The 57,671-nt window shown below is 65.2% G+C and carries 51 protein-coding genes (1 of these 51 running past the window's edge); 32 read left to right on the top strand and 19 right to left on the bottom strand.

The features are described from left to right. Positions 1-157, top strand: the 3' portion of a protein-coding gene (locus tag OC450_RS34070; protein WP_211384113.1) for a MarR family winged helix-turn-helix transcriptional regulator. The gene continues 332 nt to the left of window position 1, outside the view; the window shows 157 of its 489 coding nt (coding positions 333-489); the start codon falls outside the window, past its left edge; the stop codon is at positions 155-157. A gap of 208 nt (positions 158-365) precedes the next feature. Continuing rightward, the gene (gene atzF / locus OC450_RS34065; protein ID WP_249129081.1) at positions 366-2,171 is read left to right on the top strand and encodes an allophanate hydrolase; all 1,806 of its coding nucleotides are present in this window, start codon (positions 366-368) and stop codon (positions 2,169-2,171) included. Positions 2,172-2,344: 173 nt separating this feature from the next. On the opposite strand, the gene OC450_RS34060 is transcribed toward atzF, so the two are convergent. From OC450_RS34060 to ugpB, 10 genes are all read right to left on the bottom strand, one after another. Then, the gene (locus tag OC450_RS34060) at positions 2,345-3,067 is read right to left on the bottom strand and encodes a GntR family transcriptional regulator (protein ID WP_211384111.1); all 723 of its coding nucleotides are present in this window, start codon (positions 3,065-3,067) and stop codon (positions 2,345-2,347) included. A gap of 4 nt (positions 3,068-3,071) precedes the next feature. Beyond that, entirely contained in the window at positions 3,072-3,464 is a 393-nt protein-coding gene (gene hpxZ, locus OC450_RS34055) for an oxalurate catabolism protein HpxZ (protein WP_211384110.1), read from the bottom strand. Position 3,465: 1 nt separating this feature from the next. Further along, positions 3,466-4,863: an AtzE family amidohydrolase gene (locus tag OC450_RS34050; protein ID WP_211384109.1), complete on the bottom strand. Its 1,398-nt coding sequence runs from the start codon at positions 4,861-4,863 to the stop codon at positions 3,466-3,468. A gap of 7 nt (positions 4,864-4,870) precedes the next feature. Next, on the bottom strand, positions 4,871-5,050 hold the full coding sequence (locus tag OC450_RS34045) for a DUF4089 domain-containing protein (RefSeq protein WP_211384108.1): 180 nt from the start codon (positions 5,048-5,050) through the stop codon (positions 4,871-4,873). 26 nt (positions 5,051-5,076) lie between these two features. Beyond that, a complete protein-coding gene (locus OC450_RS34040) occupies positions 5,077-6,879 on the bottom strand; it encodes a dipeptide ABC transporter ATP-binding protein (protein ID WP_262049467.1) in 1,803 nt (600 codons plus the stop codon). Positions 6,880-7,069: 190 nt separating this feature from the next. Next, positions 7,070-7,969, bottom strand: coding sequence for an ABC transporter permease (locus OC450_RS34035; RefSeq protein ID WP_211384106.1), 900 nt, complete (start codon positions 7,967-7,969; stop codon positions 7,070-7,072). Positions 7,970-7,972: 3 nt separating this feature from the next. Then, on the bottom strand, positions 7,973-8,986 hold the full coding sequence (locus OC450_RS34030; RefSeq protein WP_211384105.1) for an ABC transporter permease: 1,014 nt from the start codon (positions 8,984-8,986) through the stop codon (positions 7,973-7,975). Between the two features lie 200 nt (positions 8,987-9,186). Beyond that, complete coding sequence (locus OC450_RS34025) at positions 9,187-10,809, bottom strand: ABC transporter substrate-binding protein (protein WP_256808892.1); 1,623 nt, start codon at positions 10,807-10,809, stop codon at positions 9,187-9,189. Positions 10,810-11,044: 235 nt separating this feature from the next. Next, entirely contained in the window at positions 11,045-12,004 is a 960-nt protein-coding gene (locus tag OC450_RS34020) for an aminoglycoside phosphotransferase family protein (RefSeq protein WP_262049466.1), read from the bottom strand. Between the two features lie 222 nt (positions 12,005-12,226). Next, positions 12,227-13,591 carry a sn-glycerol-3-phosphate ABC transporter substrate-binding protein UgpB gene (ugpB, locus tag OC450_RS34015; RefSeq protein ID WP_256808890.1) on the bottom strand — a complete coding sequence of 455 codons (1,365 nt, stop codon included), beginning with the start codon at positions 13,589-13,591 and terminating at the stop codon, positions 12,227-12,229. Positions 13,592-13,753: 162 nt separating this feature from the next. On the opposite strand from ugpB, the gene OC450_RS34010 reads away from it, so the two are divergent. From OC450_RS34010 to OC450_RS33950, 13 genes are all read left to right on the top strand, one after another. Continuing rightward, positions 13,754-14,749, top strand: a complete 996-nt coding sequence (locus OC450_RS34010) for a TRAP transporter substrate-binding protein (protein WP_211384101.1) — start codon at positions 13,754-13,756, stop codon at positions 14,747-14,749. Positions 14,750-14,803: 54 nt separating this feature from the next. Next, positions 14,804-16,834: an ATP-binding protein gene (locus OC450_RS34005; protein ID WP_256808935.1), complete on the top strand. Its 2,031-nt coding sequence runs from the start codon at positions 14,804-14,806 to the stop codon at positions 16,832-16,834. Further along, complete coding sequence (locus tag OC450_RS34000; RefSeq protein ID WP_211384100.1) at positions 16,804-18,549, top strand: DUF3369 domain-containing protein; 1,746 nt, start codon at positions 16,804-16,806, stop codon at positions 18,547-18,549. Before OC450_RS34005 ends, OC450_RS34000 begins: the two co-directional genes overlap by 31 nt. A gap of 10 nt (positions 18,550-18,559) precedes the next feature. Further along, positions 18,560-19,297, top strand: coding sequence for a response regulator (locus OC450_RS33995; RefSeq protein ID WP_256808888.1), 738 nt, complete (start codon positions 18,560-18,562; stop codon positions 19,295-19,297). Between the two features lie 302 nt (positions 19,298-19,599). Beyond that, a complete protein-coding gene (locus OC450_RS33990; RefSeq protein WP_211384098.1) occupies positions 19,600-20,211 on the top strand; it encodes a sigma-70 family RNA polymerase sigma factor in 612 nt (203 codons plus the stop codon). 506 nt (positions 20,212-20,717) lie between these two features. Next, positions 20,718-21,416: a cytochrome c biogenesis CcdA family protein gene (locus OC450_RS33985; RefSeq protein WP_262049465.1), complete on the top strand. Its 699-nt coding sequence runs from the start codon at positions 20,718-20,720 to the stop codon at positions 21,414-21,416. Between the two features lie 31 nt (positions 21,417-21,447). After that, complete coding sequence (locus OC450_RS33980) at positions 21,448-22,011, top strand: thioredoxin family protein (protein ID WP_211384096.1); 564 nt, start codon at positions 21,448-21,450, stop codon at positions 22,009-22,011. Between the two features lie 141 nt (positions 22,012-22,152). Next, complete coding sequence (locus tag OC450_RS33975; protein ID WP_211384095.1) at positions 22,153-23,562, top strand: cytochrome ubiquinol oxidase subunit I; 1,410 nt, start codon at positions 22,153-22,155, stop codon at positions 23,560-23,562. After that, positions 23,559-24,569: a cytochrome d ubiquinol oxidase subunit II gene (gene cydB, locus OC450_RS33970; RefSeq protein WP_211384094.1), complete on the top strand. Its 1,011-nt coding sequence runs from the start codon at positions 23,559-23,561 to the stop codon at positions 24,567-24,569. Before OC450_RS33975 ends, cydB begins: the two co-directional genes overlap by 4 nt. Next, positions 24,569-24,697 (top strand): DUF2474 domain-containing protein, encoded by a 129-nt coding sequence (locus OC450_RS33965; RefSeq protein WP_211384093.1) that lies wholly within the window; start codon positions 24,569-24,571, stop codon positions 24,695-24,697. The genes cydB and OC450_RS33965 overlap by 1 nt, the downstream gene beginning before the upstream one ends. A gap of 106 nt (positions 24,698-24,803) precedes the next feature. Continuing rightward, positions 24,804-25,778: a hypothetical protein gene (locus tag OC450_RS33960; RefSeq protein WP_256808886.1), complete on the top strand. Its 975-nt coding sequence runs from the start codon at positions 24,804-24,806 to the stop codon at positions 25,776-25,778. A 241-nt stretch (positions 25,779-26,019) separates the two neighbouring features. Beyond that, positions 26,020-26,613 (top strand): L,D-transpeptidase, encoded by a 594-nt coding sequence (locus tag OC450_RS33955; protein WP_211384091.1) that lies wholly within the window; start codon positions 26,020-26,022, stop codon positions 26,611-26,613. Between the two features lie 131 nt (positions 26,614-26,744). After that, positions 26,745-27,782, top strand: coding sequence for an amino acid ABC transporter substrate-binding protein (locus OC450_RS33950; RefSeq protein WP_211384217.1), 1,038 nt, complete (start codon positions 26,745-26,747; stop codon positions 27,780-27,782). 241 nt (positions 27,783-28,023) lie between these two features. Here the strand turns inward: OC450_RS33950 and OC450_RS33945 are convergent, their stop codons facing one another. Together OC450_RS33945 and OC450_RS33940 are read right to left on the bottom strand one after the other, a co-directional pair. Continuing rightward, on the bottom strand, positions 28,024-29,163 hold the full coding sequence (locus OC450_RS33945; protein WP_211384090.1) for an acyl-CoA dehydrogenase family protein: 1,140 nt from the start codon (positions 29,161-29,163) through the stop codon (positions 28,024-28,026). 146 nt (positions 29,164-29,309) lie between these two features. Beyond that, positions 29,310-30,509, bottom strand: a complete 1,200-nt coding sequence (locus OC450_RS33940; protein ID WP_262049464.1) for an acyl-CoA dehydrogenase family protein — start codon at positions 30,507-30,509, stop codon at positions 29,310-29,312. Between the two features lie 139 nt (positions 30,510-30,648). On the opposite strand from OC450_RS33940, the gene OC450_RS33935 reads away from it, so the two are divergent. Then, positions 30,649-31,194, top strand: coding sequence for a carboxymuconolactone decarboxylase family protein (locus tag OC450_RS33935; protein WP_211384088.1), 546 nt, complete (start codon positions 30,649-30,651; stop codon positions 31,192-31,194). Positions 31,195-31,283: 89 nt separating this feature from the next. Continuing rightward, positions 31,284-31,778 (top strand): VOC family protein, encoded by a 495-nt coding sequence (locus tag OC450_RS33930; RefSeq protein WP_211384087.1) that lies wholly within the window; start codon positions 31,284-31,286, stop codon positions 31,776-31,778. Between the two features lie 69 nt (positions 31,779-31,847). On the opposite strand, the gene OC450_RS33925 is transcribed toward OC450_RS33930, so the two are convergent. Both OC450_RS33925 and OC450_RS33920 read right to left on the bottom strand, forming a co-directional pair. Beyond that, on the bottom strand, positions 31,848-33,086 hold the full coding sequence (locus tag OC450_RS33925) for an MFS transporter (protein WP_211384086.1): 1,239 nt from the start codon (positions 33,084-33,086) through the stop codon (positions 31,848-31,850). Between the two features lie 130 nt (positions 33,087-33,216). After that, positions 33,217-34,464 carry an MFS transporter gene (locus OC450_RS33920; protein ID WP_211384085.1) on the bottom strand — a complete coding sequence of 416 codons (1,248 nt, stop codon included), beginning with the start codon at positions 34,462-34,464 and terminating at the stop codon, positions 33,217-33,219. 199 nt (positions 34,465-34,663) lie between these two features. Between OC450_RS33920 and OC450_RS33915 the strand changes: the two genes are divergently transcribed. Beyond that, positions 34,664-36,733 (top strand): prolyl oligopeptidase family serine peptidase, encoded by a 2,070-nt coding sequence (locus tag OC450_RS33915; protein ID WP_262049463.1) that lies wholly within the window; start codon positions 34,664-34,666, stop codon positions 36,731-36,733. 178 nt (positions 36,734-36,911) lie between these two features. On the opposite strand, the gene OC450_RS33910 is transcribed toward OC450_RS33915, so the two are convergent. Beyond that, the gene (locus OC450_RS33910) at positions 36,912-37,586 is read right to left on the bottom strand and encodes a DUF938 domain-containing protein (protein WP_211384083.1); all 675 of its coding nucleotides are present in this window, start codon (positions 37,584-37,586) and stop codon (positions 36,912-36,914) included. Between the two features lie 301 nt (positions 37,587-37,887). On the opposite strand from OC450_RS33910, the gene soxX reads away from it, so the two are divergent. From soxX to OC450_RS33860, 10 genes are all read left to right on the top strand, one after another. Next, positions 37,888-38,241 carry a sulfur oxidation c-type cytochrome SoxX gene (gene soxX, locus OC450_RS33905; protein ID WP_262049462.1) on the top strand — a complete coding sequence of 118 codons (354 nt, stop codon included), beginning with the start codon at positions 37,888-37,890 and terminating at the stop codon, positions 38,239-38,241. Positions 38,242-38,278: 37 nt separating this feature from the next. Next, positions 38,279-38,764, top strand: a complete 486-nt coding sequence (gene soxY / locus OC450_RS33900) for a thiosulfate oxidation carrier protein SoxY (protein ID WP_211384081.1) — start codon at positions 38,279-38,281, stop codon at positions 38,762-38,764. An 11-nt stretch (positions 38,765-38,775) separates the two neighbouring features. Further along, entirely contained in the window at positions 38,776-39,087 is a 312-nt protein-coding gene (soxZ, locus tag OC450_RS33895; RefSeq protein WP_262049461.1) for a thiosulfate oxidation carrier complex protein SoxZ, read from the top strand. Further along, positions 39,087-39,950: a sulfur oxidation c-type cytochrome SoxA gene (gene soxA / locus OC450_RS33890; RefSeq protein WP_211384079.1), complete on the top strand. Its 864-nt coding sequence runs from the start codon at positions 39,087-39,089 to the stop codon at positions 39,948-39,950. Before soxZ ends, soxA begins: the two co-directional genes overlap by 1 nt. Beyond that, positions 39,947-40,264: a hypothetical protein gene (locus OC450_RS33885; protein WP_211384078.1), complete on the top strand. Its 318-nt coding sequence runs from the start codon at positions 39,947-39,949 to the stop codon at positions 40,262-40,264. Before soxA ends, OC450_RS33885 begins: the two co-directional genes overlap by 4 nt. A 55-nt stretch (positions 40,265-40,319) precedes the next feature. After that, positions 40,320-42,065, top strand: coding sequence for a thiosulfohydrolase SoxB (gene soxB, locus OC450_RS33880; RefSeq protein WP_262049460.1), 1,746 nt, complete (start codon positions 40,320-40,322; stop codon positions 42,063-42,065). Between the two features lie 2 nt (positions 42,066-42,067). Further along, positions 42,068-42,526 (top strand): hypothetical protein, encoded by a 459-nt coding sequence (locus OC450_RS33875; RefSeq protein ID WP_211384076.1) that lies wholly within the window; start codon positions 42,068-42,070, stop codon positions 42,524-42,526. A gap of 153 nt (positions 42,527-42,679) precedes the next feature. After that, positions 42,680-43,720, top strand: coding sequence for an MBL fold metallo-hydrolase (locus OC450_RS33870; protein WP_211384075.1), 1,041 nt, complete (start codon positions 42,680-42,682; stop codon positions 43,718-43,720). Positions 43,721-43,808: 88 nt separating this feature from the next. Further along, the gene (locus OC450_RS33865; protein WP_262049459.1) at positions 43,809-43,982 is read left to right on the top strand and encodes a hypothetical protein; all 174 of its coding nucleotides are present in this window, start codon (positions 43,809-43,811) and stop codon (positions 43,980-43,982) included. Positions 43,983-44,138: 156 nt separating this feature from the next. Continuing rightward, complete coding sequence (locus tag OC450_RS33860) at positions 44,139-45,347, top strand: MFS transporter (protein ID WP_211384074.1); 1,209 nt, start codon at positions 44,139-44,141, stop codon at positions 45,345-45,347. A 109-nt stretch (positions 45,348-45,456) separates the two neighbouring features. Here OC450_RS33860 and OC450_RS33855 read toward each other — a convergent pair whose 3' ends face one another. Beyond that, entirely contained in the window at positions 45,457-46,782 is a 1,326-nt protein-coding gene (locus OC450_RS33855; protein ID WP_262049458.1) for an MFS transporter, read from the bottom strand. Between the two features lie 143 nt (positions 46,783-46,925). Here OC450_RS33855 and OC450_RS33850 point away from each other — a divergent pair, with 143 nt between their 5' ends. The 4 genes from OC450_RS33850 to OC450_RS33835 are packed head-to-tail and all read left to right on the top strand — an operon-like array spanning position 46,926 to position 51,524. Further along, a complete protein-coding gene (locus OC450_RS33850; protein WP_262049457.1) occupies positions 46,926-47,579 on the top strand; it encodes an ABC transporter ATP-binding protein in 654 nt (217 codons plus the stop codon). Beyond that, positions 47,576-50,038 carry an ABC transporter permease gene (locus OC450_RS33845; RefSeq protein WP_262049456.1) on the top strand — a complete coding sequence of 821 codons (2,463 nt, stop codon included), beginning with the start codon at positions 47,576-47,578 and terminating at the stop codon, positions 50,036-50,038. Before OC450_RS33850 ends, OC450_RS33845 begins: the two co-directional genes overlap by 4 nt. Next, the gene (locus OC450_RS33840) at positions 50,028-51,110 is read left to right on the top strand and encodes a lipocalin-like domain-containing protein (protein ID WP_211384070.1); all 1,083 of its coding nucleotides are present in this window, start codon (positions 50,028-50,030) and stop codon (positions 51,108-51,110) included. Before OC450_RS33845 ends, OC450_RS33840 begins: the two co-directional genes overlap by 11 nt. A 27-nt stretch (positions 51,111-51,137) precedes the next feature. Next, the gene (locus OC450_RS33835) at positions 51,138-51,524 is read left to right on the top strand and encodes an MAPEG family protein (protein ID WP_256808872.1); all 387 of its coding nucleotides are present in this window, start codon (positions 51,138-51,140) and stop codon (positions 51,522-51,524) included. Between the two features lie 82 nt (positions 51,525-51,606). On the opposite strand, the gene OC450_RS33830 is transcribed toward OC450_RS33835, so the two are convergent. From OC450_RS33830 to OC450_RS33820, 3 genes are all read right to left on the bottom strand, one after another. Further along, complete coding sequence (locus tag OC450_RS33830; RefSeq protein WP_211384068.1) at positions 51,607-52,797, bottom strand: ABC transporter substrate-binding protein; 1,191 nt, start codon at positions 52,795-52,797, stop codon at positions 51,607-51,609. A gap of 164 nt (positions 52,798-52,961) precedes the next feature. Next, a complete protein-coding gene (locus OC450_RS33825; protein ID WP_211384067.1) occupies positions 52,962-56,129 on the bottom strand; it encodes an efflux RND transporter permease subunit in 3,168 nt (1,055 codons plus the stop codon). Beyond that, positions 56,126-57,331: an efflux RND transporter periplasmic adaptor subunit gene (locus OC450_RS33820; RefSeq protein ID WP_211384066.1), complete on the bottom strand. Its 1,206-nt coding sequence runs from the start codon at positions 57,329-57,331 to the stop codon at positions 56,126-56,128. Before OC450_RS33820 ends, OC450_RS33825 begins: the two co-directional genes overlap by 4 nt. Positions 57,332-57,671: the final 340 nt, after the last annotated feature.

The raw sequence follows: 57,671 nt of genomic DNA, 5'->3' as shown, positions 1-57,671 counted from the left end.
GGACCGGCGCTCCCACGCGCTGCACCTCACGACGCAGGGCGAGACGGCGCTGGCAAAGTTCAAGCGGCTCGCCGCCGAGCATGAAAGGCATGTCGAGGAAAAGATCGGCAGGGACAACCGGGAACGCCTGCTCCGAATCCTCGCGGACTTCACCTGATCCTGCCTGCCCAATATTTGCGCAAATGCCCGGAACGGGGCGCTGGCGCGATGTTCCGCAGGGCCACCGAAATATCCCCCAACCTACTGATCTCGCGATAGTATCCCGATCATCCGCCCTGCCCGGATTCTGTACACAATGGCACATCGCTTGCTTCAAACCGGGTAAGGGGACCTGTTGCCGGAGTTTTGTCGCCATGGGGGCTGAAATGGGGGCTGATCAGCCTGAAACGATCGCCGCGATAGTGGCCGCGCATCGCGCGGGCACGGTCACGCCGGCGCAGACGATCGCGCGGACCTATCAGCGCATCCGCGACCACAACGATCCCGCCGTGTTCATCAGCCTGCGTGACGAGAAGGACACGATTGCAGAAGCCGAAAAGCTGGCCGCGAAGGACGCCGCCAGCCTGCCGCTGTACGGCGTCCCGGTCGCGGTGAAGGACAATATCGACGCGCTGGGCTTTCCGACCACCGCGGCCTGCCCCGCCTTCTCCTATGCGCCAGCGCACGATTCGACCGCGGTGGAGCGGCTGCGCGCGGCCGGTGCGATCATCGTCGGCAAGACTAACCTGGACCAGTTCGCGACCGGCCTCGTCGGCGTGCGCTCGCCCTATGGCATCCCCAGGAATTCGATCCGCGAGGATCTCATTCCCGGCGGATCGAGTTCGGGATCGGCCACCGCCGTCGGCGCCGGGCTGGTGCCGCTGTCGCTGGGCACCGACACCGCCGGCTCGGGCCGCGTGCCGGCGATGCTCAACAACATCGTCGGGCTGAAGCCGAGTCTCGGCATGATCTCGACCGCGGGCCTCGTGCCGGCCTGCCGCACACTGGACTGCATCTCGGTGTTCGCGCTGACGGTCGATGACGCCGCGCTCGCGCTCTCCGTGATGGCCGGCCCCGACCAGGCCGATCCGTTCTCGCGCGACCGGCCGCTTGGCGCGCTTACGCCGCTCCCGGCAAACCTGCGCCTCGGTGTGCCGCGCAACGGACAGCTGATCTTCTTCGGCGACAAGAAGGCGGAAGCCGCTTACGCCGATGCACTGAAGCGCTGGACTGCGCTTGGCGCGACGCTGGTCGAATTCGACCTCGAGCCGTTCTACGAGACGGCGCGGCTGCTCTACGAGGGACCCTGGGTCGCCGAGCGCTACCTCGTGATCAAGAATCTGCTCGCCTCTGCGCCCGACTCGATCCATCCGGTGACGCGCGAGATCACCGCCGCCGGTGCGCGACTGACCGCGGCCGACACTTTCTCCGCGCTCTATCGCCTGCAGGGCCTGCGCAAGATCGCCGAGCGCACCTTCGCCAATATCGACGCGCTGGTGCTGCCGACGGCGCCGACGGCCTATACGACCGCCCAGGTGCTGGCCAATCCGGTCGAGCTCAACAGCCGGCTCGGCACCTACACCAATTTCGTCAATCTGCTCGACCTCTGTGGCCTCGCCGTGCCGGCGTCGATGCGCGCGGACGGCATTCCGTTCGGGATCACGTTGCTCGCTCCCGCGGGACGCGATGCGCTGCTCGCGAGCATCGGCCGCGTGTTTCACGCCGATACCAGGCTGACGGTTGGAGCCAAGGGCGCGGCGCAGGCTACACTCGTGCCGCTTCCCGCTGACAGCAGCGATGAGATTCCGATCGCCGTCGTTGGCGCGCATCTGTCTGGCATGGCGCTGAACGGCGAATTGAAGGCGCTGAACGGAAAGCTGATCGAAGCGACCAAGACGGCACCGGACTACAAGCTCTACGCATTGAACACCACGCCGCCGAAGCCGGGCATGCTGCGCGTCGAAGCCGGCAAGGGCGCGTCGATCGAGCTGGAAATCTGGTCGCTGTCATCCTCCGCCTTCGGCAAGTTCGTCAACGCGATCCCTTCGCCGATGGCGATCGGCACTGTTCGCTTGGCGGATGGCCGCAGCGTAAAAGGCTTTCTCGTCGAGCCGGAAGTGCTGAGCGAAGCCCGCGAGATCACCGCGTATGGCGGCTGGCGCGCGTATATGGCGGAAGCTGCGACGACGTAGGACAACCCTGCGGGCCCAACAAATGCTGTCGTCCCGGCGAAGGCCGGGAACCATACCCACAGGATTGGAATTGGCGAAGACTCGGAGTTATCAGCTTCGCGTCACAACTAAGCCCCGGGATTATGGGTCCCGGCCTTCGCCGGGACGACACGGAGTTCGTTGAAGCGCCGTCACTACACCGACACCGCGTAGATCTCGTACTCCCCGCGCACCAGTTCGATATGCGCGCGCATGGCGGCGGCGGCGCCCTGCTTGTCGCCGCGCATGATGGCGACGACGACGCGGTCGTGCTCGGCTTGCGATTTGGCGAGACGGCCGAGGTTGCGGAACTGGGCGCGGCGGAACGGCTGCACGCGCACGCGCGTCGCCAGCGTGATCTCGGCGATGTAGCCGTTCTGCGAGCCCGCATAAATCGCGTTGTGGAAACGCTCGTTGACCTCGTGGAAGCGATCGGGATTGCCGGCATAGCTCAACACCCGCAACTCTTCGTGGATGGCTTCCAGGCCGTGGCGCTCGGCCGCGGACATGCGCTCGGCGGCGAGGCCGGCGCACAGCGCCTCGAGTTCCGCCATCGCTTCGAACATGCCCGTCAGCCGTTCGAATGAAGGCTGCGCCACCACCGCGCCGCGATGGGCCCGCGCTTCGACGAGACCGCTTGCCACGAGCTGACGCAGCGCTTCGCGCACCGGGGTCCGCGACACGTTGAAGCGCCGCGCGATATCGGTCTCGTCCAGCGGCGCGCCGGGGGCGAGGGTCCCGCGCACGATCTCGTCGGCGAGCTGAAGGCGCAGCTCCTCGGCGCGCGTGACCTTGTGCACGCTGGGTTGCGCCCGGTCGACGCGCGGCACCACCGGCTCGGCCGGCAATGCTCCGGGCGGAAGATCGTCAAGCGTCATACGGTCAGGTCTCTTTCGACTCGTCGATGATGCTGACATGGGCGGCGACGACGCGCCAGCCCTCCGGGAAACGAATCCAGGTCTGCATCTGCCGGCCGACCTTGCCGGGAGCCGTGTCGCGATAAAACAGGGTGGAGGCCACGGCCGCGTCGCGACCGTAGCTGGAGATGACGGTTTTTGCAGTGCGGCGGTTGAGCCCGACCGGCGAGCGGCCCGCGCGAAAACCGGAGATCGCCTCATAGCCATAGAGGTTCTCGCCGATGCCGTAACGCAGCGTGCGGGGGTCGTTGCGGAACAGCTCGCCGAGCACGGCGACGTCGTTGGTGATGAGGGCCTGCTCGTAACGATCGAACGCGGCCTTCACTTCCGCGATCACCTCGGGGAGATCGATCTCCATTTTAAATTCCTCTCGGCGACGGCGCGGACGCAACGCCCATCTTCTCCAATGCGTACGCGACGCGCAGCGCGATGTCCTCGCGCCATGGCGCGGCGATGATCTGCACGCCGATCGGCAGCGGCTCGAGCGGCACCGGCACGGCGACGACGGGCAGGCCGATGAACGAGATCGGCTGGGTGTGAATGCCGATATTGGCGCGCACCGGCAATTCGACGCCGTCGAGCGTGAAATTCACCTGGCCGAGTTTTGGCGCGGTGCAGGGCGTTGCCGGCGCGATCAGCACGTCCACCGACTTGAAAATCTCGGCGAATTGCGCACGGTACCAGCGGCGGAACTTTTGCGCGCGGTCGACCAGCGGTGCCGGCACCATCGCGCCCGCAATCAGCCGGTCGCGCACGGCGGGATCGAAATCGTTCGGGCGCTTGCGCAGCCGGTCGAGATGCAGCGAGGCGCCTTCGGTGGTGGAGATGACGTAAGCCGCTGCACGGGCGCGCGCGGCTTCGGGCACCTCGACGACCTGCGTCGCACCGAGCGCCTTGGCGACACGGCTGACGGCTTCGACCGCTTCCGGGAAAACGTTCTTCTGGAAGTAACCGCCGGCGACGGCGATGCGCAGGTCCGAAACCGGATTGGCGAGCAGCGGCGTCGTCGGTTCCAGACCGCGTGTGGTCGTGCAGGCGGCATCGTCGGCATCCGGCCCCTGCATCGCGTCATAGGCGAGCGCGAGATCGGTGACGGAGCGTGCGAACGGGCCGAGATGATCGAAGCTCGCGACGAACGGAAACGACCGCGCGCGCGACAGCCGGCCATAGGTCGGCTTCAGGCCGAAGATGCCGCAGAAGGAGGACGGCACGCGGATCGAGCCGTTGGTGTCCGAGCCGAGCGCGATCGGCACCAGCGCGCCGCCGACAGCGCTTCCCGAACCGCCGGAGGAGCCGCCGCTCATCCGCGTGGTGTCATGCGGGTTGCGCGAGGGGCCGTCATGGACGTTCTCGCCGGTGAAGTCGTAGGCGTATTCGCCCATGTTGAGTGCTCCGACCAGCACGGCGCCTGCGGCTTCCATGCGCTCGATCAGCGTGGCATCGCGCTTGGCGGGTGCAAGATCGCGGTTGATCTTCGAGCCTGCGCGCGTGGGCAGGCCCGCGACGTCGAACAGGTTCTTCACCGCGAAAGGCACGCCGGCGAGCGGACCGACGGTCTTGCCGGCGGCAATGTCCGCATCGATCGCGCGCGCCTTGGCGCGGGCGCGATCGGCGGTGACGTCGGTGAAGGAATTGAGGATGGTGTCGTGCTGCTTGATGCGCGCGAGCGCGGCTTCGGTGGCATCGAGCGCGGACAATTTGCCGCCGGCCACCGCCTTGGCGATGTCGGCAGCCGTCATCTCTGGCTTGGTCGTCATGGCGGCGTCAGACGGTGAATACGGGCGCCGGCTCGGTCTCGTCCGGCAGCGCGAATTCGTCGACGAGGCGGCCGAGCCGCAGCGACACTTCGAGGTTGGCGCGAACCGCCGGCCTCCAGGCCTGCTCGACCGGCAGTGCCAGCGCCTTGGATACGGCGTCGATATAGTCGTCCAGCGGCTCGGCCATCACGCTCCCAAACAATCAGTGCACTCTCAGTGTACTGGCAACGGCGGATGCGGGATCGCCGTCAACAGCTCCTTGGTGTAGTCGTCCTGCGGATCGCTCAAAACCCTCTCGGAAGAGCCTTCCTCGACGATTCGACCCGTCCGCATCACAATGACACGATCGCACAACAAGCGCACTACGTTCAAATCATGCGAGACGAACAGATAGCTCATACCTAGCCGCGCCTTGAGGTCCTGGAGCAGGTTCAGGACCACGGCCTGGACCGAGACATCGAGCGCCGCCGTCGGCTCGTCGAGAATGACGAGCTTGGGATGCAGGGCGATGGCGCGGGCGATGCCGACACGGGCCTTCTGGCCGCCGGACAATTGGTGCGGAAACCGATCCAGCAGGTTGAGCGGCAATCCGACCATGGTGGCCAGCTCCTCGCAGCGGGCGCGGAGCGCGTCGCGCCCCCTGACGTCGCCGAGCTGCATGATCGGATCGGCGATGGCGCGCACGGCGGTGAAGCGCGGGTTGAGGCTGTCGGTCGGGTCCTGGAACACCATCTGGATGCGGCTGCGTTGCGGCAGCCGGGCAAAGGAGGCAGGCGGCATGGCGCCGATGTCCTCGCCGTCGAACTGGATCAGGCCGGAGGTCTGGTCGAGCAGCCGCATCACCATCATCGAGGTGGTCGATTTGCCGCAGCCGGATTCCCCGACGAGGCCGACGCTCTCGCCGTGGCCGATCGAGAAGCTGATGCCGTCGACGGCGCGGAAAACATCCGGCTCGACCGGCGGCTTGCGACCGAACAATTTGCCGAGCGTCGCAGTGGCGCCCTGGCGGGGATATTCCTTGACCAGCTTTTCGATCAGGAGAAGGGGCGTCTTCTCCCTCTCCCCGTCCTTCACGGGGAGAGGGTTGGGGTGAGGGGCTGTTTCCGCGAGCACGGCGCTGGGAGAGCCCCCCTCACCCGCCGCACTTCGTGCATCGGCCTCTCCCCGCGCGCGGGGAGAGGCAAGAGCCTCTTCCTCCGGCAACAGATCGCGCAACGACACGCCAAGTCGGGGCGTCGCGCGCATCAGCTTCTTGGTGTAGGGGTGCTGCGGATTGGCGAAGATATCGGCGGCCTTGGCGGTCTCGACCACGCGGCCCTTCTCCATCACCACGACGCGGTCGCAATAGGCCGCCGCAAGACCTAGGTCATGCGTGATCAGGATGGTCGACATCGACTTGCGCTTGGTCAGCTCGACGATCAAATCCATCACCGCCTTCTGCGTGGTGACGTCGAGGCCGGTGGTCGGCTCGTCCGCGATCAGCAGCTGCGGATTGCAGGCGAGCGCGAGCGCGATGACGACGCGCTGGCACATGCCGCCTGACAGCTCGAACGGATAGGCGTGATAGCGCTCGCGCGGACGGGCGATCTTGACCTGCTCCAGCGCCTCGATCGCCTTCTCGCCGTGATCCGAAACCATGGCCTGCTGCACATGGGTGCGCAGCACGTCCTCTATCTGGTCGCCGACTTTCCGGATCGGATTGAGCGCGGCGCGCGGGTTTTGGAAGATCATCGAGACCTCGCGGCCGCGCAGGTCGCGCATCTGGTCTTCGGTCGCGGCCTTGACGTCGATGCCGGAGAACATCACCGAGCCCTCGGCGATCCGTCCCGCGCGGTCGAGGATGCGCATCACCGCATAGGACGTCACCGACTTGCCGGAGCCGGACTCGCCGACGATGGCGAGCGTCTCGCCCTTGGCGACGGAGATGTCGACGTGCTGCACGGCTTTGACGATGCCGCGGCGGGTGGTGAATTCGACCGTGAGGTCCTGGACGTCGAGGAGCGGCTGGGCGGTCATGGCTGGCTCCCACTCAAAAATGTCGAAAACAACCCCATGCACAGTAGAATGGCATTGGAATCATTGGGGATTTTCCGTCGGAGAATGCATAAGGCGGGCACTGCTCTCTCATTCCGCCCGGGGCCACCCCTCTCCCCCACCCTCCCCCGCAAGGGGGGAGGGAGCGCACCGGTGAACGAGGAAGCAATCATCACGTCCTCCGCTGGGGATCGACGATGTCGCGCAGGCCGTCGCCGAGGAGGTTGAAGCAGAACACGGCGATCATCAGGGCAAGGCCCGGGAACAGCGCGATCCACCATTCGCCCGACACCATGAAGCCCGCGCCCTCGGCGACCATGATGCCCCATTCGGCGGTCGGCGGGCGGACGCCGAGGCCGATGAAGGACAGGCCCGCGGCATTGAGGATGGCGTAGCCCATGGTCAGCGACATCTGCACGATCATGATCGGCATGATGTTCGGCAGAATGTGCACCAGCAGGATGCGGAATTCGCCATTGCCCGACAGTCGCGCAGCCTGCACGAAGCCGGCATTGCGGCGGACGTTGGCCTCCGCGCGCGCCACGCGGGCGTAGAGCGGGAAGTTCACGATGGCGGTCGCCAGGATAATGTTCTGCACGGTGTTGCCGAGGGCTGCGACGATGCCCATCGCCAGCACGAACAGCGGGAACGCCATGATGGTGTCGGCGATGCGGCCGACGATGCGGTCGGTCCAGCCGCCGAAATAGCCGGCGGCGATGCCGGCGAGCCCGCCCATCAGGAACACCAGCACGACCGAGGCCACCGCGATGAACGTGTCGAGCCGCGTCGCCACCACGACGCGGCTGAAGATGTCGCGGCCGAGCTGGTCGGTGCCGAACCAATGCGCGGCCGAGGGTGCTTTCAACGCCGCCGCGGTATCGGAGGCGAGCGGATCATACGGCACCACATAGGGACCGAAGATCGCGGCAAGCAGGATCACGATCAGCAGTGCGAAGGAAAATCCCGTGACCTTGTTCTCGCCGAGAACGTAGCGGGTCTGTTCGAGGATCGCGACCAGTCCCGAGGTGCGTGCGGGGCCGGCGGGTTCAACAGCAGGTGCAACGGAGCTCATGGTTCAGCCCTCCAACCTGACACGCGGATCGATCACGCCATAGAGAATGTCGATCACGAGATTGAGCAGCACGTACATCACCGCCATGGTCAGCACGAAACCCTGCACCGGCGCGAAGTCCGACGAGATCAGCGCTTCCACGGCGTAGGAGCCGATGCCGGGCCAGGCGAACACTTTCTCCACCAGCACGTTGGCGCCCAGCAGGAACGAGAACACCATGCTGAGCGTGGTGATGACAGGCAGCATCGCGTTGCGGAAGGCGTAGGTGACGATGACGGTTGCCGGCGACAGGCCGCTGGCGCGCGCGGTGCGGACGAACTCCGACGACAGCACCGCCAGCATCGAGGCGCGGGTCATGCGCGCGATCGGCGCCAGCGAGAAGATCGCAAGCGTCGTCGCCGGCAGGATCAGCTGGCTCAGCGCCGAACGGAACGCCTCGAAGTCGCGCGCGATCAGGGTGTCGATCAGGTAGAAGCCGGTTACCGTCGGCGGTGCGCTGTAGAACACATCGAGACGCCCGAGCGGTGCGGGCGACCAGCCGAGCCGGAAATAGAAAACGTAAACGAGAACGAGGCCGGTGAAGAACACCGGCAGCGAGACGCCGGCCGTCGTCGTGACCCGGCAGAGATGATCGACCCATGATCCCGGCCGCGTCGCCGCCAGCACACCGAGTGGAATCGCGATCACGATCGAGACGACGAGACCGAGCAGCGTCAGCTCGGCGGAGGCCGGCAGGCGGTTGCGGATCTCGGCTGCGACCGGCTGGCCCGTGGTGAGCGAGTTGCCGAAATCGCCATGGGCGAGATCGTTGGTGTAGCGGAAGAACTGCTCGATCAGCGGCCTGTCGAGGCCGAGCTTCTTGCGGATCTGCTCGACGGCTTCCTTGGTCGCGGCGGGGCCGGCGAAATAAGCGGCGGGATCACCCGGCAGAGCGCGCGTCAGCAGGAAGGTGACGATGACGACGCCGATCAGCGAGGGGATCGCGAACATCAGGCGCTTGCCGATCATGGTCAGCATAAGAGCGCTCTCCTTCTGCCTTGCAATTGGGAGCAACCTCGCACGGCTTGCGCCGCTGCGTTCCCTCCCCCCTTGCGGGGGAGGTCTAGGGAGAGGGGTGGCCCCAAGCGAGGTCTGAGTTCGTGGCTACCCCTCTCTCCAACCCTCCCCCGCAAGGGGGGAGGGAGCCTGAAGAGCGAGCTCACCTCACCCATGACACGTCACGCCTTTGCCATCGCGCGATAATCCAAGCGGCGGTGGAACCAGTATTGGTAGCCGCTGATGTTCTTCTGCATCGCGACGTTGACGAAGGGCTGGTACAGCGGGATGCGCGGGATGTCGGTAAAGGCGAGATCGACAAAGCCCTTCACGTCGGCATCGTAGGTCGCCTTGTCGGCGATGGCGGCGGCGGTGCGCGCGCCGTCGATCAGCTTGTCCATCTCCGCCGACTTGTAGCTCATGGTGTTGAAGACGGAATTGTTGCCGTGATAGCACCAGTAGAAGAAGTACTCGGGGTAATCGAGCCAGCCCGAGAACACGTTGGTGAAGAGCGGCATTTCCTTCTTGTTCAGCTCGGTGCGCCAGTTGGCGCCGGGCACCTTGTTGATGGTGGTCTTGATGCCGATCTGCGCGAGCGATTCCTGCACCAGCACGCAGAGCGGCTCGTTGACGCCGGCGAAATTCAGGTCGAACGAGATCGTGGTCTCGAAGCCGTTGGCGTGGCCGGCCTCAGCCATCAGCGCCTTCGCCTTCTCCATGTCGGTGTTGTACTTGTGCGGTTGCGGCCAGGCCACTTCGGTCGGCTTGTCCTTGGGTGCGCCGAACATCGGGTTCGCCAGACCGAACATCACGGCGTCCATGATCTTCTGATAGGGAAGCGCATAGGCGACCGCCTGACGGACCTTGGGATTGTCGAACGGCGGCTTGGTGACGTTCATGCCGATATACTGGATGCCGTTGGAGAACGGCAGCGACACGACGTTGAGCTTGCCGTTCGCCTTCATCTCCTGGAAATCCTTGTTCGGCAGCTCGTAGGAGATGTCGGCGTCGCCGCGCTCCAGGAGCGCGCGGCGGTTTCCGGCCTGCGGCACCATGCGCCAGATCACGCGCTTGATCTTCGGCAGGGGACCCCCGACCCAATCCTCGTTGCGCTCCATCACCACTTCGGTGCCGGCAGTCCACTTCGTCACTTTGTAGGCGCCGGAACCCGCGGTCTGCTGCTTGGTGTATTCGAGGCCCCAGGGATCCTTCTCGCTGGCGTTCTTCTTCACCAGCTCGGAATTGATGATGCAGGGCACGATGACGGCGAGATCGGGAATCGTCAGCCTGTCCTTCTTGAGGAAATCCACGCGCACGGTGTGGTCGTCAATCACGACGAACTGCTCCGGCTTGGTCAGCGACCCCGCGCTCATCTGGAAGGTCGGGAAGCCGCCGACGCTGACGGCGCGATCGAGCGACCACTTCACGTCTTTCGCGGTGACAGGCGCACCGTCGTGGAATTTGGCGTTCTTCTTCAGCTTGAAGGTGACCGACATGTCGTCGATCTTCATGTCCTCGGCGAGTTCGCCCTTGAACTTGTCGCGGTCGTAATAGGGCACGCCGCCAGGACCGCTCTTCATCTCGTGGCTGATCAGCCGGTCATAGCAATTCCAGGACACTTCATAGCCGGGCACGTTGGTGCCGACGCCGTGGATGTCGAGATTGTTGGGCCCGCCCTCCGAGACGATCAGCAGCGTCTCCGAACGCGCGTCCGCCTGGGCGGACGAAATCACCGACGGCATGGCCGGAAGCGCCGCGCCTGCGGCCAATCCGGTGGCGGACTTGAGGAAATCGCGGCGTTTCATGAAACGGCTCCAACTCAAAAAGTTTCTGGTTGGAACTGGATTCGCAAAGTTCGTGCCAAAACTTAGCGGGGCGCTAATCCGGCCATTAACGCGCTGATATATAAAGAATTATCGGCTTTTTGCCACGCAGGTCATATTTTGAGCAGCCCCTTCAATTGCATACAAAGAGACGATTTTGCTCTCAAATTAGGCGGCAAAATGGGGCGCTTTCGAATTAAGCAAACCGGGACCTGCTTCACCCCGGCCAGATCAACTCCTGAAGCTCGATCAGATCACGCGCCTGCTCCTGCCAGCCCTCGATGCAGACGTGGCTGTTGAGGTCGCTGGCGCGGTGCAGCAGCATCAGGGCCATCAGCCGGCGCTTGAGCGCGAAATCCAGCTTCGCATAGCCAAAACCTTCGAGCAGGCTGCGGGCCCTCCCCGGCCGGCCGGCCGCCATGAAGGCGCTGGGGCCGAGCAGATCGTAGTCACGCCATCCCGCCAAAACGTCGCCGAAGTCGAACAGTCCGGCCAGCGACCATTGGCCGTCATCGCAGGCGAGCAGAAAGTTCTCCGGAATATATTCGCCGATCAGGATCACCGGTGGCGCATCCATCGGGATCAGCGCGATTGCGTCACGCAGGAGATCGTCGAGGCCGGCGAGGAATTGGGACGCAAGGCCGAGACGCGTGTGCCGCGCCTTGCATCCCTGCATCTGGGCGCGCATGAAGTCGTGCCAGCGTGGTTCGATGTGCGCGAGCGGGCCGAGCGGCGCGCACTGCACGGCCGCGATGGTCTCGCCGATCTGGCGCAGCAGGCGTTCCTTCTGCGCTTCGGCGAGTTGCGGCCAAACCTCCGAGCCGAGCGTCCCGGCAAGACGGGTGATGATCAGATAGGGCCAGCCGTCGCGTGTCCCACCCGCGACGATCTCGGGGATTGGCAGAGGAAGGCGGCCGGCAAGCTGCGTCAGCGATCCGCGCTCGGAGACGAATTGCGCGCGCAGCAGCGGCGGGAAAATCTTCAGGATCAGCCTTTCGCCGAGGCCGACGACGAGATTGGTGCCGGTCGAGAATACGTGCGGCGCACTGGTATTAAGACCGTGGCTACGCGCGATGTCGAGTGCGATGGGGAGCCATTGCTGCGGGTCGGAGCGAAAGGCGCGAAAGCTGGCTGCATCGTCGAGCTGAGGGAGCTCGTGCAAAGTGGCTTTGGTCACGGGCGCCCGCTCAGCCAGGCGGGTTTTGATTGATTCCATGCAAACCAGGCAGACGGTGCACCTCTCGCGCTTGCGGGGGAGGTCGGCGCGAAGCGCCGGGTCGGGGTTCTCTCCTCCTGGCGATTATCCCGTTGCGGAGACACCCTCTCCCCAACCCTTCCCCGCAAGCGGGGGAGGGAGCGCACCGCGTTCGCGGCGGCAGCGACATCCAATCGCGACATGCTACCGGTCCGGGCTGGCGCGCTCGAACTGGCGCAGCAGCTTGTTGCCGCGCTCGACCGCGGAATCGAGCGCTTCCTGCGCGCTCTTGTGGCCGGCAAAGGCCTGCTCCAGCTCGTCCTCGATGGCGCCGCGGATCAGCACGAAGGAGCCGAGCCGGATGCCCTTCGAATTCTCGGTCGGCGGATGCAGCGTGATCTCCTCGAACGAGATCGCGGAGCCCGGGGTACGCTCGTAAAAACCCTGCGCGCGCGTCAGCTCGAAGGCGGCGCGGGTGACCGGCAGATAGCCGGTGTTCTGGTGCCAGGCGGCCTGCACGCCGGGCTGCGACAGATAGGCGAAGAATCGCGCCACGCCCTTGTATTCCTCGCGCGGGCGGTCGCGCAGCACCCACAGCGTGGCGCCGCCGATGATCGAGTTCTGCGGCGCGCCCTTCACGTCAGGCCAGTACGGCATCATGCCGTAGCCGATCTCGAATTTCGAGTTCGCCTTGATGTCGGCGCGCGTCGCCGAGGAACCGATGAAGATGCCGCATTCGCCGTTCTGGAAGCGCGGCTCGGCCGACTGGCCGCGGCCGCTGTAGTCGAACAGTTTTGTCTTCTGCCATTCGGCGAGCTGGGCAACGTGTTTGACGACGACCGGATTGTTGATCGTCAGCTCGGCATCCAACCCGGCAAAGCCGTTCGTGCGGGTTGCGAGCGGCAGATTGTGAAATGCCGAAAAGTTCTCGACATGGATCCATGACGGCCAGGACGTGGTGAAGCCGCATACGGCGCCGCGGTCGCGCAGGCGCTTTGCAGCCGCACCGAGCTCCGGCCAGGTCTTCGGCGGCGTCTCCGGGTCGAGGCCCGCATCGCGGAACATGGTCTTGTTGTAGTAGAGGATCGGCGTCGACGAGTTGAACGGGAACGACAACAGATTGCCGGCCGCATCGGTGTAATAGCCGGATACGGCGGGAAGGTAATCGTTGAGCGAGAACGGCTCGCCCTGGTCGCGCATCAGGCTGAACACCGGATAGATCGCGCCCTTGGCCGCGGTCATGGTGGCGGTGGCAACCTCGTTGACCTGCACGATCGCGGGCTGGCTGCGCGAGCGGAAGGCGAAGATCGCCGCCGTCACCGTTTCGGTGTAGTTGCCCTTGTAGCTCGGCACGATGCGGTAGTCGGACTGCGAGGCATTGAAGTCGGAGGTGAGCTTGTCGAGCTGCTTGCCGAGTTCGCCCGACATGGCGTGCCACAGTGCGATGTCGGTGGCGGCGTTTGCCTGCGCGGAGAACGTAAAGGCCGCGGCGGCGGCAACGACCTGCAAAAAGCGCAATGCTGAAATCACGATGGCTGTTTCCGTGTCGCGCGGCAAAAGGCGACGCATCCTGCTTACGGCGCGGCATTTCCAGTTTCAACCGGGAATGCGCGCCGGCCGCGCCGCACAATTACGCCGTGGCGCCCGGCGGGATGGCCTTCCCTTAACCATCTGCTAGATTGCATTGAACCTTTTGCTCCCGCCATAGACTCCACCACTGAGGGGTTGAGTGTGCCAGTGTTGAACCGTGCCGAATTTTCGCGGACCGGGGTGGTTTTCGTCGCGCTTCTGATCGCCATCTGCGCGACGGGCGCCGTTGCGCGCGAATTCCGCGCTGCCGACACCCAGACCGAGGATTACCCCACCGTGCAGGCGCTGCGCTACATGGGCGCCCTGATCGCCGAGCGCACCGGAGGCCGGCACGAGATCAAGGTATTTCATTCCCGCCAGCTCGGCGAGGAGAAGGAGACCATCGAGCAGACCCGGGCCGGCGCGATCGACCTCAACCGGACCAATGTCGCGCTGATCGGCAACTTCGTTCCGGCGATGAACGTGCTTGCGATGCCGTTCCTGTTCCGGTCCATCGAGCACATGCAGAAGGTGCTGGACGGGCCGATCGGCAGCGAGATCCTGAACAGCTTCGAGCCCTACGGCTTCGTCGGGCTCGCCTTCTACGATTCCGGCGCGCGGTCGATCTACAACGGCGTCCGCCCGGTCAGGAGCATCGCGGACCTCAAGGGATTGCGGATCCGGGTGCAGCAGTCGGAGTTGATGAGCCAGATGATCCGCTCGCTCGGCGCGGAGCCGGTCGAGATGCCCTATGGGCAGGTGCTCGCCGGGCTTGCCAACCACCTGATCGACGGCGCCGAAAACAACTGGCCATCCTTCGTGACGACAGACCATTACAAACATGCCGGCTACCTCGCGCTCACCGAGCACACGATGAGCCCCGAAGTGCTGGTGATCTCGCTGAAGGCCTGGAAGAGCCTGTCGGCCGACGACCAGACCATCTTCAGGGAGGCCGCCCAGCGCTCCAGCCGCTTCATGCGCGAGAAATGGCGCGACCTCGAGGAGCAGTCGCAGCGCACGGCGCAGGAGGCGGGCGTCACCATCGTCAGGGACATCGACCGCAAGCCGTTCGAGGACGCGATGGTCGGGATCTATGTCGGGGCCGAGCGCGATCCCGCCGCCGCCGCTTTGATCGAACGCATCCGCAAGGTGGAGTGAGGCCTCTTGCCCGGGCTTGGACACAGCGAGCACGCAGACAGGCCGCCCGGCCCGATCGGGCGGCTGCGCGCGCGGCTCGTCGGCGTGCTCCGCGCGGTGCCGATCCGCTGGCGCATCCTGTCGATCGCGGCGCTGAATTCCGCCGTGGTGGTGGTGCTGGTCGCGCTGATCTGGAACGGCTCGCAGGTGCTGGGCTCGGCCTGGGACGACGTGCGCCAGGTGCGTGAATCCGACCGGATTCTGGCGCTGCTCGAAAGCGAGACCGGGCGGCTGCACAATCTGATCCACCGCTACATCAACCAGCCGAGCCCGGACCTGTTCGCCGAAATCCTGCTGCTGCGCGAGGCGGTGCTGGGCACGCTGACCAACCGCGCCGCCAAGGACCCGATGCTGTCGGGCTCGGTCGAGGAGCTGGAGCGCACCACCGACCGCTTCCTCAACGGCTTTGGCGAGCTGCGCAGCGTCCAGGCCACCATCGCCAAGACCTATGAGGAGCAGGTGCAGGGACCGGCCAAGGACATGGCCGGCCTCTACTCCATCATCGAAGGCGCCACCGGCCATCGCGACGCGCTGATCTGGCCGTCGCTCGGCAAGTCGCGCGAGGCCTTCACCGCGATGCTGGTCGCGGCCAATTCCTATTATCTGTCGCTGTCATCGGGCGCGGCAGACGACGCGCGCCGCAACACCGAGACGATCGAGAAGACCGTCCCCGTGATGATCGATCTCGCCGACAACGACCTGCAGAGGATGGCGCTGCAACGGCTCGGGACCCGCACCGCCGCGCTGCGCGAGGGCTTCGCAAAGCTCTCCGAGCAGCTCACGAGCCGCACCGAGCTGTTGCGCAACACGATCGACGCCAACCAGGCCGAGGCCATCGGCGCCATCGACGATCTCTCGACCAAGATGCGCCAGCGCGAGCAGAAGGCGCAGGCGACGTTCGACCGCGCGCTCGCCGATATTTCGCGGCGGGTGCTGTCGATCGCGGTGATCTTCCTCGGCATCATCCTCAGCGCCGGCGTGCTGATCGCGCTGTCGATCCGGCTGCCGCTGCAGCAGATCATGGCGGCGATGCGCGCGATCACGCTCGGCGACCTCGACCGCGAGGTACAGGGCATCACGGCGCGCGACGAGGTCGGCGCCATGGCGCGCGCGGTGGAAGTGTTCCGCGAGAACGCGATCGCCAAGCGCCAGACCGAGGACGAGTTGCGCGCGTCCAAGGAGAAGGCCGAGAGCGCGCTGCTCGAGCTCAACGCCGCGCAGCAAAATCTGATCGACGCCGAGCGGCTCGCGGCGCTCGGCGGCCTCGTCGCCGGCGTCGCGCACGAGGTCAACAACCCGATCGGCATCAGCCTCACGGTGGCGTCCAGCCTTGCCCGGCGCACCGAGATGTTCGAGGCCCAGCTCAAGGGCGAAGGCGGCCTGCGCCGCTCGCAGCTGGAGGAATTCGTGCAGTCCTCGCGCGACGCCTCGCAGCAGCTGGTCGGCAACCTCCAGCGCGCCGGCGAACTGATCCAGTCGTTCAAGCAGGTCGCGGTCGACCGCTCGCATGCCGAGCGGCGGCAGTTTTCCTTGAGCGAAGCCACCGACCAGATCATCGCGAGCCTGCGCCCGGTGCTGAAGCGCTCGCCGACCACGCTCCAGGTCGACATGCCGGAGGGGCTGCTGCTCGACGGCTACCCCGGCTCCTACGGCCAGATCCTGACCAACCTCTTCCTCAACGCCGCCAACCACGCCTTTGCCGACGGCCGGGCCGGTACCATCACGATCTCGGCGCGGCCGCGGGGGGCCGACGACGTCGAGATCATCTTCAGCGATGACGGGGCCGGCATGACCCCCGACGTGCAGCGCCAGGCCTTTGACCCATTCTTTACCACCCGGCGCAATGAAGGTGGCACGGGACTTGGCCTGCATATCGTCTATAACCTCGTCACCCAGCAGCTCGGCGGCCGCATGATGCTGGAATCCAAGCTGGGACAAGGCACTACTTTTCGCATTATCATGCCGCGGGTCGCCAAGGGCGGCACGCAAAGCACAGAGACCGACGGGACTTCTCAATGGCCGAACAGGACGATGTCCTCCACCTGATCGACGACACCGGTAGCGCGTCGGAGGATACGGACGCCCGGAAATGGAAGATCGCCGTCATCGACGACGATCAGGCCGTGCACGACGGCACCCGCTTCGCGCTGTCCGACTACAGCCTCAACGGCCAGGGCCTGGAGATCCTGTCGGCCCATTCCGCGGCGGAAGGTCGCAAGCTGATGGCCGCGCATAGCGACATCGCCGCCGTGCTGCTCGACGTCATCATGGAGACCGATGTCGCCGGCCTCGATCTCGTCGAGTTCATCCGCAACGAGCTCAAGAACGAGACAGTGCGCATCATCCTGCGCACCGGCCAGCCGGGCCAGGCGCCCGAGCGGCGCGTGATCGTGCAGTACGACATCAACGACTACAAGGCCAAGACCGAGCTCACCGCCGACAAGCTGTTCACGTCGCTGACCGCGGCACTGCGCTCCTACCAGCAGCTCGAGCGCATGTTGCAGACTCGGCGCGGGCTCGAGATCATCATCGACGCCGCCTCGACGCTGTACGACTTCAAGTCGATGCAGCGGCTCGCCGAGGGCGTGCTGACCCAGCTCGCCTCGCTGCTCAACGTCGATTGCGCCGGCATACTGGTCCTGCGCGACAATGGCGGCGTCGACCCCGAGCTCTCGGTGCTCGCCGGGAGCGGCTGCTACAGCCGCTTCATCGGCATGACCACGTCGAAGACGCTCGACCCGGAGCTGCGCCAGATGGTGGAGGACGCCTTCCAGCGCCGCAAGAACGAATTCGCCGACCATCGCAGCGTGATCTATCTGCGCACCGGAAGCGGCCGCGAGGTGGTGGTGCTGCTCCAGGCCGAGCGCGAGCTGTCCGAGACCGACCGCTCGCTGGTCGAGATCTTCTCCAGCCGGCTCTCGATCGCGTTCGACAACGTCATCCTCTACCAGCAGCTCCAGGCTGCCAACACGCAGCTCGAGGACCGCGTCGCCCAGCGCACCCGCGCCCTGATGCAGGCCAACCGCCGCCTCTCGGCGCAATGGCTGCGGCTGCAGCGTGCCAATGGCTTCAAGAACGAGATTCTGGGCACCGTCGCGCACGACCTGAAGAACCCGCTCGGCGTCATCCTCGGCCGCACCGAGATGTTGAAGGAGCTGATCTCGACCGGCGCGTCGGAAGGCGGAGTGGTCGCCCAGGTCGACCACATCCGCGACGCCACCAAGCGCCTGACCACGATGGTCGATCACCTGATCTCGGACGCGATGGCCGATGCCTTCGACATCACCATCCGCCGCGAGCCGGTCGACGTCGCAGCCCTGGTCAAGGAGGTCGCCGAGGCCAACCAGCCGCTCGCCGTCAACAAGCAGCAGGCGATCAGCGTCACCGCGCCGTCCAACATCGTCACCATGTGCGACACCGACCGCATCCGCGAGGCGATCGACAACCTCATCAGCAACGCCATCAAATACTCGCCGATCGGCGGCAAGATCGGCGTCGTCGTCAGCCATGAGGGCGGCGACACCGTCATCCGCGTCAGCGACGAGGGCGCCGGCCTGTCGCCGGAAGACCTCGGCCGCCTGTTCGGCCGGTTCCAGCGGCTGTCGGCAAAACCGACCGCGGGCGAGAGCTCGACGGGGCTTGGGTTGTCGATCGTCAAGCGTATTATCGACATGCATGGCGGCGAAGTGACCGCCGACAGCGAGGGCCCCGGCAAGGGCTCGACCTTCACCATCGCCCTTCCCGCGACCGAAATGCCGTGATGTTGAGACCATGACCCAAAGCCAGCACATCATGATCGTCGACGACGAGGCCCCGGCCCGGGAGATGGTCGGCGATTACCTCAAGATGCACGGCTTCACCGTGACGCTGTGCGACGGCGGCAAGAGCTTGCGCACCGCGATCCAGGGCGGCATGCCCGATCTGGTCGTGCTCGACCTCAACATGCCCGAGGAAGACGGGCTCTCGATCATCCGCGACCTCAAGAGCCGCATCAACGTGCCGGTGATCATGCTCACCGCGACGGCGAGCCCGATCGACCGCGTCGTCGGCCTCGAGCTCGGCGCCGACGATTACGTGGCAAAGCCGTGCGAGCTGCGCGAACTGATGGCGCGCATCCGCTCGGTGCTGCGCCGGAGCGCACCGGTGAAGGCGGCGGCGACGGAAACGGCGGCTGCGAAATCGGACAAGGATCAATTGGTACGGTTCGGGACAAAGTGGCTCGATCTCGAAGCCCAGGCCTTGCGCGACGACGAAGGCAACGAGCACCCGCTGACCGCATCCGAATTCGGGCTCTTGAAGGTGTTCGCGGCCAATCCGAAGCGCGTGCTGTCGCGCGAGCGCCTGCTGGAATTAGCCAACGCGCGCGACGCCGAAGCCTTCGACCGCGCCGTGGATCTGCGCATCATGCGCATCCGCCGCAAGATCGAGCCCGATCCCGCAAAACCCGCCGTGATCCGCACCATCCGCGGCGGCGGCTATCTGTTCTCGCCCGGAGGCGAGAAGGCGTAGCGGCGATAACAACAGCCTTCGCCGGGACGACATCGAGATTGAGGCGGCAACCGAACGCAACAGACGGAAATTCGTTCCCGGCGCCTCGGACGGCCTCCAAATCTCGACCCCCGTATTTTCCGCACATTGAAATTACACGCTTTTTTACCCCGAATGTTTCGTCGCGCCCTGTCCCACGAAACAATTTGGCGGCGCACGAAACCATTTTCCGCTTTTCGTGCAGACGTCCCGAAACGTTGGCTCATTAACACTTTGGTCCAAGGAAACGCCGCTCGGTTGCGGCGCTACGGGGAGCCAAGTCAATGCCGAACGTCATCGCCATCAACGCCCAAGCCAGCCAGAGCATCATTGCCGCTCAGGCGACCTCGGACGACATGCTTCTTGAAAGCATTGCCGACGGCAACCGGACGTCGATGCACATCCTTTATTGCCGTCACAATGTGCGCGTCTACCGCTTCATCCTGCGCATCGTGCGCGATGCCACCACGGCGGAAGACCTCGTCAGCCAGGTGTTTCTGGACGTGTGGCGGACCGCCGGTCAATTCCAGGGCCGCTCGCAGGTTTCGACCTGGCTGCTCTCGATCGCCCGCTTCAAGGCGCTGACCGCGATGCGCCAGCGCCGCTTCGAGGACATCGACCAGGAAGACGTGCGCCAGATCGCGGATGATTGCGACACGCCGGAGACCTCGCTCGACCGCAGCGACACCAGCGCCATCCTGCGCGCCTGCGTGCAAAAACTGTCACCCGCACATCGCGAGATCATCACCCTCGTCTACTATCACGAGAAGTCGGTGGAGGAGGTCGGCCAGATCATCGGCATCCCCCAGAGCACGGTGAAGACCCGGATGTTCTACGCCCGCAAGCAATTGGCCGAGTTGCTTAAGGTCGCCGGCGTCGACCGTTTCGCCGCCTAAGGCCAAGGATTTCAACGGGATAGGACCGCCCATTCGGCCCTGTCCCCGGACACGGAAGTGTTACCGCCGACGAAACAATTGAAACAAAGCACAACATCAGGCGGAAAAACTTCCCTCCTATAAAGCTTTCATACGGTTTCGGTTAAACCTCCCAAGACCTCCAACGACCCGGACGGGATGCCCCCCTCCGGGTCGTTTTGTATCTGGGGCTTACCTGTCGGCTACTAGCTCCGGCGTCGGTGGCCCACTTGAGTGAGGCGGCCCCCACTTTCTCATTCCCTCCCCCCTTGCGGGGGAGGGGCAGGGAGGGGGGTGCCACGAACTCCGACCTCGCTTGGGGCTACCCCCCTCCCCTGCCCTCCTCCGCAAGGGGGGAGGGAGCGCACCACCGTCGTCGCCGGCACAGTTGCCTCGCGACGCAGCCACACGTCACGAACGTGTGACGCCACGTAACGACCGGCACATCCGGCCCGAACTGCCCTCGTGACTCCCTCCACGAGTGCCCCATGCTCGAGCTGACCTTCGCCGTCCTTGCCGGCATCCTCACCATCGCCGCGCCCTGCACGTTGCCCATGCTGCCGATCCTGCTCGGGGCCTCGATCGGGCGCGCGGGGCATCTGCGGCCCGCGATGATCGCGCTCGGCTTCGTTGTCTCGTTCTCGGCGGCCGCGCTGCTGCTGGGTGCGATCACGCAGGCATTCGATTTCGATCCGAACGTGCTGCGCGAGGCCGCCTCGATCCTGCTGCTCGGCTTCGGCCTGTTGATGCTGTGGCCGGCGCCGTTCGAATGGCTGTCGATCCGCCTCAATGGCTGGCTCGATCTCGGCAATGCGAGCACGACGCAACGCGAGGGCGCGCTCGGCGGGCTGGTGCTCGGCACCACGCTCGGCCTGGTCTGGACGCCCTGCGCCGGCCCGGTGCTCGGCTCGATCCTGACGCTGGTTGCGACGTCGAGAAATCTTGCCTGGGCCGGCACGCTGCTGATCGCCTACGCCATCGGCGCGGCGATCCCGATGCTGGCGATCGCCTATGGCGGACAGGCCGCGACCACGCGGGTGCGCAGCCTTTCGCGCATCTCGCCGCGGCTCCAGCAGGGTTTTGGACTCGTCGTGATCGCCTTCGCGGTCGCCGCCTACTTCCAATACGACACGCTGATCGTGGCGTGGCTCACCGGCTTCTATCCCACCGGCCAGATCGGCCTGTGAACACCCTGCATCTCAACCGGAGGACGCTTCAATGACCCTGAAATTGCTCGCCGTGTCTGCCTCGCTGATCGGCTTCGCCCTGACCGGCGCCGCCATTCCGGGCATCTGCGACGAGGCCACGCCCGCGGCGCCGATCCAGGTCGCGGCCGCGAGCCTACAGACCGCGCCCGACTTCACCGGGATCAGCACCTGGTTCAACTCGAAGCCGCTCAACATTGCCGATCTCCGCGGCAAGGTCGTGCTGGTCGACTTCTGGACCTATGGCTGCGTCAACTGCGTCAACACACTGCCGCACGTCACCGACCTCTATGCAAAATACAAGGACAAGGGCCTCGTCGTGGTCGGCGTGCACACGCCGGAATTCCCGTTCGAGCGCTCGGCCTCCAACGTGCAGGCCGCGCTGAAGCGCCATGGCATCACTTATCCGGTGGCGCAGGACAATGATTCCAAGACCTGGAACGCCTACAGCAACCAGTATTGGCCGGCGCAATACATCATCGACCAGAACGGCAAGATCGTGTTCCAGCACGCCGGCGAAGGCCGCTACGACGAGATCGACCGCACCGTGGCAAAGCTGCTGAACGCCAGCAGCTGATTTCGTGGAGGTAGACAAAGAGTCCTATAGGATGCGAGCACGGCATGGGTCATCAATGCACTGGCCGGGCGCGATGGCTTAGCTGAGCCGCCAGATCGGCGCCCGCATCGCCACGACTTGTCGTGTTGGACGGGAGCGCCGATGTTATCGAACCTTGATCCGATCGTGCTCGCACGCGCGCAGTTTGCCTTCACGATGTCGTTTCACATCGTGTTTCCGGCGTTCTCGATCGGGCTTGCCAGCTACCTGGCGGTGCTCGAAGCGCTCTGGCTATGGACCGGCCGCGAGGTCTTCATCAACCTGTTCCACTACTGGCTGAAGATCTTCGCGATCGCTTTCGGCATGGGCGTGGTGTCCGGCATCGTGATGTCCTACCAGTTCGGCACCAACTGGTCGGTCTTCGCCGACAAGACCGGACCGGTGATCGGTCCCTTGATGGCCTACGAGGTGCTGACCGCGTTCTTCCTCGAGGCGGGCTTCCTCGGCGTCATGCTGTTCGGTCTCGAACGCGTCGGCCCGCGGCTGCACTTCGTCGCGACGCTGATGGTCGCGATCGGCACCCTGATCTCGGCGTTCTGGATCCTCTCGGCCAATTCGTGGATGCAGACCCCGGCCGGCTACGCCGTGAATGCCGACGGCCAGTTCGTGGTCGCCGACTGGTTCAAGGTGATCTTCAATCCGTCCTTTCCCTACCGTCTCGTGCACATGGTGCTCGCTGCCTATCTGACGACGTCGCTCGTGGTCGGCGCCGTCGGCGCCTATCACCTGCTGCGCGACCCGCATCTTGCCGGTCCGCGGGTGATGTTCTCGATGGCGATGTGGATGGCGGCGATCGTCGCGCCGATCCAGATCCTGGCGGGCGACCAGCACGGCCTCAACACGCTGGAGCATCAGCCGGCCAAGGTGATGGCGATGGAAGGGCATTACCAGAGCCATCCCGACGGCGCGCCGCTGGTCCTGTTCGGCCTGCCCGATCAGGCGGCCGGCAGGGTCGACTATCAGATCGCCATCCCGAAACTGTCGTCGCTGATTCTGAAGCACTCTCTCGACGCGCCGCTCGCGGGACTCGATACCGTACCGCGCGAAAACTGGCCGCCGGTGCCGATCACATTCTGGTCATTCCGCATCATGATCGCGCTCGGCTTCCTGATCTTCGCGCTGGGGCTGTTCAGCCTGTGGACGCGCTGGCGCGGCACCCTGTTTGTCTCCCGGCCGCTGCATATTTTCGCGCTGACGATGGGGCCGGCGGGGTTCATCGCGGTGCTCGCTGGCTGGATCACCACCGAGACCGGCCGGCAGCCCTTCACGGTCTACGGCCTGTTGCGAACCGCCGACGCCGTCTCGCCGCTGGCCGCGCCCGCGGTCGGCTCGTCGTTGCTGGCTTTCGTGGCCGTCTATTTCATCGTGTTCGCGGCGGGCGCCATCTACATTCTGCGTCTGATGGCGGCCTCGCCGCATCACGGCGAACAGGGGCCAGGCGGCGACATGCCGACGCGCGCCGCCGGAATCACGCCGGCTTCGGGCGTCGCGGGACAAGGGGCGCTGTCATGATCGCCGCCATTGACCTCGCTACAGTCTGGGCATTCATCATCGCCTTCGCGGTGTTCGTCTATGTCGTGATGGATGGATTCGATCTCGGCCTCGGAATGCTGTTCCCCCTATTTCCCGCCAAGGCCGACCGCGACGTCATGATGAACACGGTGGCGCCGGTCTGGGACGGCAACGAGACCTGGCTGGTGCTGGGCGGCGGCGGCCTGATGGCGGCCTTTCCGCTCGCCTATGCGGTGCTGATGCCGGCGCTCTACACACCCATGATCGCGATGCTGATCGGTCTGGTGTTCCGCGGCGTTGCCTTCGAATTCCGCTGGCGCACCACGGCCACACGAAACCGCTGGGACATTGCCTTTGCCGGCGGATCGCTGCTGGCGACGCTGGCGCAGGGCGTCGCGCTCGGCGCCATCCTGCAAGGCGTGCACGTCGAGGCGCGACACTATGCCGGCGGCTGGTGGGATTGGCTGACGCCGTTCAGCATATTGACGGGCGTCGCCCTGATCATCGGCTATTCCCTGCTGGGCGCCACCTGGCTCATCCTGAAGACCGAGGGCGCCCTGCGCGACAAGGCCTATCGGCTGAGCTGGTATCTGCTGTTCGGGATGCTCGCGGCGATTGCTCTGGTCAGCATCGCCACGCCGTTTCTCAGCATCCAGTACGCGCAGCGTTGGTTCGCCTGGCCAAGCGTCGTCCTGGCCGCGCCGGTTCCGATCGCGGTCGCCGGGGTCACCGCGCTTCTGATGCGCAGCCTCGCGCAAAAGCAGGACTCGCGACCGTTCCTGCTCTCGCTGATGTTGTTCGCCCTGTCCTATGCCGGGCTCGGTATCAGCATGTATCCCTACATCGTGCCGCAGAGCATCACGATCTGGCAGGCAGCCGCGCCGCAGAACAGTCAGATCTTCATGCTGGTCGGCGTGGCTGGACTGGTGCCGCTGATTCTCGGCTACACCGGCTGGGCCTATTGGGTGTTCCGCGGCAAGGTCCGGGCCGGGAGCGGTTATCACTGATGCCGCGCAGGGCAGAGCCAGGGCAGCTCGGGCGGCGGCTGATGTGGTTCGCCATCCTCTGGCTCGGCGGGGTGGGCGCCGTGACCGCGATTTCGTTCGGTCTCAGACTGTGGCTTGCGCCGAAATGATCGGCCCGGCCGCTGAACCCCAATAGCTGACGCGGCAGGCCCCGATGCGGCTTGACTCCACGGACCCGTCCGTGGAGTTTCGCGGCCTTGAAATCAGCCGCCCGCAATGGACGACGCGACCACCAGCAACGACATCCGCCTTCGTGAAGGCTCCTCGATCGCGCAGCGGCTAGTGATGGCCGGCTCCGCGGCCGCCGTCGCGCTGTGCTTCACGCCGGGCCTTTTCACCCACGACGCCATGGAGGTGACCATCTCCGTGGCGGCGCTCCTGCTGGGAGCGGCGTTCGTCACCGGCATCATGCTGGCGCCCGCGGTGGTGTGGATCATCACGCCGACCGAGATCCTGATCGGGCAACAACGTCCGTTCGGAAAGCTCCGCACGCGGATCGTCGCCAAGGACGACATCAGCGGATTGCAGGTCCCAGGCAGCAAGAGGGCGAAAGCCCGCTTCCAATTGGCCTTCACGCTGGCTTCGGGCGAGCGCCTGACCTCCCCGCCGATCTCCGACGTCACGCATGTGCGCGACACGGTGGCGCGGATCGCGGCGCAGTTCGACGTCCCCGACGTCGAGGCACCGCTCAATCCGCTCGATGCCAGCAATCCCGAGATGCGTCTCGGCGATCCGCTCGAGCCGTTTCCCGCAAGGGATATCAGGATCGTCGCGCTGATCGTCGTCGCTTTGTGTGCCGTTCCCTACGCCTACAAGCTCTGGCGCGGCCTGCCGCCCGGCCCGGTCGACATCATGCTGCTGCCGGTTGGTGCGATCGCCGCTTTCGCCGTGCACAGATATGCCAATCTCGTGACCGGCGCCTTCTGGATCATTCGGCCGGAGGACATTCGCGTCGAGCGCCTGTGGGGCGACGGCAGCTTGCGCGCCGACCATATCGCGGGGCGCGAGGTGAAGACGATCACGGTCGAGCGCCGTGGCCGGTCCGAGGACGAGCATTGCATCGTGGTGATCCGATTGCAGTCCGGACAGCGGTTTCGCAGTCCGCGCATCGGCTCGCGGCTCGAGGCGCGCGCCGTGGGGACCGAAATCGTCCGGCGGCTCGGGATCGCGCCGGAGAGCAACAAGATTTAGCTGGCATCCAGCGCGAATTGGCGAAGTTGATCTCACCGCGGCGGAGGGAGCGCACCGCCATCGTGGGCAGCAATCTGGGCTTTTCGCGCCATCCCCTGTTTGTGGCATTGCCCGATACCGTCAAAAAAGCAAAGCATTCTCGTGACATACCAGCCGGGCGCGCCATCAACTTGCCATGAACATGGCCCTGAGATTTGATGGTTCCGAATGATTTGCGCTGTGGCAGCGGGGAGAGCTTGAAATGACGGATTTTCGTCGCCTGACCGGGGCGTTTGTGGCTGCGATCGGCCTGATCCTGTCCGCACCCCAAGCCTTCGCCCAGCAGCCCGACCGCGGCGACGAGCCCGGCCTGGTCGCCGACGATTCCTACCAGCTCGATCCGGAATGGCAGAAGCAGGTCGTCTACTACCGCACGACCGAAGCGCCGGGCACCATCATCATTTCGACCTCCGAGCGTCACCTCTATCTGGTGCAGCCCGGCGGGCGCGCGATCCGCTACGGCATCGGCGTCGGCCGCGACGGCTTCCAGTGGCAGGGGCTGGTGAACATCACCAACAAGAAGGAATGGCCGGACTGGACGCCGCCGGCGGAAATGATCCAGCGCCAGCCCTATCTGCCGCGCTTCATGGCCGGCGGCCCCGGCAATCCGCTCGGCGCCCGCGCCATGTATCTCGGCACCACCGTCTACCGCATCCATGGCACCAACCGCCCCGATACGATCGGGACCAAGGTGTCCTCGGGCTGCTTCCGTCTCGTCAACAATGACGTCGCCGATCTTTACGATCGCGTCCCTGTTGGCACCAAGGTGGTCATCCGGCAGAAGCCCGAAATCTAAGTCTTGTAATTTGAGCATGATCTTTCCGGAAAGGGCTTCGCACTTTGCGCTAGCGCGGCCCTCCGGGCCCGGATCATGCTCTCAGCCTTCCTTCGGACTCCTTTTCCCGATTATTTCGAGAGAGCAACATGATGCGCACATTTCGAGGCGGCCTGCTGATCGGGCTCGCGGTTGCCGTGCTGGTCGCGGTTCTGGCCATCATCTATGAGTTCTACGACACCCGCACCCTGAAGCGCACGGTTCGCCGCGGCGAGGTTCTGTGCGGCGTCAACAAGGGCCTGCCGGGCTTCTCGATCCCGGACGACAAGGGCAACTGGACCGGCTTCGACGTGGATTTCTGCCGCGCGGTGGCGTCTGCGATCTTCGACGATCCGGGCAAGGCGAAGTTCGTTCCGCTCGACGCCAGCGAGCGCTTCAAGGAATTGCAGAGCCGGAAAGTCGACATCCTCTCGCGCAACTCGACCTGGAGCATGGCGCGCGAGCTCGACTACGACCTCTATTTCCCCGCGGTCGCCTATTACGACGGCGCCGGCTTCATGCTGCCGCGCGCACGCAACAAGGAGACGTCGCTGGACCTGACCGGAAGCAAGGTCTGCGTCCAGTCCGGCACCACCACGCTGCTCAACGTCGCCGACTACTTCCGTGCCAACAACATGAAGTACGAAGAGATGAAGTTCGACAAGCTCGACGACGTCGTGAAGGCCTACGACACCGGCAAGTGCGACACGCTCTCCGCGGACGTCTCCCAGCTCTACGCGCTGCGGCTGAACCTGTCGAAGCCCGGCGACCACATGATCCTGCCGGACATGATCTCCAAGGAGCCGCTCGCCCCCGTGGTGCGCCAGCGTGACGACGACTGGATGATGATCGTGAAGTGGACGCTCTACGCGATGATCAACGCGGAAGAGCTGGGTGTCAGTTCCGAGAACATCGACGAGGCCCTGAAGTCGAAGAAGCCGGAAGTGATGCGCCTCGTCGGCACCGAGGGCAATTACGGCGAGCAACTTGGCCTCACCAAGGACTGGGTCGTCCGCATCATCCGCCACGTCGGCAATTACGGCGAGATGTACGAGCGCAATATCGGCGCGAAGTCCAAGCTGAAGATTCCGCGCGGCATGAACCAGCTGTGGAATGCCGGCGGCGTGCAGTACGCGCCGCCGATGCGGTAAGGGCGGTCTAACCGCCGTCATTGCGTTGACGGTGGTGCCAAAGCGTACGCTGCGTTCCCTCCCCCCTTGCGGGGGAGGGTTAGGGAGAGGGGTGCCACACGGCACACTCTATCCTTCGCGCTCTACGTGAGGCGTGCGGCTCTGTCGCGACGGACGCACCTTTTCCTGGGCTACCCCTCTCCCCCGCCCTCCCCCGCAAGGGGGGAGGGAGCGCAGGGTGCCGTGTTGCCCCGCCCCCGCCTCAATACCCCCGCGCCCGGGCCAGCTGCTCGGTGTGGTAATTGGCGTCGCCGAACAATTCCTCGCACACCCGCGCGCGCTTCATGAAGAAGCCGATGTCGAACTGGTCGGTCATGCCCATGCCGCCATGCATCTGCACGCCTTCCTGCACCGCGCGGGTGGCGGTGGTGCCGGCGCGCGCCTTTGCGACTGCGACGGCTGACGTGGCCTTGGCAACGTCAGTATCCAGCGCCTGCAGCGCCTTCATCACGGCGGCGCGGGTGATCTCGATGTCGACATAGAGCTCGGCGGCGCGGTGCTGCAGCGCCTGGAATTCGCCGATCAGCTTGCCGAACTGCTTGCGGCTCTTCAGATACTCGACGGTGCGGCCGAACACCTCTTCGCTGAGGCCCACCATTTCGGAGGCGACCGCGCCGCGCCCGATGTCGAGCACGCCATCGAGCAGGCCGGCGCCCTGATCGATTTCGCCGAGCACGCTGTCGGCATTGACCTCGACATTGGCAAGCTCGATCCGTGCCGCGTTGTGCGCGTCCACCATGATGGTGCGCTCGATTGCAACGCCCTTGGCCTTGGGGTTGACCAGGAACAGCGTCAGCCCCTCGCGCTCGCCGGCCGAACCCGCGGTGCGCGCGGCGACGATGAAGAGGTCGGCGACGTGGCCGTCGACGACCAGTGCCTTGGCACCGCTCAGCCTGAAACCGTTGCCGGCGCGCACTGCCTGGAGGCTGGTCTGGAGCGGGCGATGCTTTGCGCCCTCGTCGATCGCGAGCGTCGCCAGCAGCGAGCCGTTGGAGATTTTTGGCAGGTACTCGGATTTCTGCGCGGCATTGCCGCCGCGGTTCAGCGCCGAGGCCGCGACCACGCTGGTGGCGAGGAACGGCGACGGCATCAAGGTGCGGCCGATCTCCTCCATCACCACGCCGGCCTCGACGAAGCCGAGACCGGAGCCGCCGAACTCTTCCGGCACCAGCAAGCCGGCAAAGCCCATCTCGGCGAAGGAATGCCAGAACTCCTTGGAGAAGCCGGTGGGATCCTTGCTATCGCGCAATTGGCGCAGATGCGGCACCGGCGCCTTGTCGCTGATCAGTCCACGCGCTGAATCGCGGAGCATCGATTGTTCTTCGGTGAGGACGAGGGCCATGTGCGTGGTTCCGATTCGAAATCTGTTTTTGCTTCGTCATTCCGGGATGGCCCGAAGGGCCAGACCCGGAATCCATTGAGCGGCAGAGTTGGTGGATGAATGGATTCCGGGTTCGCGCTTCGCGCGCCCCGGAATGACGCAAAGCCTCACGCCCCCGGCAGATCGAGGATACGCTTGGCGACGATGCCAAGCATCACCTCGCTCGTACCGCCCTCGATCGAGTTGGCCTTGGTGCGCAGCCAGGCGCGCGGACGGGTGCCTTGCCTGGAGCGCTCGCTCTCCCATTCCAGCGCATCGACGCCGCCGGCCGACATCAGGATCTCGTAGCGGCGCTTGTTGAGCTCGGTGCCGTAATATTTCATCGCCGAGGAGAACGCCGGATGCGCCTGCCCCGCCTTGGCCAGATCGACCGCGCGCTCGGCGCAGGCCGCAAGCGCGGCTTCATCGACATCGAAGGTGGCGATCCGTCCGCGCAGCATCGCATCGTCGAGCCGCCCTTGCGCGTCGGCGCCGACGGAATCGGCCGCGATCTGGCCGAGCGGACGACCGACGCCGCGCTCGCCCATGCCCGAGATCATCGCGCGCTCGTGCTGAAGCAGGTATTTCGCGACGTCCCAGCCGCGGTTGACGGTGCCGACCACATGCGACTTCGGCACGCGGACGCCGTCGAAGAAGGTCTCGCAGAACGGCGAGTAGCCCGAGATCAACAGAATCGGCTTGGTCGTCACGCCCTTCGAGGTCATGTCGAACAGGATGAAGCTGATGCCGTCGTGCTTCTTCGCCGTGGAATCGGTACGGACGAGACAGAATATCCAGTCGGCGTAATTGGCGTAGGAGGTCCAGATCTTCGACCCCGTGATGACGAAGTCGTCGCCGTCGCTCTCGGCGCGGGTCTGGAGCGACGCGAGATCGGAGCCGGCGTTCGGCTCGGAATAGCCCTGGCACCAGCGGATCAGGCCCGCCGCGATCTTCGGCAGATGTTCCTGCTTCTGCGCCTCGTTGCCGTATTTGAGCAGCGCCGGCCCGAGCATCCAGATGCCGAAGCTCGACAGCGGCGGACGCGCGCCGATCTTCGCCATCTCCGCGCGCAGCACCTTGTGCTCGGCCGCGCTCAGACCGCCGCCGCCATATTCCCTAGGCCAGTCCGGCACGGTCCAGCCCTTGTCGCGCATGCGCTCGAACCAGATGCGCTGCGGCTCGGAGGAGAACTTCGTATTGCGTCCGCCCCAGAACACGTCTGCGTCGGAGGTCGCGGGCTTGCGCATCTCCGGCGGGCAATTGGCTTCGAGCCAGGCGCGCGTCTCGCTGCGGAATTGTTCGAGATCAGCCGTTTCAGAATCTGTCATGGGTCGTTTCCATCAGGCAAAATCGACTTATTGGTCGCGACTCTGGGCCATCGTCTCGTGGAATTCAACCACTTCCGTGCCGCTGCATTCGGCTATAGTCGCGGCCACGGCGAGGCTTGAAAACAAAGAGGAAACAACAATGCGCCTGAAACTTCTTTCGCCTGGCGAAATGAACGAGAGCCAGCGGCAGACCTATGACGAGTCGATTGCCGGCAAGCGCGGCAAGCCGCCGGCGCCGATGATGGCCTGGCTCAACAGTCCCGACATGGCGCGTCATGCCACGCGGCTCGGCGAGGTCCTGCGCTACGACACGATATTCCCGGCAAAGCTTTCGGAGATCGCGATCCTGGTGACGGCGCGGCACTGGACCGCTCATTACGAATGGTATGCGCACAAGCGCCTCGCGCTTGCAGGCGGCATGAAGCCCGAGATCATCGACGCCATCCGCGACCGCCGCACGCCTGAGTTCGACGACCCCAAGGGCAGGATGATCTACGACGTGGCAAAGTCGCTGCATGAGGGCCACGGCGTCGAGAAGGGCCTCTATCATGAGGCCGTGAAGCTGCTCGGCGAGCGCGGCGTGGTCGAGGTGATCGGGCTGTGTGGCTATTACACGCTGGTGTCGATGACGCTGAACACGTTCGAGTTCGGCCTGCCCGAGGGCGAGGTGTCGGAGCTGGCTTGATTGCCCAACCGGAAACGCTGGGTTTCGGGATGGGCCGGTAGCACTGTCCCGAGGCCCGCCTTATGTGAGGTGATCAACGGAGCAGCACCATGTCGCAAAACCAAGCCGTCCATGCCGGCACCAGGATCGGCCACGTCCACCTCAAGGTCGCCGATCTCGATCGCGCGCTCGGCTTCTATTGCGGCGTGCTCGGTTTCGAGCTGATGCAGCGCATGGGGTCGGGCGCGGCCTTCATCTCGGCCGGCGGCTATCACCACCACATCGGGCTCAACACCTGGGAGAGCAAGGGCGGCTCGCCGCCACCGCCAGGCACCACCGGGCTTTATCACACCGCGATCCTCTATCCGACGCGCCCCGCGCTGGCGGACGCGCTGCACCGCGTGCTGTCGGCGGGCATTGCGTTGGATGGGGCGAGCGACCATGGCGTGTCCGAAGCGCTGTATCTGCGCGATCCGGACCAGAATGGCGTGGAGCTGTATCGGGACCGGCCGAAGGAGCAGTGGCCGTTCGGGCCGGACGGCAAGCTTGCGATGATCACCAAGCGGCTGGACGTCGAGGAGCTGCTGCGACAGCGGGAGGCGTGACGCCGCTTTCGCCTCTCGTCATTGCGAGCGCAGCGAAGCAATGACGGAGTGTGTCGAGGCGCCGCGTCTCTACGAAGTCTTCGCGTGTGGCGCACCCCGCACCATGATCAGCGCCGCGGCCGCCACCTCCAGCGCGATGCAGAGATAAAACGGCAGCGAATAGCCGCCGGAGAGATCGCGCAGGAAGCCGACGACGCCGGGACCGAAGGCATAGGTCACCTGGTTGATCGCGGTGTTGAGGCTGATCAGCACGCCGAACGAGGCGGAATCGAACTCCTGCTGGACGATCAGCGACGGCAGGGTGATGAGGTTGCCGACCGAGAAGCCGAACACCGCGCAGGCCGCGATCAGCACGTAGTCGTTGTGCAGGTTGATGACGACCAGAAGCGCCGCCGCCTGGCTCAGGAACGACAGCGCGGAGGCGAGGCGCTGGTTGATCCGGTCGATCACCAGCGAGAACAGCACCCGGCCGACCACGGCCATCGCCGTCAGCACCGCGACAGCCACGGCGGCGCGCTCGCGCCCGATCACGGGATCGAGGAACGAGATCAGGTGGACGATGAAGCCGACCTGCGCGAACAGCACCAGCGCGAAGGCGATCGTCACCGTGAGGAAGCCAACGTCGCGCAGCGCGGCCTTGCGGATCTGCGCCGACGATTGCGGCTTCGCATTCGTCGCCGCGTGCCAACCATGCAGATCAGGCGGCCGGCCGACGACGATCAGGATCACCGGCACGAGCAGCATCAGCATGGCGCCGGCGACGCTAAACATCGCACTGGCGAAGCCGGTATGGCCGATCAAGGTCACCAGCAGCGGCACGCCGACGATGCCGCCGAAGCTTGCGCCGTTCAGCGCGAGGCTGATGGCCATGCCGCGCTTGTGGTCGAACCACAGGCTGATGGTGTTGGTGATCATGGCCAGACTGGTGCCGGCCCAGCCGAAGGCGAGCACGGCATCGGCGAGATAGAGCTGCCAGGGCTCGCGCACCGCGCCGATCGCGACCGCGGCGGCCGCCATCGCCAGCGTGCCCGCGATCAGGCAGAGCCGCGGACCATATTTCCGGACGGCTTCGCCGACGAACACGACGAGCAGCGCGCCGAACAGATAGAAGAACGTCGTGCCCGAGGAGATCAGCGAGGCCGACCAGCCGTGCGCACGCTGGAGCTCGGCGACGTAGACGCTCTGGCCGTAGAAGCCGAGCCCCCAGCCGAAGGTCGCGAGTAGGAAGCAGACCGCGACGATGCGCCAGCCTTCGTAACGGAGGGAGGATTCGTCGATCGGTGCGCCGTGACGGGGATTGTCGAGCATTTGCGCTTCTCCTTCGCATCCCCCGCGTTGTGATTTTCTGTCCATGACGACCATCATGTATCGACGTGGGAGCAGAAAATCACTTCGACCGCGATCGAAGTATCAACGCTGCTGACAGCCTCCTGCCAACTCAGATCGCATCCGGGAACTCGCCCATCGCCGCTTCCAGCCGCGCCTTGCGGCGGCGCGCCCTGGAGACCAGCAAGAGCACGACGAGGCCGAGCACCACCGGCGGGAACACCACCATGTTCACCGCGGACCAGCCGTAATTGGCGAGCAACTGGCCGGACGAGAACGAGCCGATCGCCATCATGCCGAACACCAGGAAATCGTTGAAGGCCTGCACCTTGTTGCGCTCCTGCGGCCGGTGCGTCTCCAGCACCAGCGCGGAGGCGCCGATGAAGGAGAAATTCCAGCCGATACCGAGCACGATCAGCGTGGCCCAGAAGTGCATCGCGGTGATGCCGGAAAGACCAATGGTGGCCGCTCCGGCTTCCAGCAACAGGCCAATCGCGACGGTCTTGGGCGCGCCGAGGCGGCTTATCAGTGCGCCCGTAAAGAAGCTCGGCCCGTACATGGCGACGATGTGCCATTGAATGCCGAAATTGGAATCGCTGACGCTCAGCCCGCACAGCTTCATGGCGAGCGGCGCCGAAGTCATCACCAGGTTCATCATGGGATAGGAGATGACGCCGCACAAAGCGGCCGCGATGAAGCGCGGCTGGGTCACGATCGTCATGAGCGGACGGCCGCCATGCAGATCGGCCGGGGCCGGCTTCGGCATGTCGACGCCGGCGACGATGCCCATGGCGACCAACGCCACCGCCGCCTGCACCAGGAAGCTGAAGGCGAACAGATAGGGCGACCAGACGTCCATGGTCCATTGCACGAGCTGCGGACCGAGCACGCCGGCAAACACGCCGCCCGCCATCACCCACGACACCGCCTTGGGCCGGTAAGCTGCGCTGGCGCCGTCGGCGGCGGCGAAGCGATAGGATTGCGCCACCGCGCCGTAGAGACCGCCGAGGAAGGTCGCCAGACAGAACAGCGCGAACGAGCCGCGCAGGATCGCGAAGGAGCCGCACAGGCCGGTGAGCGTGCCCAGACCCGTGCCGACGATGAAGGCGGCGCGGCGGCCGAAGCGGCGCGAGATCGCACCGGTCGGCAGCGTGCCAGCGGCGAGCCCAAGCACATACATCGAGATCGGCACGGTCGCGAACGACATGTCCGGCGCGAGCGTGGCGCCGACGATCGAGCCCGTCGCGAAGATCACCGCCGAGTTGGCGCCGGTCAGCGCCTGCGCGGCGGCAAGGCGCACCACGTTGGCGCGCACGCGGACGTCGTCGACGATCTCGTTGGCTGAAGTCACGTCTAGCATCGGCATTTCCGCCCCAAAGGGCCTTCAAGGGGCTCTGTTGATTCCCGGCACTATGGAGGGGCGCGGGAGGGCGGGCAACCGGCGCAAACGGGCGCAGGCCATGCCTCTGACGCAATCAAACGGATGATAGCGGGCCGCGCTCTTGACGGCTTGCGCTCGATCAAATCCTATCCGCCGCAATCTTCCGGGAGTTTCGTTCATGACCGTCGACGACAGGCCCACGCTCAGCGCTCCCGACGACGATCCCTGGCTCTGGCTGGAGGAGATCGAAGGCAAGCAGGCGCTCGATTTCGTCGCGCGGCAGAACGGCCTGACGCTCGACGCGTTCGGCGGCGCAGCCTTCGCGCGCGACCGTGACATTCTCGCGGCGATCTACGATCGCCCGGATAACATTCCCTATGTCAGCCGGCGCGGCGACGATCTGCACAACCTCTGGAAGGACGCCACCAATCCGCGCGGCCTGTGGCGGCGGACCACGCTGGCGGAATTTCGCAAGGCCGATCCGGCGTGGGAGATCATGCTGGATGTCGACCGGCTCGCCGCGAAGGAAGGCGAAGACTGGCTGCTGAGCGGCATCGCCACGATGCCGGGAAGCTCGCGTGCCATTCTGAGCCTGTCGCGCGGCGGCAGCGACGCCGTGACCTTGCGCGAATTCGACCTCGATACGAAGAGCTTCGTTGCGGACGGTTTTGCGTTGCCGGAAGCGAAAGGCGGCGTGGACTGGCTCGATGCCGACGCGCTGCTGCTGGCGAGCGCCCATGGCGAGGGCATGGCGACGACATCCGGCTATGCACGAACCGTGCGGCTGTGGCGGCGCGGCCAACCGGTCGAACAGGCCACGGTGCTGTTCGAAGCCTCGGCGAGCGATATGGCGGCGTATTGCCATGTCGATCGCATGACATCAAACCGAACGATATGGTTCGGCCGCATGCTGGATTTCTTCAACTTCAGCGTCTCGATCGGAGACCAGACCGGTCCGCTCTCGAAGATGGACCTTCCCACCAACATAGAACTGCAGGCCCAGGGCGACTGGCTCACGATCAAGCCGCGCGCGGATTGGTCGGTGGACGGACGGACGTACAAGGCCGATGCCGTGCTCGGCATCTCGCTTTCGGTCTTTCTGGCCGGCGGCCGCGAATTCACGGTGCTGTTCGAGCCGGCGCCGCGCCGCGCCGTCCAGGGCTTCTTCTGGGCGGCGGACAGGCTAGTGCTCTCGATCCTCGACGAGCTCAGGCCGCGCTTCGAGATCTGCACGCCATCAGCCACCGGCTGGAGCCGCGAGACACTTGGCGGCCTGCCGCAAATCGGCGTCATCGACATCTGGCCGCTCGACCGCCATCCCTCCGAAAGCAATGGCGATTTGCTCGCCAATGTGCAGGACCCGCTGACGCCGCCGTCGCTGCTGCTGATGGAGCGCGGCGTTGCAGGTCCGGCCGTGCTGAAACAGGCGCCGAAGACGTTCACCGCCGACGGTCTGGTGGTGACGCAGCACGAGGCGATCTCGATCGACGGCGAGCGCATTCCCTATGTTCAGACCGGTCCCGCCGGCGAGACCGGGGATGCGCCGGTCTATATGAGCGCCTATGGCGGCTTCGCCCATTCGGTGAAGCCCTATTATAACGCCTCGCTCGGCAAGCTGTGGCTGGAGCGCGGCGGCACGACGGTGCAGGCGAATTTGCGCGGCGGCGGCGAATTCGGCACGCGCTGGCACGATGCCGGCCGGCTCGCCGGCAAGAAGCTGTCGCACGATGATTTCGCGGCCGTTGCCGCCGATCTGGTCCGCCGCGGCGTGACGCGCGCAAAGCGCATCGCCGCGCAAGGCGGATCGAACGGCGGAATCCTCATCACCAACATGCTGGTGCGCTACCCCGAACGGTTCGGCGCGCTGTTCTGCACCATCCCGCTGATCGACATGCGCCGCTACACCAGGCTGCTCGCCGGCGCGAGCTGGATCGCGGAATATGGCGACCCAGACAAGCCGGAGGAGTGGGACTGGCTGAAGACCTACTCGGCCTATCACAACGTCAAAGCCGGCCAAACCTATCCGCCGATCCTGATCGCCACCACGCGGCGCGACGACCGCGTCCATCCCGGCCATGCGCGCAAGATGACGGCAAAACTCCAGGCGATGGGTTATGAGGCCTGGTTCTACGAGCCGGAAGCCGGCGGCCACGGCTACGGCAAGGACAACAGGGAGCGCGCCGGCTTCGAGGTGCTCGGCTTCCGGTTCCTGAAGGACAAGATCGGCTGGCGGGACGGCGAGGCGTGACGGGCTAGTGTTCTGAGATGCAGGAGCTTCGCGGCCATCCTTCGAGACGTCGCTCCGCGACTCCTCAGGATGAGGTCTCGTTTCGCGGCGAAGTCCTAGACCCTCATGGTGAGGAGCGCCGCCTTACGGCGCGTCTCGAACCATAGAGGCCGAGCGGCTTTCGCAGCAACGCCGCGCCTCAAGCCCGCGCAAACACCAGCGTGAGATTATTGGCGGGCATGTCGATCGTATCGACGAGACGGAGGCCAACCCCGCGAGCGAGCGTCTCGACATCGCTGATGTCGCGCACGCCCCAATCGGGATTGCCTTCGCGCAAGGACGTGTCGAACACCGCATTGCTGAGCGCAGTGTGCTTGCCGTCGCGCTTGAACGGGCCGTAGAGGAACAGCTTGCCGTCCGCCCGCAGGTGGCGGCCGGCGCCGGCGAACAGGCCCTCGGCCACGCTCCATGGCGCGATGTGGATGACATTGGCGCAGAACAATGCGGCAAGGCTTGTCGGCGCCTGTCCGCTTTTCATCTCAGGACACCAGTCCGGATCGGTGAGATCGATCCGCAGCGGCGAGCGGATGTTTTGCAGGCCCGAATGAACGCGCCAGGCCTCGATGCTCTTGAGGTGGCGCTGGTTGAGGTCGCTGGGCCACCAGATCAGGCCCGGCGAATGGCGGGCAAAATGGACCACATGCTGGCCGGTTCCGCTGCCGAGCTCGACGACGTTGCCGGTGCAGCCCGCAAGATGCTTCTGCAGTGCTGCCCAGAGCGGTTCGTGATTGCGATGAAATGCCGGCGCATCGAGCCGGCCGTCCGGCTCGACCCGTCCGCCATCCCTGCCAAATTCGACGACATAGTCCGCCAAGTGAGGTCCCCTTGAAAAAACGAGAACGCGATGAAAACAGGATGAGCGCCCAAACGCCCAGGAAACACGTCGAGGAAACACGTCCAGGAAATACGCCGAGAAAACAGCCGCCCCCCGCGCCAGTGACCTTACTCTCGGGGCCAAACCCGCCGAACAGACAATCTCTTTAGTTGCAATGCGGAAGATATTAACTCCATTTTGCCCCGTGCATAGTCTTGATTGTCAGGCGATGCCCTTTGTGCTTTGGAACGCTTCTATTTCCGCGATCGAGACCAACGACATAACGCCTCGGAATGACGCCTTGACCGCTTTTTCCCGGACGCCTGCCCTGCTCCTCCTGCTGGCCTTCGCCGCCGGCCTCGCCGGCCCGGCGCTGGCGCAATCCGCCGTGGCCGAGGGCCAGAAGCTCGCCTTCGACCGCGGCAAGGGCAATTGCCTGACCTGCCACGTCATCAAGGGCGGCGACCTGCCGGGCACGATCGGGCCGGAACTGAAGGACCTCAAGGCGAAGTACCCCGACCGCAACGAACTGACCGCGATCATCTTCGACGAGACCAAGCGCAATCCGCAGACCATGATGCCGCCGTTCGGCCGGAACAGGATTTTGACCGAGCAGGAAATCAGCGCGATCGTTGATTTCCTGCAAACACTGTGACCGCCGGCACGCCAAGAGATTGTCCAGGAGACCTCTGATGACCACGACCACCGGCCCTCATCCGACGCGGCGCCTGCTCCTTCAGGGCGCGGCCTCGGTCGCGCTGCTCGGCCTTGGCAATCTGCCGTTCGCTCCCGCCCGCGCCGCGGCCAACGACAAATATCCGGAAGACGCCTTCAAGCAGAAGAACGAGGCCGATGCGATCAAGGCGCTCTATGGCAAGACCGCCGAGCCATCCGACAAGGTCAAGCTCGATGCCCCCGAGATCGCCGAAAACGGCGGCGTCGTGCCGATCTCGGTGACGACGACGCTCGACAAGGTCACCTCGATCTCGTTCTTCGTGGCCGAGAATCCGAACGCGCTCGCGGCAAGCTACAGGATTCCCGACGGCACCATGCCGAGTGTCGCCAACCGCCTGAAGATGGCAAAGACCACCAAATTGACCGCGATCGTGGAAGCCGACGGCAAGCTCTACAGCGCGACCAAAGAGGTCAAGGTCACCGTCGGCGGCTGCGGCGGCTAGGGAGAACCGAGATGGCATCCAGCATTCGCGTCCGCGCCACCGCCAACGGCGACACCACCGAGGTGCAGGCGCTGATCCAGCATCCCATGGACTCCGGCTTCGTCAAGGATTCCAAGGGCGAACTGATCCCGGCGCATTTCATCCAGGAGCTGAAGTTCGAATGTAACGGCAAGGACGTCTTCATCGCCGATTGGGGCACCGCGGTCTCCAAGGACCCCTACGTCAAGTTCAGCTTCAAGGGCGCCAGGAAGGGCGACGACCTCAGGGTATCCTGGACCGACAACAAGGGTGCGTCGGATACGACCACCGCGAAGATCTCGTGATGAAGGCCCGGTCCGCCCTCCTGCTTGGCTCGCTCGGCGCCGCGCTCGTCGCGTTCGCCCTCACCTCTCCGCGCGTGGTGGCCGCCGACAAGGTCGATCCCGTGGCCGACGCGAAAGCGTTCCAGAACTTCTTCTTCCAGAAATTCCCCAACGTGAAGCACGAGGATTTCGTCAACGGTCCCTATTCGATGAATGCCGACATGAAGCGGCAGTGGCAGGAGAAAGAGGAATTCCCGCCTTACGAGTTCGCGCTCGACGCCGGCAAGGACATGTTCACGACGCCGTTCAAGAACGGCAAGACCTATGCCGACTGCTTCCCGAACGGCGGCATCGGCATCCGCCAGAACTATCCTTACTTCGACACGAAGGAAGGCAAGGTCGTCACGCTGGAGCTCGCGCTCAACCGCTGCCGCGAAGCCAATGGCGAGGCGCCCTATTCCTACGTCAAGGACGAGATGGCCTCGCTCACCGCCTACATGGCGTTCACCTCGCGCGGCAAGCCGATGGACATCAAGATTCCCGATGATCCGCGCGCACTGGCGGCATTCGAGAACGGCAAGCGCTATTTCTACACCCGCCGCGGCCAGATGAATTTTTCCTGCGCGAGCTGCCATGTGCAGAGCCCGGGCGAACGTATCCGCGCCGAGATCCTGGCGCCGGCGCTCGGCATCCTGAACGCGATGCCGATCTACCGCTCCGAATGGAGCGGCATGGGCACGACCAGCCGCCGCTTCGTCACCTGCAACAGCCAGACTCGCGCGGTTCCGCTGGAGCCGCAGGCGGATGAATATCGCGACGTCGAATATTTCCTCTCCTACGTCGCCAACGGCCTGCCGATATCGGGCCCGGGAGCGCGGCCATGAAGTGGTCATTTGTCCTGGCCATGCTGCTCGCCCCCATGCTCGCCCTGGGCCTCGCGCCGGCGGCGCGCGCGGCAAATGAGGCGGATTACAAGGCGGCCTACGCTGCCGCGGACGCCGCATCGAAGGAGGCTGCCGGCTTGCGTCACCAATGGACCGTGACCGTCTCGGCGCTGGCCGCGGCGAAGAAGGCGGGGGACGGCGGCGATTTCGACCGTGCCGTGGCCGCAGCCAGGGAGGCCGAGGCGCTGGCCAAGGCGTCGATCTTCCAGGCCACGTCCGAAAAAGAAGCCTGGAAGGCGATGGAAATCCGCTAGACTGTTCGCCAGTGGAACAGCCTTGCGACCATTGAGGGGCGCGGAGAATTTCTGGATGGCGATCCGCCGCCGCGATTTCCTGAAGGGTGCAGGCCTTGCGGCCGCATCGCTCGGCCTGCCGCAGCTTGCGCGCGGCGCTGAGACCGCCGGCATCTACGACCTCGAACGGTTCGGCAATGCGCGGGTCCTGCACCTCACCGACACCCATGCGCAGCTCAATCCGGTCTATTTCCGCGAGCCCAGCGTCAATATCGGCATCGGCGAGATGGCGGGCCGGCCGCCGCACCTGGTCGGCCGCGCCTTCCTCGAGCGATTCGGCATCCGGCCCAACAGTGCCGATGCCTACGCCTTCACCTGCCTGGAGTTCGAGAAGTCCGCGGGCCGCTTCGGCAAGCTCGGCGGCTTCGCTCATCTGAAGACGCTGGTCGATCGTCTGCGCAGCGATGTCGGCGAGGCCCGTTCGCTGCTCGTCGACGGCGGCGATCTCTGGCAGGGCACCGGGCTTGCCAATGTCATGCAGGGCCGCGACATGGTCGAGGTCGCCAATCTGCTCGGCATCGAGGCGATGACCGGGCATTGGGAATTCACCTATGGCGAGCAGGTGCTGCGCGACAATCTCGAGCGCTTCAAGGGCGAGTTTCTGGCGCAGAACGTCTTCCTGACCGAGGAAGCCGCCTTCAACGACGCGATCGCCTTCGACAAGGCCACGGGGCGCGTGTTCAAGCCGTCTGTGATCAAGGATCTCGGCGGCCATCGCGTCGCGATCGTCGGCCAGGCTTTCCCTTACGTGCCGATCGCGCATCCAAAACGGTTCACGCCGGACTGGACCTTCGGCATCCGCGAGGAGGAATTGCAGAAGCACGTCGACGCGTTGCGCGGCCACGACAAGGTCGATGCCGTGATCCTGCTGTCCCATAACGGCATGGATGTCGACCTCAAGCTCGCGAGCCGGGTCACCGGCATCGACGTCATCCTCGGCGGTCACACCCATGACGCCGTGCCGCAGCCCATCCCCGTGAAGAATGCCGGCGGCACGACGCTCGTCACCAATGCCGGCTCCAACGGGAAGTTTTTGGGCGTGCTCGATCTCACGCTCGAAAAAGGCAAGGTCGGCGACGTCCGATATCATCTGCTGCCGGTCTATTCCGAGCTGCTCAAGCCCGACCCCGCCATGGCCGAGCTGATCGGGCGACTGCGCGCCCCGCACGTCACCGACTGGTCGGAGAAGGTCGCAACGCTCGACCGCCTGCTCTATCGCCGCGGCAATTTCTCCGGCCCCGTCGACGAATTGATCTGCACCGCGCTGCGCACCGAGCTCGACGCCGAGATCGCGCTGTCGCCGGGCTTTCGCTGGGGCGTCACCGCGCTGTCCGGCCAGGCGCTGACCATGGAGGATGTGCTCGCGGAAACCGCGATCACCTATCCCGAGACCTATGTGCAGGCGATGACCGGCGGCCAGATCAAGGACGTGCTGGAAGACATCTGCGACAATCTCTTCAATGCCGATCCATACTACCAGCAGGGCGGCGACATGGTGCGCGCCGGCGGGCTCAGCTACACCTGCACGCCGACGTCCGCGATCGGCAGCCGCATCTCCGATCTCAAGCTCGGCAACGGCAAAGCCCTCAGCGCGAACCACCGCTACAAGGTCGCCGGCTGGGCCTCGATCAACGGCCAGCAAGGAGCGCCGGTGTGGGACGTCGTCGGCAAATATCTGCGCTCGGGCCGGACGTTGCCGGAACGGCTTGGGTACGGCGTCACGTTGAAAGGCGTCGAGGACAACCCCGGCATTGCGGAATAGTGATGATGCAGTCGCTCGTCTTTCGCGCGCTGGCGCTTGTGCTGCTCACCTGCGCCGCGACACCGCTCGCTTTTGCGCAACAGGTGCCGCTGCAGGACAAGCCGTTCGCCGAGCACAGGATCGTGCTGCAGCTCTCCGACGGCGACGCGAAGAAGCAGGCGCTGGTGCTCAGCGTCGCCAACAATTTGCTGAAGGCCTACGATCCCGACAAGGTCGCGATCGAGGTGGTGGCGTTCGGCCCCGGCATCGCTCTGCTGCTGTCCGGCAGCGAACGCCGCAAGCAGGTGGAAAGCCTGATCGCGCAGGGCGTGCGCTTCGATATCTGCCTCAACACGGTCGATACGATGGAGCGGGAGACGGGCAAGCGGCCTGAGTTCATTCCCGCTGCTACGCCGGTGCAGGTCGGGGTCGGGCAGATCCTGTTCCTCAGCGAGAACGGGTATACGCTGGTGCGGCCGTAGGGCCCTCCCCCGTCGAGTTTGAGGGCAGGACAGGAGCTCGTCACCGCAATAAGAATCTTCTAAATTTTCTTGTTTGCACAGTGAATTGCTTCTCTTTATAGCCCTCGGCATAGTAGAATCTTGGAAATCAGTTCCATTGCCGGACTCCCTGCCATGATCTTCCGCCAACTCTTCGACAGCGTTTCGGGCACCTACAGCTACGTCCTCGCGAGCCGCCCCGGCGGCGAGGCGCTGATCCTCGATCCCGTGCTGGAGAAGGTCGACCGCTACTGCCAGCTGCTGCGCGAGCTCGACCTCAAGCTGGTCAAGGCGGTGGACACGCATCTCCACGCCGACCACGTCACTGGCCTCGGCGAGTTGCGCGACCGCACCCATTGCATGACCGTGATGGGCGACCAGACCAAGGCCGACGTTGTGGCGATGCGGGTCGCCGACGGCGACAAGGTGACGATCGAGGGCCTGTCGCTCGACGTGATGTACACGCCCGGCCACACCGACGATTCCTATTCCTATCTGATGGGCGACCGCGTCTTCACCGGCGACACGCTGCTGATCCGCGGCACCGGCCGCACCGACTTTCAGAACGGCTCGTCGCGTGCGCAGTACGAGTCGATCTTCAACCGCCTGCTCAAGCTGCCCGACGAGACGATGGTGTTCCCGGCGCACGACTACAAGGGCGACACCGTCTCCACCATCGGCGAGGAGAAGCGCTACAATCCGCGGCTCCAGGTGCGCTCGGTCGACGAATATATCGAGCTGATGGCCAATCTGAAGCTGCCCAATCCGAAGATGATGGACGTCGCGGTGCCCGCCAACATGCATGTCGGCCTGCATCAGGAGGAGCTGGAGAAGGAGGGCCGCGCGCTGAGCGCGGTCGAGGCGATCCGCGTCCTCGGGCGACCCGATATCCTGCTGGTCGATCTGCGCGAGACCAACGAGCGGATGAAGCACGGCATGCTCGAGGGCGCACTGCACACGCCCTATCCGTCCGTCGAGGATAGCCTGAAGCCCGGCGGCATGCTGCGCGAGGTTGCGGCCGCGACGGGCCGCCGCGTCGTGTTCTTCTGCGCCTTCGGCGAACGCTCGGCGATGGCGGTGGCCGCCGCCAAGGAGGCCGGGCTCACCAACACCGCGCATATCGCCGGTGGCATCGACGCCTGGAAGAAGGCCGGCGGGCCGGTGGTGCACGGCTGACGTCGTTGTCGCGACCCTTGAGATAGGTCAGGCTCTCCACATGTTTTCGGGATAGGGTCGGATGACGCATCACCATCCGGGACCAGCCATGGCCAAGATCGGCAAGCCGAGCGCGCCGCCCAAAATTGCGGACGACAAGCCAGCGGAAGACAAGGCGAAGAAGCCCCTGCCTCCGCGCGACACCGACGACGATGATTACGAGGACGGCGACATCGCGACGCCGAAGCGCGACCGCTACGGGCCGGATGACGAGCCCCTGTAAGCAGCGATCGACGGCGGACGTTCTAAACACCTGCTCGCGCTGCAAACTCCGCCTTCGCCCCGACCCGCGCTAGCTGCCATGCGCCCGCGTTCATGGACAAATAACCGCTGTGCCCGATAGTTTGCGCGTCCCCAAGGAACGTAAAACGGAACTGCAATGGTCGACGTTCTCGCTGCACCGCAGCAAGGCAAGGCGGACAGTGCACTGCGCACGCTGACCGGAATCTCGATCGCGCATTGGGTCAGCCATTTCCATCTGCTGGTCCTGCCGATGCTGTTTCCGTTCCTCAAAGGCCAGCTCGGCGTCGGCTATATCGAGCTCGGCTTCGCGCTCACCGTGTCCGCGGTGGTGTCGGGGCTGACGCAGGCGCCGACCGGCTATCTCGTCGATCATTTTGGCGCGCGAAGGATCCTGCTGGGCGGCCTCACGCTCGGCGGCGTCGCGCTGATCCTGCTCGGCCTGCACCTCAGCTACGCCTCGCTGATCGCCTGCGCCGTGCTGCTCGGGCTCGCCAACAGCGTCTACCATCCCGCCGACTACGCCATCCTCGCCGAGCACATGGACGAGGCGCGGATGGGCCGCGCCTTCTCGATCCACACCTTTGCCGGCTACTTCGGCGGCGCGGTGGCGCCGGCGATTGTCGCCGCGCTGGTTGTCGTGTCCGGCGGTGTCGGGGCTTTGATCGCAGCGGGTGCGACCGGCGTTGCGGTGGCGTTGCTGCTGGTCGTCATGAACATTCCCGATGCCGGTGCCCACAAGGCAAAGCCGGGCGCAGCGAACGCGCCGAAGCAGGCCGTGATCACCCCGGCGCTGATCACGCTCACGGCGCTGTTCATGCTGCTCAGCCTGTCGGTCGCCGGCATCAACAATTTCGGCGTGGTGGCGCTGATGAGCGGCTATGGCACGTCCTATTCGGCCGCCAATATCGCGCTCACCGCGTTTCTCGGCGCCAGTGCAGCGGGCGTGCTCGCGGGCGGCTTCCTCGCCGACCATACCGAGCGTCACGGCTACGTCGCCGCGGCCTGCTTTGCCGCGAACGCGGGAATCGTGCTGCTGATCGCTTTGGTGACGCTGCCGGGCTGGGCTTTGACCGCGACGATGACGGCCGCGGGCTTCCTCTCCGGAGTGATCGCGCCCTCGCGCGACATGCTGGTGCGTAATGCCGCGCCGCCCGGTGCCGCCGGCCGCGCCTTCGGCATCGTCTCCACCGGCTTCAATCTCGGCGGCATCGTCAGCCCGCTGCTGTTCGGCTGGATCATGGACCAGAGCGCGCCGCACTGGGTATTCGGGGCGTCCGTGATCTTCATGCTCGCAACGGTGGTGCTGTCGCCGTTCACCGAACGGCGGGCGAAAACCGGTTCGTGAGCGGCGAAGGTCGCTACAAATTCAATCGTCGTCCCGCATCAACACACTGGATGTCGTCCCGACCTTTGCCGGGACGAAGCTATTGATTGGAGCGGGCGAAACACCGACCCTACGTCGGCGACACCGCGCCCTTCAACGCGCCGGCCTGCGGCGCGGCGGCGCCGGTCAGCCGGGCCTTTTCAGTGTTCGGCCAGAGCAGGAGCAGCCCGAGCAGACCGGAGCCGACCATGATCGCGGCGTTGATGGTGAAGCCGGTCATGTAGCCGTCGAGCATGCTGCCAGCCCGCTGGATCACGGTGCCCATCACGGCGGGCGCGATGATGCCCGAAAGCGTGTAGAGCGCGCCGTAGATTGCGAGGATCGCGCCGCGTTGCGAGGTCGGCGTGAACTCGCCGAGCATCGGCGGGCAGACCACGTAGATGGCGCCGCACAGGCCCGTTCCGACCACGAGCAAGGTGAGCTGAAGGGCCGCGCCTTGGACATGCGGCATCGTGGCCAGGATCAGGCCGCCGATGACCAGCGGCACGGAGCCGAGCACGCCGCGGGCGATGCGCGTGGTCGAGCCGCGGGCCATCATCAGCTGCGAGATCCAGCCGGTCAGGATCACGATGGTGGCGCCGAACAGCCATGGCAGGGTCGAGATCCAGCCGGCCTGGCTCTGCGAGAAGCCGAGGCCCTTGATGATGAACGGCGTGAACCAGGTCAGCCCGAGCGACAGCGCCCAGTAAGCGCCGAACGTCGCCGCGACGCAGCCGAGGAACGTGCGGGAGGTGAGCAGCTGAATGTAGGGAATCTTCGTCTCGGCCGCCGCCAGAGCCTGGGTATCCTCGAGCGGGCCTTCCTTGCCGAACGCGAGCCAGGCACAGACCCACATCAGGCCGACGACACCGAGCGCGCCGAAGGCGTAGTGCCAGGAATGATTGACGATGACCCAGTTCAGCGCCGGCACCGCGAGGATGACGCCGAAGGCCGAGCCCTGCGACAGGATCGCGGTCGGCAGCGTCCGCTTCTCGTCGGGAAACCATTTGTAGATCGCGTGCGCGGCGACCGAGAAGGCCGGGCCTTCGCCCGCGCCCAGCACGATGCGGCAGATCAAGAGCGTGGTGAAGGAGACGGTGCCGACCATCGGAAACTGCGCCAGCGCCCAGACCACCGCGAGCGCGAGCAGCACCCAGCGCGTCGGCACCTTGTTGACGATGAAGCCGACAACGATCGCGGAGATCGAGAACAGGAAGAAGAACGAGGAGCCGAGCAGGCCAAACTGCTCCGGCTCGAGCTTCAGGTCCGACATGATCGGCACGCCGGCGAGGCCGACGACGATCTTGTCGGCGAAGTTTACCAGCATGAACAGAAACAGCAGAAAGGTGACGGTCCAGGCTCCCTTTGGCGTCCCGGTCGTCTCGCTCGCCACCTTGGGCGTTCCTTGAGCGCTCATGATTCTCCCCGTCGTCTTTTTGGCACTTTTTTGATTTGGTCGTTTTGCGAGCTAACAACGGCTTCGAGACCAACGCAACCCGGCATTTCCGCAGCAGGTGTGCTACGCAGCAATTCCGTTAATTCCTTCCGGCGCCATCCATCGTGCTGAGTATCCGAAACCTCTCCAAGACATTCTCTTCGGCCGGCGAGCCGGTCCATGTGCTGCGCGGTGTCGATCTCGATCTCAAGGCCGGCGAACGCGTCGCGCTGACCGGCGAGTCCGGCAGCGGCAAGAGCACGCTGCTGCACCTCGTCGCGGGGCTCGATGCCGCCGATGGCGGCACGATCCGGCTGGAAGACACGGAGGTCACCAAGCTTTCCGATGCCGGGCGCGCGCAGCTGCGCCGCGACCGGATCGGCCTGGTTTTTCAGCAGTTCAATCTGATCCCGAGCCTTTCCGTCGCGGACAATCTCGCGTTCCAGGCGCGGATCGCCGGCCGCCACGATGCGGCCTGGTCCAGGGAATTGATCGAGCGGCTCGGTCTCGGCAGCCTGCTCAAGCGTTATCCGGAACAATTATCAGGCGGACAGCAGCAACGGGTCGCGATCGGCCGGGCGCTGGCGACAAGGCCATCGTTGCTGCTCGCGGACGAGCCGACCGGCAATCTGGATGAGTCGACCGCCGAGGACGTGCTGGCCCTGACGCGCGATCTCGTCATCCGCACCGGCTGCGGCTTCCTGATGGTGACGCACAGCCTGCATCTGGCCGCAACGCTCGACCGCCAAGTCACCTTGCACGCGGGGCGGATCGCATGAAGCGCGCGCTGTGGATCCTCGCGGTGCTGCTCAGCCATTGGCGGCGCCACAAGATGCAGTTTGCGACGCTCCTGATCGGGCTGATCGCGGCGACCGCGCTGTGGAGCGGCGTGCAGGCGATCAACCAGCAGGCCCGCAACGCCTATGATCGCGCCGCGGCAACGTTCGGCGGCACTCGCACGGCGATGCTGGTCGCACCTGATACCGCGACTTTCTCGCAGGACCTTTTCGTCAAGCTCCGCCGCGCCGGCTGGCCGGTCTCGCCGATGCTGGAGGGACGCGTCCAGATCAACGGACGCGCAGTGCGATTGCTCGGCATCGAGCCGGTGACGCTGCCGGCCGATGTCGGCAACGCGCCGCGCCTTGGTGCTTCGGATCTGGGCAGTTTTGTTGCCGCGCCGGGCCAGACATTGGTCGCGCAAGAGACGCTTGCCGATCTGCAGGAACAGCAAGGCGCGGCACCCGCGATCAGCAGCGGCGCAACACTGCCGCCGCTGCGCGTATTGCCCCAGCTCGTGCCCGATGTGCTGGTGGTCGACATCGGCGTGGCGCAGCGGCTGCTGAACAAGCCGGACCAGGTCTCGCGGCTGCTGATCGGCAAGCCCAGGGGCAAGCTCGCACCGCTGGCAAGCGTCGTCGGCGAGCAATTGCAGCGGGTCGAGCCCAATGCGGAGACGGAGCTGGAACGCCTCACCGACAGCTTCCATCTCAATCTCACGGCCTTCGGCCTGCTGTCGTTCTTCGTCGGCCTCTTCATCGTCAACTCCGCCGTCGGCCTCGCTTTCGAACAACGGCTCCCGATGCTGCGGACGTTGCGAGCCTGCGGTGCCTCGGCGCGTCTGGTCAACACCGTGCTGGTGGTCGAGCTGGTGGCATTGGCACTGATCGCCGGACTGATCGGGCTCGCCTGCGGCTATTTCATCGCGGCTGCGCTCTTGCCCGACGTTGCGGCGTCGCTGCGCGGGCTCTACGGCGCGCAGATCCCGGGACAGCTCAGCTTGCGACCTGAATGGTGGCTCGCCGGCATTGGCATCAGCATTGCCGGCGCGCTTGTTGCGGCGGCGACCAGCCTGATCAAGGCGATCAGGATGCCGGTGCTGGCCACCGCGCAGCCGCATGCCTGGCAGCAGCGACAGCGCCGCTGGCTGATCCTGCAGAGCGGAGCGGCCTGCGCCGTGTTCGCGGTCGCACTGTTGCTGCTTCACTACGGACAATCGCTGATCGCGGGCTTCGGCGTGCTGGCAGCGCTGATGCTCGGTGCGGCACTGATCTTGCCGGCCTTCCTCGAGATCCTCCTGCTCGCGGGCCAGCGTTTCGCACGGGGCCCGCTGGCGCTGTGGTTCTGGGCGGACAGCCGCCAGCAGCTTTCCGGATTGTCGCTGGCACTGATGGCGCTGCTGCTCGCGCTCGCCGTCAACGTCGGGGTCTCCACCATGGTGGAAACGTTCAGCCGCACCTTCATCGGCTGGCTCAACGGACGGCTCGCGGCCGACGTCTACATCAGCGCCTCCGACAATGCGCAAGGCGTCGCGATCCGGAGCTGGCTGAAGGAGCGTAGCGACGTGCAGGCGATCCTCTCGGGCGGGCGCGCCGAGACGCAGGTTCAGGGCCAGCCGGTCGAATTGCTCGGCCTACCCGATCACCCGCTCTATCGCGAGCGCTGGCCGCTGCTGGAAGCCGCGCCGCGCGCCTGGACCCTGCTCGTGCCGGGCAACGCCGCCTTCATCAGCGAGCAGCTGAGCCGGCGCCTGAACGTCCGGGTCGGCGATGTCATCGACGTCCCGGCGCCGGGCGGGAGCTGGGAGCTCGACATCGCCGGGATCTATGCCGATTACGGCAACCCCAAGGGGCAGCTCGCCGTCAACGTCGCCGCGCTCATTCGACAGTTTCCGCAGACGCCGCAGACGCGGATCGGCCTCATCGTCGCGAAGCAGAACATCCCAGGCCTGATCGCGGCGTTGCAGAAGCAGTTTGCGCTCGACGACCGCAGCGTCGCCGACCAGGCGACGGTGAAGGCGGAATCGATCCGCATCTTCAACCGCACCTTTGCGGTGACGTCTGCGCTGAACGCCTTCACGCTCGGCGTCGCGGGCATCGCGCTGCTGACCAGCCTGCTGACGCTGGCGAATTCCCGCCTGCCGCAGCTCGCGCCGCTGTGGGCGATCGGCATCACGCGGCCGCGCCTCGCCGCGATCGAGCTGACCAAGACGCTGTCGGTCGCGCTGTTCACATCGCTCCTTGCCGTGCCGCTCGGACTGCTCGTGGCGTGGTGCCTGATCGCGATCGTCAACGTGAAGGCGTTCGGCTGGCGGCTGCCGTTCCACGTGTTTCCGCCGCAACTGGTGGGGCTGGTCGCGGTGGCGCTGGTCGCGTCGCTGCTTGCGGCACTGCTGCCGATGATAAGGCTGGCGCGGATGCAACCGGCGAACCTCGTCAAGGTGTTTGCCAATGAGCGCTGACAAAATCTCGCGGCGCGCTTTGTTCGGCGGCATCGCTGCGCTCGCGCTTGCACGCCGTGCGGGCGCGCAAGGCTATGCCGGGCTCGGCGAGACGGCCGACGGCTTTGCGAAGGTCACGCCGGGAAAGACGTTCGCCTTTCCCGCCGATCACGGGCCGCATCCTGATTTTCGCATCGAGTGGTGGTATCTCACGGCAAATCTCGTCGACGCGAGCGGCGCGGCTTGCGGCCTGCAATGGACGCTGTTCCGTCAGGCGGCGCAGCCGGGACCGCAGGGCGAAGGCTGGGCCAATCAGCAGATCTGGATGGCGCACGCCGCAGTGACGCGCGCGGACACCCACCGCTTCAACGAGGTATTTTCCCGCGGCGGGATCGGACAGGCCGGCGTCACGGCAAAACCGTTTGCGGCCTGGATCGACGATTGGGAGATGAAGGGTCTCGAGCGCAGCGACGATCGCACCCTGGCGCCGCTGACGCTGAAGGCCGCGGGTACCGACTTCAGCTACGCGCTGACACTGGAGGCCGATCGTCCCGTGGTGCTGCAGGGCGATGGCGGCTACAGCCGCAAGTCGGAGCGCGGGCAAGCGTCGTACTATTACAGCCAGCCGTTCTACCGCGCGCGGGGCACGCTCACCATCGACGACAAGCCGGCCGATGTCTCCGGCCAGGCCTGGATGGACCGCGAATGGAGCAGCCAGCCGCTCGACGCCGACCAGACCGGCTGGGACTGGCTGTCGCTGCACCTGTCATCCGGCGACAAGCTGATGCTGTACCGGCTGCGGCAGAAGGACGGCCGGAATTATCCGTTCGGCAACTGGATCACCGCCGCAGGCGGCACGCAGATGATTGCAGGCAACGACATCCAGATGTTTCCGAGCGCAACAGCGGAGGTTGCGGGACGCAAGCTGCCGGTGGAATGGCAGATCGCGATTCCCTCGCGGTCGTTCTCGATCCGCTGCAAGCCGCTCAATCCCAAAGCCTGGATGGGGACCGGCTTCTCCTATTGGGAAGGACCGATCAGCTTCGCCGGCACGCATGACGGCGTTGGCTATCTCGAGCTGACCGGGTATTGAACCGCGACCTCTTCAAAGGGATTCGCCATGTATCATCTCACCGCCCTCGTCACGCTGCTGGCGATCGCATTCTATTTCTTCACCTGCATCAATGTCTCGCGGTCGCGGACCAAAACGGGCGTCAGGGTGCCGGCGATGACAGGCCATCCCGATTTCGAGCGCGCCTTCCGCATCCAGATGAACACGCTGGAATGGATGCCGATCTTCCTGCCGGCACTCTGGCTGTTTGCGATCCATATCGGCGATGCCGTCGCAGCCGGAATCGGAGCGGTCTGGATCATCGGCCGCATCGTCTATTTCATCGGCTATTCGAAGGCCGCCGCAAAGCGCGGCCCCGGCTTTGCGATCCAGGGCATCGCCGCGATTGCGTTGTGGGCAGGCGCTCTGGGGGCAGTGGTGCTGCGGCTGGTGTGAGGCTCGAGCAACCTCAACACACTCAGTGTCGTCCCGGCGCGAAGGCCGGGACGACGGCGGAGCTATTAGCGCGGTCCCCGCCTCACTTGGTCAGCGGGCAGCCGCTTTCCTTGGCGGTAAGGAAGGCCTGGTCGCCGGGGACCACGGCGAGCTGCTTGTAGTAGTCCCACGGCTTCTTCGATTCCGAGGGCTTCTTGACCTCGAACAGATACATGTCGTGGACCATGCGACCGTTCTGCAGCACCTTGCCCTTGGCGAAGGCGTCGTCGACCGGCAGCTCCTTCAGCTTCTTGGCGACCGCTTCGGTGTCCTTGGTGCCGGCGGCCTTCACCGCCTTCAGGTAGCTGAGCGTCGCCGAATAGGTGCCGGCGTGGATCATGCTCGGCATTCTCCCGGTGCGCTTGAAGAAGCGCTCGGAGAATGCCCGCGACGCATCGTCATGATCCCAATAGAAGCCTTCGGTCAGGACCAGGCCTTGCGCCGCCTGCAACCCGAGGCCGTTCACCTCCGCAAGCGTCATCAACAGACCGGCGAGCTTCTGGCCGCCGGAGACGATGCCGAACTCGGCCGCCTGCTTGATCGAGTTGGTGGTGTCCTGGCCCGCATTGGCGAGGCCGACGATCTTCGCCTTCGAGCTCTGCGCCTGCAGCAGGAAGGAGGAGAAGTCCGACGAGTTGAGCGGAACGCGGACCGAGCCGAGCACCTTGCCGCCATTGTGGGTGACGATCTCGCTGGTGTCCTTCTCCAGCGCGTAGCCGAAGGCGTAGTCCGCGGTGAGGAAGAACCAGGTATCGCCGCCGGCCTTGGTCAGCGCACCGCCGGTACCGACCGCGAGTGCATGGGTATCGAACGCCCAGTGGAAGCCATAGGGCGAGCAGGCGCTGCCGGTGATGCTCGAGGTCGCCGCGCCGACCACGATGTCGATCTTCTTCTTTTCCTTCGACAGGTCCTGCACGGCCAGCGCCACCGACGATGTCGTGAGTTCCGTGATCATGTCGACATTGTCGGCGTCGTACCAGCGGCGTGCAATGGAGGTGGCGAGGTCAGGCTTGTTCTGGTGATCGGCGGTGATCATCTCGACCTTCTGGCCGAGCACTTCGCCGCCAAAATCCTCGATCGCCATCTTGGCGGCTTCGACCGAGTACTTGCCGCCGTAGTCGGCATAGACGCCGGACTGGTCGTTGAGGATGCCGATCTTGACGCCCTGCGCGGAGGCTGGCGCCGCCAGCAACAGGGCAGAGGTTGCGACAGCGGCCAAAAGTGCTGATTTCATTCGTTGGCTCCCAGCAGTTTTCTGTTTTGAAATCGCGCGGATACTAATGAAGAACCCCGGGCCTGCCCATCCATTTCATGTTGGTCGTTAGTTGGAGGAAGCGCCAAGCAAACGGCGTCGTCCCGACACCGAGGTGGTCGATACGCCAGTGGTCAACCCCGGCCCTATGGAGCCACGACCTCCGGCTTCTTGTCGTTCCGCCCCTCGGCCAGGTTCCGCACCACCACATAGAAGATCGGTGTGAACAGAAGACCGAACAGGGTGACGCCGATCATGCCGAAGAACACGGCGACGCCGACAGCCTGACGCATTTCCGAGCCCGAGCCGGACGATATCACCAGCGGCAGCACGCCGAGGATGAAGGCGAAGGAGGTCATCAGGATCGGCCGCAAGCGCAGGCGGCAGGCGTCGATCACGGCCTCCAGCCGCGGCTTGCCTTCTTTTTCGATGTCGCGCGCAAACTCAACGATCAGGATCGCATTCTTCGCCGCGAGCCCCACGAGAACGACAAATCCGATCTGGGTGAGGATGTTGACGTCCTGCCCCATGATGCGCACACCGATGGTCGCAGCGAGCAGGCACATCGGCACGATCAGGATCACCGCGAACGGCAGCGTCCAGCTGCCATATTGCGCGGCGAGCACGAGATAGACGAACAGCACGCAGATCGGGAACACCAGCAGGCCGGCATTGCCGCCGGTGATTTGCTGGTAGGAAAGGTCGGTCCATTCGAAAGTGAAGCCGCTCGGCAAGGTATCGTCCGCAAGCTTCTTGATGGTGTTGAGCGCCGTGGTCGAGCTCACGCCCGGCGCTGGCTCACCCTGGAGCTCGGATGCTGCATAGAGATTGTAGCGGGCGACGCGGTCAGGGCCGGAGACATCCTTGAAGTCGACCACGCTGCCGAGCATCACCATGTCGCCGGAGGCGTTGCGCGTGCGTAGCCGCGCGAGGTCGGTCGGCTCTTTCCGGAACGGGAAATCGGCCTGCGCGGTGACGTGATAGGTCCGGCCGAACAGGTTGAAGTCGTTGACATAGGTCGATCCGAAATAGGTCTGGATCGTGTCGTTGATGTTGGCGATCGGCACCCCGAGCTTCTGCGCCTTGGTGCGGTCGATGTCGACGAAGAGCTGCGGAGTGTTGGCCGAGAACGGCGAGAACACCGTCGGAGCGAGCAGCAAGGGCGATTTGCGCGCCGCGGCGACGAGCTCGTCGGTGGCTGCGGCGAGCAGTTCAGGCCCGCGACCCTGGCGGTCCTGGATGCGGATGGTGAAGCCGCCGCCAGTGCCGATGCCGGGCACAGCCGGCGGCGGAATCACGATGATGAAGGCGCCCTGGATCGCTGCCAGGCGCTTGCGCAGCTCGACCGTGATGGCATTTGCGGTAAGCCCCTTCTTGATTCGTGCCTCGGGCTCCTCGAATACCGGGAACAGCGCCGCAGCGTTGCCGGCCTGCGTGCGCGTGGCGCCGGAGAAGCCGGCGAAGGCCGCGACGCGGACGATGCCCGGCGTATCCAGCGAGATCCGCTCGATCTCGCGCACGACCTCGGTGGTGCGCGCCAGCGAGGCCGCACCCGGCAATTGCACGGAGATGATGACGTAGCCGCGGTCCTGCGCCGGAATAAAGCCCTGCGGCGTGGTCCCGATCAGCCAGCCGGCACTGCCGATCAGGACCACATAGATCAGGATCATCACCACAGAATGCCGGATGACGAAATTGGCGACACCGGCATAGCCGTGCGCCAGCCGGTCGAACACGCGGTTGAAGGCACCCGTGAACGCGCTCCAGCCGCGGGCGAGGATATTCCAGCGCGCCGGCGGCCGCTTCTCCTCGTGCGGAACGAGGAGAAGCGAGGCCAGCGCCGGCGACAGCGTCAGCGAGCAGAAGCAGGAGATCGCGGTCGCGACCGCGATGGTGACGGCGAATTGCTGGAAGAATTGCCCGGATATGCCCCCTAAGAACGCGGTCGGGACGAACACGGCACACAGCACCAGCGCGATCGAGACCAGCGCGCCGCCGACCTCCTCCATGGTCTTGAGCGCGGCATCGCGCCTGCTCATGCCGTGCTCGAGATGTCGCTCGACATTCTCGACCACCACGATGGCGTCGTCGACCACGATGCCGACGGCGAGCACGAGGCCGAACAGGGTAAGGTTGTTGATGGAGAAGCCCAGCGCCGCCATCACTGCAAATGTGCCGACCAGCGAGACCGGGATCGCGATGATCGGAATGATCGCCGGCCGCCAGCCTTGCAGGAACACCAGCACGACGATCACCACGAGCAGCATGGCCTCGTAGATGGTCTTGATCAGCTCGTGGACCGACTGCGCGATGAACTCGGTCGGGTTGTAGCCGATATTGTAGTCGAGCCCCTTCGGAAAGCTCTCCTTGAGCTTCGTCATGGTGTCGGAGATGTTCTTTGCCGTGGCGAGCGCGTTCGATCCCGGCCGCTGCGTCACCAGCATGGCGACCGCCGATTTGCGCAGCAGGAAGCTGTTGGTGGAATACGCCAGCGCCCCGAGCTCGATGCGCGCGACGTCGCGCAGGCGCACCGTGCGGCCATCAGAGCCGGCCTTGATCAGGATATCCTCGAACTGCTTCTGGTCTTTCAAGCGCCCGGTGAAGGTGAGATTGGGCTGGAAGGCGCGGTCGGCGATCGGAGGTTCGGCGATCTGGCCGCCCGCGATCTGCACGTTCTGCGCCCGGATCGCGGCGAGCACTTCGGCCGAGGTCAGGCCGAGATTGGCGATCCGGTCGGGATCGAGCCAGAGCCGCATCGAATAGTCGCGTGCGCCGAAGATCTGGATGTCGCCGACGCCGTCGATCCGCAGCAGCTGGTCGCGGACCTGGAGCAGCGCGTAGTTGGAGATGTAGAGCTGGTCGAAGGTGTCGTCCGGCGACAGCATGAACACGACCATCAGGATGTCGGGCGAGTTCTTGCGGGTGACGACGCCGTTGCGCTGCACCTCGTCGGGCAGTTGCGGCTGCGCGATCGCGACGCGGTTCTGCACCAGCACCTGCGCCTTGTCGAGGTCGGTGCCGAGCTTGAAGGTGACGGTGATGGTGAGCTGGCCGTTCGAGGTCGCCTGGCTGTAGAGATACAGCATGTCCTCGACGCCGTTGATCTGTTGCTCTATCGGAGCGGCGACGGTGTCGGACACGGTTTGCGCCGACGCGCCCGGATATTGCGTGGTGACCACGACGGTCGGCGGCACCACCTGCGGATATTCGGAGACCGGCAGCGTGGTGTAGGCGAGCGCGCCGACGATCAGCAGCACGATCGACAGCACCATCGCCAGGATGGGCTGGTTGATGGAGAGACGGCCCAGGTTCATGATTTGCCACCGCCCGGCGCTGGCGCGGTCTGCGGGGCGACCTTGGCGCCGACGCGGGCGCGCTGAATGCCGTTGACGATGACGCGGTCGTCCGGCTTCAGGCCTTCGCGGATCACGCGCAAACCTTCGTCCAGCGGTCCGAGCACCACGGCACGCGCTTCCACGGTGTCGTCAGGCTTGACCACGAACACGATCTTGCGGGACTGGTCGGTCGCGACCGCCACGTCCGGAATCAGCAGCGCCTCGTAGGGCGCGCTGCCGATCAGCCTGATACGGCCGAACTGGCCGGGCAGGATCGAGAGATCGGTGTTCTTGACCACGGCGCGGCTGCGCAGCGTGCCGGTCGAGACGTCGAGGCGGTTATCGAGGAAGTTGATCGAGCCGTCATGCGACGGCTTGGTCTCGCCGGCCAGCGTCACCTGCACGGGGTTCGCGGTATCGCGCGAGCTCGGGCGCTTACCCTCGAACCACAGCTTGCTGTACTTCATGAACGTGGTCTCATCCATGTCGAAATAGACGTAGATCGGATCGAGCGTGACGATCGACGTCAGCAGCGTCGACGAGCCGTTGTCACTGCCCTGCACGAGATTGCCGGGACTGACGAGATGGCGGCTGACGCGGCCGGTGATCGGCGCGGTCACATGCGTGAACTCGATATTGAGCCGGGCGGCCTTCAGCGCACCTTCGGCCTGCGACACCGCGGCGTGTGCGGCCTGCAGGGCCTGGCGGCGCTGGTCGACGACCTGCTCCGAGACCGCGCTGGTCTGAACCAGGTTCAGGCCGCGGTCGAGCTCGCGCTTGGCAAGCTCCACCTTGGCGCGCGCATCGGACAGCTGGCCGTCGGCCTGTTCGGCCACCGCCTCGAACGGACGCGGGTCGATCACGTAGAGCAGATCGCCCTGGTGCACGATGGCGCCGTCCTGGAACTCGACGGAGTTGACGAAGCCGCCGACGCGGGGGCGCACCTGCACCTCCTCGACCGCCTCGAAGCGGCCGGTGAACTCATCCCAATCGGTGACGGTGCGCTTGACCGGCTGAGCGACGGTGACCGGCGCTGGCGGCGGGGCGCCCGCCTGCGAAGTCGGCTGTCCGCAACCGGTGAGCGCGAACGCCGCGGCGAGAAGCCCGGCAATTGTGTAGGGCCGAGGCGAAACGAAATCGTGCTTTTTGACAAACTGCTCGCTTCCGTCCGGTCCAGCCATCCCAGGTCCTCGCATAAAAGCCGCGGAAAAAGCAGGATACTCTTCTCCCCGCGGGCGCCACAAGATGGGTGGCAATGATGAACTCTTCAAGACCAAAGCGCGCGCATTGCTTTGAACGACGCCCCGGCCGGATGGCGGGTTGACAGATGGATGGTCGACTGCGCTCGAGCCGCATTGAAGGTGTCACCCTCCCCTGGAGGGCAGGGCTATCGCATATGAAGAAAAGCGTGGCGGGCAGCTTGCCTGCGGCCCATCCTTCGAGACGCCCGCCTACGGCGGGCCCTCAGGATGAGGTCGCGTTTTGCGGTGAGATATCAGACCCTCATGGTGAGGAGCCCGC

This window comes from Bradyrhizobium sp. Bra78 (genome assembly GCF_024519855.1).
GTDB lineage: Bacteria > Pseudomonadota > Alphaproteobacteria > Rhizobiales > Xanthobacteraceae > Bradyrhizobium > Bradyrhizobium japonicum_G.
This window is presented reverse-complemented; position numbering and strand designations above follow the sequence as displayed.

Bases quoted from the DNA above. Each gene is read 5' to 3' on its own strand.
- atzF (WP_249129081.1), top strand. From the start codon at position 366: ATGGGGGCTGATCAGCCTGAAACGATCGCCGCGATAGTGGCCGCGCAT.
- OC450_RS34060 (WP_211384111.1), bottom strand. From the start codon at position 3,067: ATGACGCTTGACGATCTTCCGCCCGGAGCATTGCCGGCCGAGCCGGTG.
- hpxZ (WP_211384110.1), bottom strand. From the start codon at position 3,464: ATGGAGATCGATCTCCCCGAGGTGATCGCGGAAGTGAAGGCCGCGTTC.
- OC450_RS34050 (WP_211384109.1), bottom strand. From the start codon at position 4,863: ATGACGACCAAGCCAGAGATGACGGCTGCCGACATCGCCAAGGCGGTG.
- OC450_RS34045 (WP_211384108.1), bottom strand. From the start codon at position 5,050: ATGGCCGAGCCGCTGGACGACTATATCGACGCCGTATCCAAGGCGCTG.
- OC450_RS34040 (WP_262049467.1), bottom strand. From the start codon at position 6,879: ATGACCGCCCAGCCGCTCCTCGACGTCCAGGACCTCACGGTCGAATTC.
- OC450_RS34035 (WP_211384106.1), bottom strand. From the start codon at position 7,969: ATGAGCTCCGTTGCACCTGCTGTTGAACCCGCCGGCCCCGCACGCACC.
- OC450_RS34030 (WP_211384105.1), bottom strand. From the start codon at position 8,986: ATGCTGACCATGATCGGCAAGCGCCTGATGTTCGCGATCCCCTCGCTG.
- OC450_RS34025 (WP_256808892.1), bottom strand. From the start codon at position 10,809: ATGAAACGCCGCGATTTCCTCAAGTCCGCCACCGGATTGGCCGCAGGC.
- ugpB (WP_256808890.1), bottom strand. From the start codon at position 13,591: ATGCGTCGCCTTTTGCCGCGCGACACGGAAACAGCCATCGTGATTTCA.
- OC450_RS34000 (WP_211384100.1), top strand. From the start codon at position 16,804: ATGGCCGAACAGGACGATGTCCTCCACCTGATCGACGACACCGGTAGC.
- OC450_RS33995 (WP_256808888.1), top strand. From the start codon at position 18,560: ATGACCCAAAGCCAGCACATCATGATCGTCGACGACGAGGCCCCGGCC.
- OC450_RS33990 (WP_211384098.1), top strand. From the start codon at position 19,600: ATGCCGAACGTCATCGCCATCAACGCCCAAGCCAGCCAGAGCATCATT.
- OC450_RS33985 (WP_262049465.1), top strand. From the start codon at position 20,718: ATGCTCGAGCTGACCTTCGCCGTCCTTGCCGGCATCCTCACCATCGCC.
- OC450_RS33980 (WP_211384096.1), top strand. From the start codon at position 21,448: ATGACCCTGAAATTGCTCGCCGTGTCTGCCTCGCTGATCGGCTTCGCC.
- OC450_RS33975 (WP_211384095.1), top strand. From the start codon at position 22,153: ATGTTATCGAACCTTGATCCGATCGTGCTCGCACGCGCGCAGTTTGCC.
- cydB (WP_211384094.1), top strand. From the start codon at position 23,559: ATGATCGCCGCCATTGACCTCGCTACAGTCTGGGCATTCATCATCGCC.
- OC450_RS33965 (WP_211384093.1), top strand. From the start codon at position 24,569: ATGCCGCGCAGGGCAGAGCCAGGGCAGCTCGGGCGGCGGCTGATGTGG.
- OC450_RS33960 (WP_256808886.1), top strand. From the start codon at position 24,804: ATGGACGACGCGACCACCAGCAACGACATCCGCCTTCGTGAAGGCTCC.
- OC450_RS33955 (WP_211384091.1), top strand. From the start codon at position 26,020: ATGACGGATTTTCGTCGCCTGACCGGGGCGTTTGTGGCTGCGATCGGC.
- OC450_RS33950 (WP_211384217.1), top strand. From the start codon at position 26,745: ATGCGCACATTTCGAGGCGGCCTGCTGATCGGGCTCGCGGTTGCCGTG.
- OC450_RS33945 (WP_211384090.1), bottom strand. From the start codon at position 29,163: ATGGCCCTCGTCCTCACCGAAGAACAATCGATGCTCCGCGATTCAGCG.
- OC450_RS33940 (WP_262049464.1), bottom strand. From the start codon at position 30,509: ATGACAGATTCTGAAACGGCTGATCTCGAACAATTCCGCAGCGAGACG.
- OC450_RS33935 (WP_211384088.1), top strand. From the start codon at position 30,649: ATGCGCCTGAAACTTCTTTCGCCTGGCGAAATGAACGAGAGCCAGCGG.
- OC450_RS33930 (WP_211384087.1), top strand. From the start codon at position 31,284: ATGTCGCAAAACCAAGCCGTCCATGCCGGCACCAGGATCGGCCACGTC.
- OC450_RS33925 (WP_211384086.1), bottom strand. From the start codon at position 33,086: ATGCTCGACAATCCCCGTCACGGCGCACCGATCGACGAATCCTCCCTC.
- OC450_RS33920 (WP_211384085.1), bottom strand. From the start codon at position 34,464: ATGCTAGACGTGACTTCAGCCAACGAGATCGTCGACGACGTCCGCGTG.
- OC450_RS33915 (WP_262049463.1), top strand. From the start codon at position 34,664: ATGACCGTCGACGACAGGCCCACGCTCAGCGCTCCCGACGACGATCCC.
- soxY (WP_211384081.1), top strand. From the start codon at position 38,279: ATGACCACGACCACCGGCCCTCATCCGACGCGGCGCCTGCTCCTTCAG.
- soxZ (WP_262049461.1), top strand. From the start codon at position 38,776: ATGGCATCCAGCATTCGCGTCCGCGCCACCGCCAACGGCGACACCACC.
- soxA (WP_211384079.1), top strand. From the start codon at position 39,087: ATGAAGGCCCGGTCCGCCCTCCTGCTTGGCTCGCTCGGCGCCGCGCTC.
- OC450_RS33885 (WP_211384078.1), top strand. From the start codon at position 39,947: ATGAAGTGGTCATTTGTCCTGGCCATGCTGCTCGCCCCCATGCTCGCC.
- soxB (WP_262049460.1), top strand. From the start codon at position 40,320: ATGGCGATCCGCCGCCGCGATTTCCTGAAGGGTGCAGGCCTTGCGGCC.
- OC450_RS33875 (WP_211384076.1), top strand. From the start codon at position 42,068: ATGATGCAGTCGCTCGTCTTTCGCGCGCTGGCGCTTGTGCTGCTCACC.
- OC450_RS33870 (WP_211384075.1), top strand. From the start codon at position 42,680: ATGATCTTCCGCCAACTCTTCGACAGCGTTTCGGGCACCTACAGCTAC.
- OC450_RS33865 (WP_262049459.1), top strand. From the start codon at position 43,809: ATGGCCAAGATCGGCAAGCCGAGCGCGCCGCCCAAAATTGCGGACGAC.
- OC450_RS33860 (WP_211384074.1), top strand. From the start codon at position 44,139: ATGGTCGACGTTCTCGCTGCACCGCAGCAAGGCAAGGCGGACAGTGCA.
- OC450_RS33855 (WP_262049458.1), bottom strand. From the start codon at position 46,782: ATGAGCGCTCAAGGAACGCCCAAGGTGGCGAGCGAGACGACCGGGACG.
- OC450_RS33845 (WP_262049456.1), top strand. From the start codon at position 47,576: ATGAAGCGCGCGCTGTGGATCCTCGCGGTGCTGCTCAGCCATTGGCGG.
- OC450_RS33840 (WP_211384070.1), top strand. From the start codon at position 50,028: ATGAGCGCTGACAAAATCTCGCGGCGCGCTTTGTTCGGCGGCATCGCT.
- OC450_RS33835 (WP_256808872.1), top strand. From the start codon at position 51,138: ATGTATCATCTCACCGCCCTCGTCACGCTGCTGGCGATCGCATTCTAT.
- OC450_RS33830 (WP_211384068.1), bottom strand. From the start codon at position 52,797: ATGAAATCAGCACTTTTGGCCGCTGTCGCAACCTCTGCCCTGTTGCTG.
- OC450_RS33825 (WP_211384067.1), bottom strand. From the start codon at position 56,129: ATGAACCTGGGCCGTCTCTCCATCAACCAGCCCATCCTGGCGATGGTG.
- OC450_RS33820 (WP_211384066.1), bottom strand. From the start codon at position 57,331: ATGGCTGGACCGGACGGAAGCGAGCAGTTTGTCAAAAAGCACGATTTC.